Source organism: Ruegeria sp. BHSC029 (genome assembly GCF_059613085.1).
Genome location: NZ_JBXWRU010000005.1, coordinates 285,888 through 343,558, shown reverse-complemented (window position 1 = coordinate 343,558; position 57,671 = coordinate 285,888). Strand labels below are relative to the sequence as shown.

Here is a 57,671-nt window from a genome sequence, read left to right as displayed (position 1 = left end):
TGCGGGGGCGCGGTGTCATCCCCTGGACGATCCTGTTGCAGGAACGAAACGTCGGGTCCTCGCTCTTCTGGTTGGGCGAAGGTGCCGACGACGGCCCTATTGCCGCTCAGGCCATCTATGCGGTCGATCCCGAAACCGTCACCGCCCGCGAGTTGTACAATCGGGCTTTGCGTGCCGTCTCAGGACTGCTGCCGCCTTTGTTGAACCAGATTTCCAATGGCGACATCCCGGCTGAACCGCAACGCACCGACGGAATCAGCCTGTGCGCCCGCCGCCGCCCCGAGGACGGCCTGATTGACTGGACCAATCCTGCTGCAGACATCCACCGCCTGATCCGTGCTTCAGGTCCGCCCTACCCCGGTGCCTACACCTATGGCCCCGATGGCGTGAAACTGGTTCTGACAGGGGTCAGGTATACCGAGCCGGAGGGTTACTTCATCGGCTTGCCCGGCCAGATCCAGGCCATCGGCAACGGCGGCTTTACGGTGGCCTGCGGCGACGGACGTTGTCTGGACATAACTGAATGGTCAGGGGCCGACACACCCCCTGCCCTTCACGCGAAACTGAGGACACATCCATGATCGCTTCCGACCTGACCACTGGCCACGCCGGCCCCGCGCTGATCGTCGCTCCGCATCCCGATGATGAGGTTCTGGGTGCCGGCGGCACGATGGCCCGCATGGCCGATGCTGGGCGCGAAGTGCATGTGGTTGTCGTCACTCGTGGCAAGCCCCCGAAGTTTACCGATGAACAGGTCGCAACCACACGGCGCGAGGCACGCAATGCGCATGATCTGCTGGGCGTCACCGAAACACATTGGATGGACTTCAACGCAGCGGAGTTGTCAGAACATGCCCATTCGGACCTGAACGGTGCGCTGGGAAAGCTGGTCCGCGACATCGCCCCCAGCCTGATCCTGGCTCCGCATCCAGGCGACATCCATATGGATCACCAGCTGAGTTTTCTGTCCACGCTGGTGGCAAGCCGCCCGCATCAACATGACTATCCGGCCAATATTCTGGCCTACGAAACCCTTTCCGAAACAAATTGGAACGCCCCCTATCTGACCCCGGCCTTCGTGCCAAACGTGTTTGTCGACATCTCGGACACGATCGAGCGGAAGCTGGAGGCGTTCGGCAAGTTCGAAAGCCAGGTCAAACAGGCGCCGCACGAACGATCGGTCGACAGCTTGCGCGCACTGGCCACCCTGCGCGGCGCGACGGTGCACCGGTCGGCGGCTGAAGGCTTTGTTCTGGTCCGATCGGTGATTTGACAGGAGGTGCGGAATGCAGATGTGGCCCATCTATGACCAGGAACAGATCGACGCCGTAGCGCAAGTTCTGGCCTCTGGCAAAGTCAACGCCTGGACCGGCCCAGATGTTCGCGCATTCGAGGCCGAATACTGCGCATATACCGGAGCCAAACACGCGATCGCCATGGCCAACGGGACAGTAACGCTGGACGCCGCGATGCTCGGGCTAGGCCTGCAACCAGGTGATGAGGTCATTGTAACCCCGCGCAGCTTCATTGCCTCGGCCAGCTCGGTGATGCTGGCGGGCGGTGTTCCGGTCTTTGTCGATGTCGATCCCGACTCCCAGAATATTACGCCCGAAACCATCGCCCCGGCGATTACGCCGCGCACCCGAGGGATCATACCCGTGCATCTGGGCGGTTGGCCCTGTGACATGGACGGCATCATGGATCTGGCCCGCGCCCACGACCTTTGGGTTATCGAGGACTGCGCCCAGGCCCACGGTGCGATGATTGGCGACCGCCATGTCGGAACCATCGGGACCTTGGGCTCGTTTTCCTTCTGCCAGGACAAGATCATGACCACAGGCGGCGAAGGCGGACTGCTGCTGACCGACGACTCTGATCTCTGGAGCCGCATCTGGAGCTACAAGGATCACGGCAAAGGTTATAACACCGTGTTCAACACCGAACACCCGCCCGGCTTTCGCTGGCTGCACGACTCGGGACCCGGCACCAATCTGCGGATGAACGGCCCTTCGGCGGCACTTGGTCGAATACAGCTGAAACGCCTGGACGCATGGCGCGCGCACCGGACGGCAAATGCGGATATCCTGCACAAGGCCCTTGCGGCCTGCCCGGCCTTTCGCGTGCCAATGCCACCTGACGGCGTTACCCACGCATTTTACCGCTTCTACGCATTTGTGCGGCCGGAAACACTTGCGCCCGGCTGGAGCCGGGACCGCATCATCGCCGAGATCGCCGAGGCCGGCTTTCCCGCCTTTTCCGGCAGCTGCTCTGAGATTTATCTCGAGAAAACCTTCACCAGCCGAGGCCTGGGACCCAAGGAACCGTTGCCCGTGGCGCGCGAGCTGGGCGAAACCAGCCTTGCCTTCCTGGTCGACCCAGCCTGGTCCACCGAGAACGTCGCTCGTCTGGCAAAGGTCATTGTTGATGTGGGCCAAAAGGCGACGGCCCGGCACATGGCGCAGGGCTGAGCGCGAACTGGTGATGTGTGGCCGATCAACATACAGCTTGAGTCGAACACCCACCGGTGAGCTGCGGAGGGTGACCCGATGATCTTGCATGTCACCACTGATTTCTCAGGCCAAGGTGGCGCACAAGCCATGTTGGCCCGACTTTTGGCCCATTCCGGCGAACGGGCCTGCGTCGTCGCCCTGACCGAGGTTTCGGACCGCTGCCGCGCAATGGCGGCGAATGACAAGGTCGAATACGTTTCGCTGCGTGCCAGATCGCCGTTGGCCCTGTTTCGCGCGGTTTGGCAGATCCGACGTTTGATCCGGACCCATCAGCCGGATGTGGTTCTGTGCTGGATGTACCATGCGATGGTCCTGGGCCTGATTGCCGGCAAACTTGCCGGGCGGCGCGTTCCCGTCGTTTGGACCGTGCGGCAAGCGCTGGACGACCCGGCTGCCTTCACCCGCAGCACCCGCGCTGCGGTGGCTCTGTCGAAGGTGCTTTCCCGGTTCTGTCAGGGGATCCTCTACAACTCGACCCGCGCTCAAACTCAGCACGAGAAATACGGCTTTGCCGGGGACCATTCCACGGTGATTCCAAACGGGTTTATCCTTCCGCCCGATCCAACGGCGCGGCCGGGACCTGCCCGCGTGCTTGGAGTGGCGGCAAGGTTTCACCCGCAGAAAGACTTCGAAACTTTCTTCCGCGCCTTCTCGATTGCGCGCCAGTCCGTCCCGGACCTGCATGCCCGTCTGGCCGGAGACGGCGTAACGCTGGAGAACCCTGAGATCCGCGCGATGCTGGCCGACAACGATCTGCCCGAAGACAGCGTGACGTTGTGCGGCGACCTGCACGATATGTCCGAGTTCTACGCGAGCATTGACCTGCTGGTTTTGGCCTCGCGCACCGAAGGCTTTCCGAATGTGATCGCCGAAGCCATGAGCCACGGCCGCCCGGTCGTGACGACTCATGTCGGCGACAGCGCCAGAGTGGTGGACTCGTGCGGCTATGTCGTGCCGCCACGTGATCCGCAGGCATTGGCAGAGGCACTGGTCCAAGCTGCCAACTGGCCGCCCGAAACCTACAAGGCCCATAGCAATGCTGCCCGCGACCGCATCGCCACACACTACTCCCTCGACGCGATTGCCCGCGCCTATGATCAGGCCCTGAACCAAGCTGCCAACCCGGCGCCACCCACAGCGCCTCAAGTCGAATAAAGGACCTGACCCATGTGCGGTATCGCCGGATTTCTGACTTTTCAGCCCATGGGCGCCGACTCGGGCCGCACCACGCTGCAGGCCATGTGCGACGCTATTCAGCACCGGGGTCCCGATGCCGATGGATTGTTTGTCGATCCAGACGCCGGTGTAGCTCTGGGCCATCGCCGCCTTTCGATCGTCGACCTGTCGGAGACCGGGGCGCAGCCAATGACCTCGCCCAGCGGCCGGTTCACCATCGTCTACAATGGGGAAATCTACGGCTTTCTGGCCCTGCGGCAAACGTTGCTGGACAAGGGCGTCACGTTTCGCGGCACATCAGATACCGAGGTGCTACTGGCGGCTATGGACCTCTGGGGCATCCGCAAGACATTGGAACAGGCGCACGGCATGTTCGCCTTCGCGGTCTTGGATCGCAAGCTGAACCGGGTGGTTTTTGCACGCGATCGGTTGGGCAAGAAACCCCTGTATCTAGGCCTCAAATCCGGCCAGCTTTTGTTTGGTTCCGAACTCAAGGCGCTGCGCGCGAACCCCGCATTTGGCTCACCGGAAGCCGACCGGCGTGCTCAGGCGCAGTACGCCCGCTATGGATATGTGCCGGCACCACTCTCGATCTATCGCGAAGTTATGAAGTTGCCCGCCGGATCAATGGTCGAAGTCCGCTTGGACCAACCGCCCGGGACGGCTCAGGACCTGGTAGATGCCATCCGGACGTTCTGGGACCTTCGCGACTGCGCGAAACAGGGACTTGCCGCACCAATCCAAGACGAAGACCGGGCGCTGGCTCGTATTGAAGAGGAATTGCAACGCGCCGTGCAGGAGCGCATGGTCGCGGACGTCTCGGTGGGGTCCTTCCTGTCCGGCGGGATAGACTCGACCCTGATCACTGCCATGATGCAGGAACAAACCAACGGCAAGGTCACCAGCTTTACAGTCCGTTTCCAGGAAGAAGGGCTGAACGAAGCAGACCATGCCGCCGCAATCGCTGCACATCTGGGCACGGACCATCACGAGGTCACTGCGACACCCTCCATGGCGTTCGAATTGCTCGATGACCTACCACACGTCTATGACGAACCTTTTGCCGACCCGTCCGGTGTTCCAACCCTGCTGGTGTCCAAACTGGCCCGCGATCAGCTGACCGTCGTCCTGTCGGGTGATGGCGGCGACGAATCCTTTGGCGGGTACGAACGCTACGCCCGAATGATGGCGATGGAACGCCTGGGCCGAAAACTTCCAAGGCCGGCTGCGTCAGTCTTGGCAGCATCCCCTGATGCCCTGCTTGCAGCCGTTGCGCCGATCCTGCGTAAATTCGTTTCAGACACCATGCGCGACCAGATCACAGCCGACAGGATCTCCAAAGTCGCCTCGGTCATCGCGCAGCCTGATTTCAGAAGCCGATACAATACCCTGTTCAGTCTTTGGGACCCGTCCGCAGCGCTGAAGGACGTGAATGACGGCGGGGTTTATCAAACACTCGGATTGCCCAACGGCCTTGATGAAATCGACACGATGCTGCTGCTGGATTCCTGCCTGTATTTGCCCGAAGGCATTCTTGTGAAAGTCGACCGAGCGTCGATGGCCGTCGGTCTTGAGGCGCGCGCGCCCTTGTTGGATGACCGCGTCGTCGCCGCCGCTTGGCAGGCGCCCCGATCCCTGCGTTTCGACGGCAAACAGGGCAAGGTGGCCCTAAGGCGCCTCGTGGACAAGCGCGTACCAAAGGCCTTGTATGATCGCCCAAAACAAGGGTTCGGAATTCCCGTCAACGACTGGTTGCGTGGCCCGCTGAAGCCTGTGGCAAACGAGGTTTTTTCAACAGGACAAGGGGTCGAGGACGTATTCGACACAGCCACCTTGGCGCAACGATGGCGCGAGCATCTCAGCGGGCGTCGCAATTGGGGGCCCCATCTGTGGACGGTTCTAATGTATCATTTCTGGCAGAAAAAATGGCTGGTCTGATCCTCGAAGCGCGGACTTCTGTTCACCAAATTCGCACAAAAGGAAGCAATTCAGCCGATTGTCATGCGAAACAGAGGTGCACGCCCCTATTGTTTGTCACGCGCCGCACCGACGTGCCTAAGTCAGTTCATGACTGAACTGATTGCATCCTGCTCGGGCCTTTGGCGCGATATCCGGTCCGAATTTCGGTCTCTACACTCTCCTGCAACGAGACGTCGGGCGGGCCTCGCGCTACTGCTTCTGTTTGGCGTGGTCTTTGCTTTTTTCTATTTCCGGCTGGAATTCGCGCGGCAGTTTCTGGACATGCCCGCACCGCCGGGCAAACCGTTCTACAACGACGACTGCATCCTTGCCTCGGACCCTGGCCGTTACTCACATGGCTTGTTTCAGGGGCACTACCTGGCTTTCCACCTTGCGCGCCACCCGCTGGTGGTGATGCTAAATGCCGCCATCGCCGAGCCGTTGACCTGGCTGGGCATCCGGCAGCCTATCGCGATTTCGATCAGTCTCGCATTCTGGGCCGCCATTTCGTCTGTCACGATTGCACTATTCCTACTGCGCCAACACCTGTCGCTCTCCGTTACCATTCTGGCGACGCTTGCTGTTCTCCTGACCTTCGGAACCGTCACCACGCTCAGCGTTGTCGAGACCTACAGCGTCTCACTCTGGGCGATCGCCATGTCATTGTTGATCATGGCCGAGATGGCCAGACACTGCGCCAAGTACCCGGCCCTTACCAGCGTGATCGCTGGCCTGGCTTGCGGTGTGCTGGCCGGATGGTCCCATTTGCCGGCGGCTGCATTCTCACTGGTTTATGCTGGATTTGCATGGGCGTCTCTCAACGGAGGTGTCGGGCGGAAACTAACTTTCGGACTGGTGGTTCCGTCGGTGATTGCCGTAATCTTCATGATGGCTCCGGTCGTTTTTCTTGGCATCGTTCTGGACGGTGATCCTTTCATGGAACCGACCGAGATGGTTGGCCGGTACGCGGACGCTGCGAACTTCACCAACCCGGAAATCATCAAAGACTATGCCGCCGGCTTCTTCCTGTTTTCCTGGGTCGCGCCGGCCGAAACCGTTCAGTGCCGCTTTTTGCTGGATCGGCTATGGGAGATTCTCCGCGATCCAAGCCGCTTGGCCCTGACAATTCTGGCGACAATCCTGGTCGGATGGGCAATTGTTTCCGGCACCAGAACACCTGGCCGCGCCCCGCTTGTGCTGGCCGTGTGGACGTTGGTGGGCACGTTCTTTGTGTTCTACCTGTTTTTCAACCCACTCGAAGTGTTGCTTTACAGCTCTCACTGGACCACGGCCATTATCTTGGGTTCGGTCGTTCTGCTGAGGGAAAAGCCGGGTCTTGTCTTGCTGTTGAGTGGAATTGTGGCGCTCAGCCTGTATGTAAATGTACCGCCTCTTGCGGATCCGGCTTCATTCGATCCGGCGCAATGCTGTCCGCACGGAGGTCGAAACTAGGCCGGTCCGAGCGGCGGCTGTGCGGAAACTTGACAACAAAAGTGACCCTACCTAGCGTTCTGGGTCATCGTCTCCGCCGGTGAAAAATTATGGATACGCCGAATTCGCAAACTGCTAATTGCGCCATTCGGCAATGTTTCACGCTGTTGGTTGTAAAAGTTTTTTTTGGGTTGAATTCATGCGGCAGTCCACCGAACTGAAGGTCTTTTTCTTTTTCCTCGTTACCTTTGCAACCGGGCTATTTGCCGCCGGCACATGGCACGGAATCGGAATGCGTCCGGATTCTATGGCCTATCTGGGGCTGTCCCCCGATCGGTTTCAACAGGCGCCAACCTATACCGCGCTGATTGATCTGCTGGCCGGAATGGGTGTCCAGCCCGTGCTTGCGGCCACCGTACTGAATATCCTCAGCCTGATCCTGAACATCGCTTTGATGTTCTTGATCCTGAACGACTGCAAGGTTCCGCCACGGATGATCTTTCTGGCAGCACTTATCATGGTCCTGAGTCCCCAGTTCATGTACGCGCATGTCACGATCCTGTCGGAACCGCTCACGACAAACTGCTTTCTGGGCACCTATTTCTTCATGTCCCGTTACCTGCGCGGCGACAACGTGTCCGCCTTTGTGTTGGCAAGCTGTCTGGCCGCCCTGTGCGTGCTGACCCGGTTCGCATTGGTCCCACTGATCGCGGCCTGCTCGCTGACAATCCTTGTTTATGGGCACGGTGATCTGCGCCGTCGACTGGTTTCGGCGATTGTGTTTGGCCTGATCGCATCCGCAATCATCATCGGGTGGTACTTGTACAATCAAACCTCCGGTGGGACCGGCATCGGGCGTCAAGCAGCGTTCCTTGGGGATCCCGACACCGAGACCTTCCGCGCGGCACTGACCACGCTATCAGCCTACGTGCTGCCAAGCTCTCTGCCGCCGATTATCACGTTGACCGCTTTGGTTGTGGTTTTGGGATTCGTCATTGCTCTGATCGGCACAGCTTTGAAGGTTCAGACCAACCCTGATGACCTTCCCGGTCTGCCAGTTGCGCGTACGATCTCATTCTTTTTGCTGGTCTACGTTCCTTTCCTTGTTCTGGCCCTGTTTATCGAGGCCAATCTGACCATCCATGCCAGGTACCTGTTGCCAGTGTTCATTTCGTCTCTGGTTCTGGGGTTTGCTCTCGTTGGCGGTCAGCCCGGAACGGATATGATGAACCGGCTGCGTCCCGCAGCTCTCATACTTGCGCTGGCGTTGACCGGAACCTATGCCGTACGTACGGCAGCGATGACCCGCGCCCATATAACGGAGGGGAATTTCTATGCCTCACCGGTCTGGAAGAACTCTCCGACTTTGGCGCATCTGGACAATCTGCGGGACGGTGTCGTGGTTTACTCAAACGGCTATGATGTCATTCGGCTGGTCAAGGGTGTGGATGCGCTCAAGTCCCCTGAGTTGTTCGAGCGCAGAACCGGCAGGCCGGACCCTGGTACGTCGCCAGAAAAAGAAATTCAGGAGGTCCGCAAACGCGTGGCCGACCAAAACGCGGTTGTCGCCATCCTGAACGAGATCGACTGGCGGTTCTATCTGGTCGATGAGGAACGGCTGATCCGCGAAGCTGATCTGACCCTACTCTATGAGGAGGCCGACGGGCGGATCTATGGATCTCCCGCCAGTTTCAAACCGACCGAATGAAGGATCGTATGTCATGAAGCTTGTTCCAACACTCGGGGCCGAACAATGATAGGATCGATGATATTCAATCGGGTGGCTCTGCATTCACGCCCTGAAGGATTGATTGATGAAGTTTGAAGACCTCAAACACGTCTCGGTTCTGGTCGGTCGCTATTTCGTGACCGGGTGCACGGCCGTCGTCATCCATTTCTCGGCGATGGCGTTCTCGGTCGAGGTCTTGGGCATCTACGAAACGATCGCTTCGGCAATCGGGTTCCTGATGGGGGCCACATTCAATTACTGCATCCAAAGACTATGGGTGTTTCGGTCCAGCGTTCCACATCGCAGTGCCCTGCAGAGGTTCATTTTGGTCACGGCGACGACGTCGGCGATAAACGTGGCGCTGTTCTCTCTTCTCTTTGCGTTGTTGCCTTTCCACTACTTGATCATTCAGGCGTTCGTGACCGGGTGCATATTCCTTCTGAATTTTACCCTGAACTGGAAAATCACCTTTCGCGAGCCTGCTGCTGAACCACCGGAAGCCCGGGCGCAGGACGCCCGAAGGTAGGTATGCCGGACCAAACCCACTGTGTCGTATTCGGAAACAACGCCGACAACCAAGCGATTTGTTCACGATTTTAAGACCTCGAAAAGGCAGCTCTTCGCCCGACGCCAGAATGGCCAAAAACTCTCTGCTCTCGGATTTGCATCGCTTTTTTTGCCCGCCAAACGCACAGGGACGGCCTTTTGGCCTGATATGGCTAGATAAATCTATCGAGCCGATCAAAGTACAGGTAAAACAATATGATAAATAACAGTTCGATTCTGACGCCGATTTTAAGCCGTATTCACGGTCCGAAAAAAATGGAGAACACTCGTGCAATCCGGTGACGACGTAATTGCCAACCAGCATGAAACCAACGATTTCATCAATATCTGGTTGCTACTGCGCCGGAACCTTCTGGTCATCTTTCTGTTGGTCGTCGGTGCGGTCTCGGCAACAGCCTTCTACATGTCGACCATCCCCGACCAGTATCGGTCGGACGCACAGATGGTTTTGGCTCTCACGGAAACACGATTCAGCGAGTCGACCGGACAGCTGGAAACCTATGAACTGAACCGGTCGAGCGTGGAAACCGAGTTGGCCCGACTGCGGTCTCGCGACTTTGCCGAGCAGGTGGCAGACCGCCTGGGTCTGTTCGACGACCCCAGCTTTGTGCGCCGTGCGCCCGGCGCGGACAGCGAGGCGGATGAAGAGATTCACCGCGCTGCGGTCACCGACAAGGTTCTGGCCTCTTATTCCGTCTCCCGCGCGGGAGAAAGCCTCGCCATCAGCATCGAAGGCCGATCCACATCGCCGGTGCTGGCTGCAGCCCTGCCCAATACCGTCATTGCCGTCTATATCGCGAACGAGCGCGACGCACGGGTCAATCGCTTGATGACATCGATCGACAATCTCAAACGCCGGGTCGGTATCCTCGGCGAAGAATTGACCCAGGCGGAATCGAATTTGGCCGAGTTCATCCGTGAGGACAATCTGGATGACGAACAGGTCGTGACCCGGCTGCGGGCCGAGGTGGAGCGGCGCAAGGCCCAGCTGCGCATCGGCATCGAACGCAACCTGCCGGAAGACGAAATTCTGGCCCTCCAGGAACAGCTGGTCACATCCGAGCAGGAGCTGGAGGCCCGCACCCGTCTGGAGCTGTCGTTGCTGCGCCGGGAACGCGAGGTCGAACTACTGCGAACCCGCTATCAAACCACGATCGACAACCTGACCTTGCTGGAAACCCGCATCGGCCAGCTTGAGGACGGCACGATTCAGGTTTCCAAAGCACGCATCCCGGTTGAACCCTATGCCCCCAGCAGGTCATTGATCACGGTGCTGGCCGGCCTGTTCGCAATGATCGTTGGCTTCATCATCGCGCTGGTGCGCGAGGGCCTGGACAGAACGGTGCGCAGCGAAAACCAGATCTTCCGAATGACCGGCCTCAGCAACCTGGGATATATCGCCCGTCAGCGACGCAGCAAAATGTTCGCCGGTGAGAACAAGGCGATCGAAAACCTGTTGCAGAGCCAGAAATCGCCCCTGGCCGAAGCCGCCCGGGGCATCTTGACCAATTGTATCAAGTTCCGGCATTCCAAGGTGATCCTGATCACCTCTGGCCTGCCGAACGAGGGCAAATCCTTCGTCAGCAGCGTTCTGGCGACCTCGGCGGCGGTCGACGGACTGAACGCTCTGCTGATTGATCTGGACACGCACCGTCGCGGCGCGACGAAGACGTTCATTCCAGACATGGATGAGGTGCAACTTTCGGAAATCTATTCTGACAGTGTAACCCTGCAACATGCTCTGACCACCGAAACCAAAGGGTCACTGGATCTGATCACCGCAGCCTCGCCTACGCACGAGCTGTCTGATGCCGCGTCAAACAAGCTCAAGCAACTCAAAGAAACGCTGCTGGATCAATACGATATCATTATCGTGGACACGCCCCCGGCACTGGTGATGGATGAAGTGTACCGCAACGACATCCTCGCCGACGCCGTTCTGCTGGTCGCGCGCTGGGGAAAAACGCCACAGCATGCGTTGCAAGCCGCGGCAAAACGGCTTCAGTCATCCGGCTTCAATGTACTGGGTACGATTCTGAATGACGTCGACCCCAAGAAATACCGCTGGACCACCTACGAAGGGTATTACGGTACTTATGACGACTACTAGAAAATCCGGCGACCGCGCCGTTCCGGCCACCGGGGATGTCTGGTGGCCGAGTCTGTGCTACCATGCCGGCACCGAATGCTACGCGCGGGTACTGACCGACGTGCGGCGCGGTCGGAATACCTGACTTTGCTTGGAGTGGGTTTTGGGGAAAGCTTCTTCAAGGGCAGATGAAAACGGGGGGCTCATAATCATCGCGTTGGCACTGGTCCAGGCGGTGATTCAGACGGCTTTTCCCTTGGTTGACGTGAACTTCTCCAGTGACTCGGCGGACTACGTTCAAGCCGCCGCCTATCGCGGCTTTGCATATCCTTTTTTTCTGGACCTTTTCGACGGGTTCGCGGACCCGCTGCGCGCCGCTGTTGTGGGCCAGATCTGGGTATTCTCGGCTGCTGCATGTCTGTTGTCGGTCACGCTGGCCCGGGCCACTGGCCACTCCGGTGCCGGTCTGGTCCTGCTTGGAATTCTGATCATCAACCCGATGACGATCTACTTCAACTACAGCATCCTGTCCGAGTCTCTGTTCCAGAGCGCGACATGCGTCTATCTTGCCTGTCTGGTGCAAGCGATCCACGGCCCCAAGCCCTGGCACTTTGCAGCCCTGGGCATGACAGTCGGCGCCATGATCGCGATCCGTCCAGTTGGTTTTGCTCTTTTGCCCATCCTTATCGTGGTGGTTCTTTGCGCGAGCTATATCAATGGCAGGCGCCCGTGGGCTGGGCTGGCTCTGGCAGTTCTGGGCGTCACCTTCGTGCTGCTTGCAGACCGCGCCGCTTACGATCTTCGCCACGATGAACCTCGCGAAAGCGTGCTGGGGAACGTCTTATTCGCAAAAAGCGCTATGTTCGCTGCAGGTACAAGCCCCTATGCCCCCGATGACCCACGAACCGAAGTCTGGATTATTCTTGAAGAAGAGGGTCCGGCAGACGCACGCGAGGCGATTTCCCGGGCGCCATTTGGACCGGTCTCCTTCTTTCTGATGCACAGCTACGAAGCCAGCTTGATATTTCTGTACGAGAAGGACCGATTGCAGTCCATTGCCGACCGAATTGGCATTCCAAAGACTGAACTCATGGCCGAAATCGCTTCAAGACGAATTCTGGCGAATCCAACGGGGTTTCTGCGGTTGCCGCTACAACACTATGCCGCCCTCTGGCAGCCCTTCTACCATGCCGTGACCGCGAACGACATCACCGCCTACATCGCGCAGAATGGGCCGTTCCCGATGGACAATGCGCTCGGCTACATCACCCGCGATGTATTTGATCCGCCGCATGCACGTCTTATCCATTCCGCGCTTGCGATAGGTTGGCTGGCTTCGATCTTGATCCTGGCGGCCTCAATCCTTTGGCTGCGCCGAAACTGGCCCGGACGTCAGATGCTGACCCTGGCTGGGTTGGGGGTGCTGAGCCTGCATGCGTTATTGTTTCTGTCTGCAACACTATCCATTGCGTCGGTAAGGTATCTTGCAGCACTTTGGCCTATCGTCGCAGTGGTCATATGTGCTAGTTTCCTTGTGGTTTTGAAGCTTTTTGATCGCCGGAAGAAGCACGCAAGGCGCAGTCTGGAAATCTGACATGCCGCCCGTATTGTTCTGTTTCCCGCCTTTTCGGGTCCGGCAAATGTTGTTGTGTCGGTGAAAGTGGTTGCAATGGTAAAAGCCGGATTCAAAGACTATCTGTCCATTGCGCGCATCGACCATTGGTTCAAGAACATCTTCATTCTGCCGGGTGCCGTTCTTGCGGTCATCATGGGTGCCGAGTTCACCGGTCGGTCGGTAATCGACCTCGCCGTCGGGATCTTTTCGATCTGTCTGATCGCATCGGCCAACTATACCATCAACGAGTGGTTGGACCGTGAGTTCGACCGACACCACCCGAAGAAGAAAGAGCGTGCCTCGGTCGTGACCGAAATCGACGGCCGGATCGTCTGGTTGCAATGGCTGGGTCTGGCGATCATCGGTCTGGGACTCGCGCTGCTGATCAATACGCCGTTCTTCCTGACGGCGCTGTCCCTGCTGATCATGGGGATCATCTACAACGTCAAACCAATCCGGTCCAAGGACCGCGCCTATTTGGACGTTCTGAGCGAGGCCATCAACAACCCCATCCGGTTCTTTGCGGGCTGGTTCATTATGGTTCCGCCGATCGTGGCACCATCCAGCGTGTTGATCTCGTACTGGTTCGGAGGCGCGTATCTGATGGCGATCAAGCGCTTTGCCGAATACCGTACCATTGACGACCCGGCGCTTGCCGCGCGGTACCGCGCATCTTTCAAAGACTATGACGAGTCGAAGCTATTGGTGTCGGCGCTGGTCTACGCAATCTTGTCCACCGCTTTCCTGGGCGTTTTCCTGACCAAGTACAAAATCGAGCTTCTTCTGTCTCTGCCCTTCGTGGCGATGTTGTTCGGGCGCTATCTTGCCGTCGGGCTGGCGCGGGACTCGATCGCACAGGCCCCCGAAAATCTGTACAAACAACGCGGCCTTGTTTTTCAGGTTATTCTTCTGGTGGTGGTCATGTTCGTTCTGCTCGAGATCAAACTTCCGTTCTTTGAACAGTTGCTTGAAATCCGGCCAGTCGGGTCATAGGTGCCGGGCAACGGACCGGCTTGCTGCCAGACTGGAGGTGATGCGCGCATGGTGAACCAGCCTTCAGATGATGTTGTTTCCGCACCGATCCGGCGATGCTGGTTGTGCGGCACCGGCGGCCTCAGGAGGATAAAGGAAAGCACCCTGCGCGGGGATCCGACGTCGCGGAACTTTGAAATCTCGAATGCCGACTACGGCACAACCGCCGCGATCGACCAATGCGTCCGCTGCGGTTTTTGCCAATGCACGGATATGGTCGATGTCCTTAAATTCTACGAAGATCTCGAGGACCCGGCCTATGAGATGACGCGCCCCCAAAGGGCGCGGCAGAAGCGGGTGCTGCTGAACAGGTTGCCAAGACCCACTGCCGGCGCGAACCGGCTGCTGGATGTGGGGGCCGGAACCGGTATTCTGGTCGAGGAGGCCATCGCCTGTGGTTACGACGCGGTCGGGGTTGAGCCGTCGCGACGGTTTTGCGCCCGCGCAAAACATCATGGCCTGCCAGTGGTCCAAGGCGTTCTTCCACATCCCGATCTGACCGACCCCTACGATGTAGTCACTCTGGTAGACGTGGTCGAACATGTTCCGGATCCGCTGGACCTGATCACTCAGGCTGCGCAGTTGCTGGCCGATGATGGAGTACTGGTCGTCGTTACGCCCGACCGCTTGTCCCTGTTGGCGCGTATCATGGGAGACCAATGGTGGCATTATCGTGTTGCGCATATCGGCTATTTCGACCCTGAAACACTGCGCTTTGCCTTGGCCAAAGCTGGCTTGCAACAAACCGAATTTCATCGGCCAACTTGGTATTTTCCGTTAGGATATCTGGTTGAGAGAGTGCATCGTTATTTACCCAGATGGGCGCGCTTCAAGGTTCCGGAACGGCTGTCTGACCTGGTGATCCCAGTGCACCTGCGGGATTCAATGATGGTCTGCGCGACCAAAGCCCAAACCCGGGACACCGCGCCCTAGACCAAAGGCAGAAGAATTTTGACAACAGCCAAGGTTTTTAGAATGCCCGTTGCAAAAAGGCCAAGACTGCTCGCCGTATTACATGGTTCGCTATTTGCGGCTGTTCTGGCGATGGGCTGCAGCCCCGGTACGCTGCTGGCCGAGAACGCGAACCGGTCACTTTCGGCGCAATTTCCAGATGGCTCCCAAAGAGCATTTCCCAGCGCCGAAGGGCATGGCGCCGCGGCCAAAGGTGGGCGCGGCGGGCGCGTGATTTATGTCACGACAACCGAAGAATTCGGGCCCGGCTCCCTACGCGCATGCATTGATGCCAAAGGACCTCGAACCTGCATCTTTCGGGTCAGCGGAACGATTACACTGGAAAAGGCGTCTCTGATCGCAAACAGTCCTTTTCTGACCATCGCCGGAGAAACCGCTCCGGGCGGCGGGATTGCGATCCGAAACGGCCCACGTCAATTGCGCCCATCACTGGAAATCCGGACGCATGATGTCATCGTGCGCCATGTTCGGTTCCGGCCCGGGCCGCACGACGTAGAGTCCTGCTGTTCAGGGGCCATTGGCGTCTACACCAAAGCCGCGCGTGACGTGATCTTCGACCACATTTCCGCCAGTTGGGGCAGCGACGAGACGATTGACTCAGAAAACGCCGAACGGCTGACCTTTCAGTGGAGCATCATCAGCGAGCCCCTCTTGCATGGCGGACCAGGCAAAAGCAACCGGGCCCGCAACATGCTGCTGACAAAGGGCGGCAACTTCAGTATCCATCACAACCTGTTCTCTCACGGGATGTTCAGAAACCCGCAAATCGCGCCCCAGACCCCGGGGACCACGACCGAGATCGTAAATAACTTGATGTACTCACCGATCTGGCAATATGTCGTTTCGCTGGACAATCGCTGGACCGAGCTGGACGCCAATATCATTGGCAACCTGAAGCTGTCCGGTGAAAGCATCGATTCCAATCTACTGGTGCACCTGTTCGACGGCTTCAAGAACGGCTACCGGTTGTACCTTCGGGACAATCTTGATGAAGACAACCGCAACAGCCTGGACCTTCCCGAGGAACTGGTCCTTGCCCCCGAACATCGTGTCTATGTCGTTGATGAGCCGGTCACCCCACCTTTGGTCCAGGCCGATCCGGTTTCGACAGTGTTTGAAACGGTCCTGCAAAACGCTGGAGCGACACGCCCGTCTCGCGACGCGGTGGATCAGAGGGTTGTTCAGGAGGTCCGTGACCGTTCCGGCAAAATCCTAAAGAAGAACCCTGAAAAGGTCGGCGGTTGGCCCGAGCTTGAAAGCGCCCTGCCCTATGCAGACAGCGATGTCGACGGGATGTCTGATGAATGGGAAACGCAATGGGGCCTTAATCCCACGGACCCGACGGATGCAATTGCAGATTCGGACGAAGATGGCTGGACCAATCTTGAGGAGTTCCTCCACGAATTGGCTGGCGACGGGAACGGCATGGGACAAAGCAACCCGTGACGTGTAACGCTAGCGCCGCCGGTACCGATCGGACGCAGCCAACAGCCCCAATGCCACGATCCACGGGATCAGCATACCGCGCTGGTAAACATGGGTGTAGTTCATTGACAGCGCCGCAAAGGTCAGCGTGACGGTCACCACGGTCGCGCGCCCGTACACCCTGTTCGGCACATTATGCCGGGCCATTACGGCGTAGACGATGGCGGACCCCAAAACGAAGCACAATCCCAGTAAGGCCAGAATGCCACCTTCGTTGGCCAGCAACAGGTACAGGTTGTGAACGGGAATGCCTTGACTGCTCAGTTCGCGATACTGTCCCGCGCCCATACCCACCAGAAAGTAATCCGGCAGAAACCGCCAGGCCTCGATCATGAGATCGGCGCGGTCTTCAAATGTACCCGCATGACTCAGGTCCCCCTCGAGCAGAGGTGACAATACCCGGTTGCGGAACGTCGGCGGAAAAATGAACTCGGCCCATTGGATACTGATCCAAGCCATCGTCGTCACAGCTGTTCCCCAGATCATCAGCACGCGCTGATTTCCGACCAGCAGCAGGAACAGAGCACCGCAGATGACCGCACCGGCAAGGCTGGAATTCGAACTTGCGTAGATCAAAGTGATGGCGAGCAGCCCGAAGAGGGCCAAGAATGGCAGTTTTCTTAGCGCACCCGTCAGCCCAAGATACCACAATACCGGGAACCAAAGCACGATCAGTCCAGCCAACCCGTTTGGATTATCCACCAACCCCGCCACGCGGTAGTTGCCGCTGACCAGCATGAAATACCGGGATTCGCCACCGGAATAGCCCACGCCATAGGCGATCATCCCGACAAGACAGTTCAAGGCAATCGAGATCACGCCGACCTTTGCAAGAGTAACCGCCTCTTCATACGGGCGGCCCAGGATCGCCAGAGGCAGAAGGACAAACGAAAAGAAATACTGCACGATGACGACGAAGGCCGACACCGGATCGCCGTGCGCGATAGAGCCGATCGACAGTCCCGCCACCATCATCAGCATGCCGATGAACCAGACCGAGGACGCGGAATGCAACGGAAACAGCGGCAGGCTGCGGTTGCACCGCAGGATCACGGCAATCGTCAGAAACATGTCGCTGGCCGTGAACAGAACCGCCGGATGGCGAAAGGCAGTGAAGGTGCTGAACAGCAACGCAGTCATCAGACACGCGAATTCGATCTGCTCCAAAATCGGCTTAGGCCGGCTGATACTGTTGACTGGCACCATATTCTACAATCCAAACGGCGGTGGGTTACCTGGCCCGCAGACTGGTACCCGGAATACAAGGGTAACACCCAAGATACCTTCAAAAAACATGTTTCCGGCTCCCATCGCCCGGCTGCCGGACCGGGTCATGCCGCTCCCGGCAGCAATTGGCCCCTCAACGTCATTTCCAGACCCGTTGCAATGTCCACAACCGGCGCATAGCCGAATGCTGCCCGGGCTGCGTCCGAGGACAGATCGAAGCGGGTGAATGGCGGACTGTCTCCGGGTCGGGTTTCGATCACACCCCGGCCACCTGCGACGGACATGACCTCCTGCGCCAGATCCGCCAAGGAAACCGGACCTCCGCCGGAGATATTGAATACACCGTAAGCTTTGGCATCGGCCGATTGCAAAATCGCCCGGCTCAGGTCATGCGCATGCACGAAATCAATGCTGTTCTTTGGACCTGTTACTGTGATGTTTTGCCCCGCGGCCGCATCATTAAGCATCCGCACAAGAAACTTGTCATCAGGCAGCCCATGACCATAGAGCGCCGAAGGTCTGAGCACGGTCACTCGCGCTCCAGAAGTCTGGGCAAGCTCAGCCAGCCCCGCTTCGGCCAAACGCTTGGTTGTAGCGTAATCACCCCCAAGCGGCCCCGGGGCGGTTTCCGCGCTTTCGTCAATTCCGCGGGCATGAGGATCGCGATAAACTGACCCGCTGGACACAAAGATGAAGTGCACGTCACGATCTGCCGCCCAACGCGCCGCATTCAACGTGGCTCGCACATTGCTGTCAAACAGCACCTGCCAAGCCGAGCCGTCATCCGCAGGCCCGGCAAGGTCAATCCGGGCCGCGCAGTGCACGAATACATCCGCACCTTGCGCCAGTTGATCCAGCCTGACATGGGTGATCGCGTCCTGCAGATCCCAGTTCGACCGGTCGATCCGCGCAACAGGAATGTCACGTCGGCTTAGCCAGGCCACAAGATGGCGACCCAGCAGGCCGGTCGCCCCTGTCAGGGCAACTTTCATGGCGTCCCGCCATAGAGGCTGAACTGGGCCGGGATCTGAGGTTCCAACTGGCCGGCCTGATCCAATGTGTCTTTCATTGAACGCGGAACGACCAGCTCGCTCCAGTACCGCAGAACCATGCTGTCCCAAGCGACTTCCGGCTCATAGGGAAGGCCGCGATCGGTCTTGAGGTAACATTCGACCGGATTGAAACCCAGTTGAGCACAAAACGGTGTAGTGCCCGAGAACCGGGCATTGATTTCGAACACCTTGGGTACTCCGTCGTCGCCAAGGCGCAGCTGAAAATTGCAGGCCCCTTCGACGTCCAGCTTGCGCGCGATAGCTGTGACATAGTCTTCGATCACCGGGTTCCACTCGGGAATGGCCCGATATGTATCGCCCGACCGAAGCACTCGGCGCAGTGCCAGAACCGGCGACAGGCTCCCCTTCGCCCCGACGATCGTGCACGTAAACTCGCGCGCGTCATCGCCGATCAGTTCCTGTACGATGGTTGCCGCTAGATCACCAGGGTAGTTGGCCAGCTCTTCTCGAGAATTCACCCGCTCGACCCCGATGGACCGAAACCCGACCGCCGGTTTGGCAATAACCGGGTAGACCAGATCATCCATTTCCAAAGCCTCGGCCATAGGCCAAGTGCGCGGATGGGGCAGCCCGTTATTCGCCAAAAAAGCCGAGGTCAGTCCCTTGTCATCGGCAATACGCACCGTCTCTGGACTGTTGACCACGACCTTTGTCCCGAAATGTTCCGCAATGCGATCCCGGTTTTCGGCACACAATGCCAGTTCGATATCCGTTCCGGGGAAATAGTAGTCCACGGACTCTGACTGAAATATCCGCGCCAGTGAGTCGAGATATCCCGGCGAGCGGCACCCTTCGACCAGAAAGGCTTTGTCGCAAGCATAAAGGCCGGCAGATAGGGCGGACATGTCGGCTCCAAGAATACGCAGCGGCAAATCAGAAATCAGCCTGAGCGACTTGATGATGCCCTGGCCCACTCCGCCACCCGCACCTGTAACCAAAACCGTGATCAATTCATTTCTCCATGAATGAAATAAGCCGTTCCTTTGTCCCCTGACTGAGGTCAGTGGCCTGAATATCCGCGCGGATATGTTCCAGATCGAAGCTGATCGACGGGATGTCGATTCTAACCCGGTCGCCATCCAGCTCGAGGGTCAGATAAGACAGGCCCGTGCCCCGCCCCTGCCCGACCGCTCCGGGATTCAGCAGTAGCACAGACCCTTTCGGAATCCTTATCCACTTGCGTTGATCCGCAGGTGTCGGTCTTCCGGCTTCGTCGATCATGACGGCAAAGGCCCGGTGCGAATGCCCAAAGACCCCGACCGTCTTTCCCATGTGTCGCAAGGCCGCTGCCGCTGGTGCCCATTGTTCCGGTTTCGAGACATAGGACCAGTCCCCATAATCGTAAGGGTTGGCATGTGAGAACAGGATCGGCCCCATGCTATGGCGGTCGGCCCATGGGTATCGGTCAGCCAACGGTGGGTCGCCCCGGACCTCACCATGCGTCCATTCGACGGACTCCAACACAAATCCTGCAATGTTGTCGTAGAAGGACGGGTTACCTTTATCCAGATCGAAATAGAACTGGTCGTGGTTGCCGCGGATGAACACGCAGTTTTGGCGAGCCATCAGTTGGTCGGTCAGTTCCAACACCTGCCGAGGGCGCACACCATATGTCAGCAGATCGCCCAACATGACGACGACATCCGGCACAAAAGCTTCGGCCTTTTGGATCGCGGTCGCATACGCCGTGGCGTTTCCATGTATGTCGGACAGTACCGCGATCTTCAGCGTACTCATGACCACTCTCCGCCGACCGTGTCCGGCAATCTAAATCCAGCGCCAGCCCTGGTTCCAATTTCTGGGAACACAGGAGCTCTGAAACACCCTTTAACAAATCAACTGCACTGTCCGGCCGAACCGTTCGACGGTGCAAACTTTCTGGGATGATACCGGCTGAGAACCGTGCCGCAACTCCCTTTGTCCAACCCAGGTCGTGCTGGAACTGTTCAGGTCCGGCCAATCAAGCAAAAGCAAACAATAGCTCGGAAAAAAAATAACTGTCGCCTGATCCGACGAAACAAAAAGGCCGGGCTCATTCGCCCGGCCTTCTGAATTCAGCCAATGATCGCGTTCAGTGTCGCGCTGGGGCGCATCACCGCCGCAGTTTTGGTGCGATCGCCGTGGTAGTAGCCGCCCAGATCTGCAGGTTTGCCTTGAGCGGCCAGCAGTTCGGAGAGGATCGGCTCTTCCTTCTCCGCCAGTTCTTTGGCGATCGGAGCAAAATGCGCGGCCAGTTCAGCATCATCCGACTGCGCGGCCAGTGCCTCGGCCCAGTATCGGGCGAACCAATAGTGGCTGTCGCGGTTGTCCGGCTCGCCAACCTTGCGGCTGGGCGAGCGGTCGTGGTCCAGGATGCCCTGCGTTGCGGCCTCGGCCGCAGCGCCCAGAACGGCGGCCTTGGCGTTCCCGCGGCTGTCGGCCAGGAAGTTCAGCGATTCACCCAGTGCGCAGAATTCGCCCATCGAGTCCCAACGCAGGTGGTTTTCCTCGACCAGCTGCTGAACGTGCTTGGGCGCCGAGCCACCTGCACCGGTTTCGAACAGGCCGCCGCCATTCATCAGCTTGACGATCGACAGCATCTTGGCCGAAGTGCCCAGTTCGAGGATCGGGAACAGGTCGGTCAGATAGTCGCGCAGCACGTTGCCCGTGATCGCGATGCTGTCCTTGCCGGCGGTGATGGTTTCCAGCGACTTGCGGGTCGCCTCACGCGGCGCCAGGATCAGGAACTTGTCGGCTACGCCCGCAGCCTCGAGCGCCGGCTTGACGTATTTGATCAGCTCGGCGTCATGGGCGCGGTTCGCATCCAGCCAGAAGATCGCCTCGGAGCCGGTCAGACGCTGACGGTCCATCGCCAGTTGGATCCAGTTCTCAATCGGGGCTTTCTTGGCGGTGCAAGCGCGCCAGATGTCACCCTTTTCGACCTCATGCGAATGCAGGGTTTCGCCATTGGCCAGAACGATGCGGATCGTGCCGTCGGCGGGCGCCTCAAATGTGGTCGGGTGGCTGCCATATTCCTCGGCCTTCTGGGCCATCAGGCCCACATTGGCCACCGAACCGGCGGTCGCCGGATTCAGCGCACCGTTGGCTTTGAAGAAATTGATGGTCTCGTCATAGACCGGCGCATAGCAGCGGTCGGGGATCACGCAGTTGGTGTCGCCCTTCTTGCCGCTCTCGTCCCAGCCCTTGCCGCCCGCGCGGATCACGGCGGGCATCGAAGCGTCAATAATCACGTCCGACGGCACGTGCAGGTTGGTGATGCCCTTGTCACTGTCCACCATGTACATCGAGGGTCGATCGACCTTGACCGCATCGATCGCGGCCATGATCTCGGCATCGTCCTTGACGCGGTTCAGCAGATCGCCCAGGCCCGAATTCGGGTTGACGCCCAGCTGTGCCATGCGGTCGCCGAATTTTTCGAACACCGGCGCCAGCCACGACTTGACGGCATATCCAAAGATGATCGGGTCGCTGACCTTCATCATCGTTGCCTTCATGTGCAGCGAGAACATGGTGCCGTCTTTCTTGGTGTCCTCGATCGCGGCATCCAGGAACTCCGACAGCGCCTTGACCGACATGAAAGTGGCATCGGCAACGGTGCCTTCCTCCAGTGTCCAGCTGTCTTTAAGGACGGTAACACTGCCATCCTTGCCCACGAATTCGATCCGCGCATCACCGGTCTGGTCTGCGGTGATGGTGGCCGATTTCTCGTTGGCATAGAAATCATTGCCCGGCATCGACGACACCTTGGTCTTGCTGTCGGCCGACCATTCGCCCATCGAATGCGGGTGCTGCTGGGCATAGCGCTTGACCGCCTTGGCGGCGCGGCGGTCGCTGTTGCCCTCGCGCAGAACCGGGTTCACGGCCGAGCCCTTGATCGCGTCATAGCGGGCGCGGATCTCTTTTTCGGCGTCGGTCTTGGGGTCCTCGGGATAGTTGGGGATGTCGTAGCCCTGCCCCTGCAGTTCCTTGATGGCAGCGACCAGCTGCGGCACCGAGGCCGAGATGTTGGGCAGCTTGATCACGTTGGCCTCGGGGGTTTTCACCAGCTCACCCAAGGCGGCCAGATCGTCGGGCTGACGCTGCTCTTCGGTCAGGTTTTCGGGGAAGGCCGCGATGATGCGCCCGGCCAGCGAAATATCCTTGGTTCCAACGCTGACGCCCGCGGCCGAGGCGAATTTGCGGATGATGGGCAGGAACGAGGCACTGGCCAGCTCCGGCGCTTCGTCTACGATGGTATACAATATGTCGAAGTTCGATTTTTCTGCCATGTTCCCTTACCTTTTTTAAGCCTTTCAGGGGCGTGCGATCCGAGAGTTGTGCCGCGTGCGGCGCGGCGTGCGAGGAGCGTGAATGCTGTTCCGCTCCGGGGTGACTCTGATTTGACAGGGCTTCCCTTAAATCACCCGGGGCCCGGGATCAATCGCAACTGAATGCGCATTTTGACCCAGTTTGCGCAAAACCGCGCATATGCCCGTATTTTCAGCCCGCCGACGATACGCGACGCCTTTCCCTTGGCGCGGGCGCTGGCTAAGACGGTTCTCCAACCCGAGATCAAGGAGGCCCCGTTGGACCGTATCGCCCGCACCATCGCCACGGAAATCAATGCCCGCCCCGAACAGGTGGACGCAGCGGTCAAGCTGCTGGACGAAGGCGCCACCGTGCCCTTCGTGGCGCGCTACCGCAAAGAGGTGACGGGCGGGCTGGATGACAGCCAACTGCGCACCCTGTCCGACCGGTTGGCCTATCTGCGCGAGCTTGAGGCGCGGCGCGAGACGATCCTGAAATCGATCAAGGATCAAGGGAAGCTGACCGACGATCTGGCCAAATCCATTGCCCGCGCCGAAACCAAGGCACAGCTGGAAGACATCTACCTGCCCTACAAACCCAAGCGTCGCACCAAGGCGATGATCGCGCGGGAAAACGGGCTGGAGCCGCTGGCCGACGCGATCCTGGCCGACCGCAGCGCCGACCCCGAAGTTCTGGCCCAGGCCTATGTGACCGAGGCCGTGCCCACCACCAAGGACGCGCTGAATGGCGCGCGCGACATCATCACCGAGCGTCTGACCGAAAACGCCGCCCTTCTGGGCGAGCTGCGCAGCTTCATGCAGGCCGAGGCGCTGCTGACCTCGAAGGTGATCGAGGGCAAGGAACAGGAAGGCGCCAAGTTCAGCGACTATTTCGACCATGCCGAGACCTGGGCCAAGGTGCCATCGCACCGGGCGCTGGCGATGCTGCGCGCGTCGAAAGAGGGGATCGTGACGCTGGACATTGCCCCCGACCCCGAAACCGGCGCCGCCCGGGCCGAGGCGATCGTGGCGGCGCATCTGCAGACGCGTGGCGACGGCCCGGGAGACGCCTGGCTGCGCAAGGTCGCGGGCTGGACTTGGCGGGTGAAGCTGTCGCTGTCGATGATGGTCGAGCTGATGGCCGATCTGCGTAGCCGCGCGCAGGAGGAGGCCATTCTAGTTTTTGCACGCAATCTCAAGGCCTTGCTGTTTGCCGCCCCGGCGGGCCCCCGCCCCACCCTGGGGTTGGACCCGGGCATCCGCACCGGCGTCAAGGCCGCGGTGGTGGACGCGACGGGCAAGCTGGTGGCGACCGACACGCTGTATCCGTTCCAACCCAAGAACGATCTGCGCGGCGCACAGGCCACCATCCTGAACCTGATCGCCACCCACAAGGTCGAACTGATCGCCATCGGCAACGGCACCGCCAGCCGCGAGACCGAGCGGTTGGTGGCCGACACGCTGAAACTGCAACCCAAAGGGGTGCAGGCCCCCACCAAGGTCGTGGTGTCCGAAGCCGGGGCTTCGGTCTATTCCGCCTCGGAACTGGCCGCGCGCGAGTTTCCCGATCTGGATGTCTCGCTGCGTGGCGCGGTGTCGATCGCCCGCCGCCTGCAGGACCCGCTGGCCGAGCTGGTCAAGATCGAACCCAAGAGCATCGGCGTCGGCCAGTACCAACACGACGTCGATCAACACCGGCTGAGCCAGTCTCTGGAGGCAGTGATCGAAGACGTTGTGAACGCCGTGGGCGTCGATCTGAACACCGCCTCGGCGCCGCTGCTGGCCCATGTCTCCGGCCTGGGTCCCGGTCTGGCCGAAGCCATCGTTGCGCATCGCGACCTGAACGGCGCGTTCCGGTCGCGGCAGGATCTTCTGAAGGTCGCGCGCCTCGGCCCCCGCGCTTTTGAACAATGCGCGGGCTTTCTGCGCATCCGCGACGGGGATGAGCCGTTGGACGCCTCGGCCGTCCACCCCGAGGCCTATGACGTGGCCCGCCGCATCGTGCGGGCCTGCGGCCGCGACATCCGTCAGATCATGGGAAATGACGGTGCGCTGCGTGGTCTACGCGCCGAACAGTTCGTCGATGACCGCTTCGGCCTGCCCACGGTGCGCGACATCTTTGCCGAATTGGAAAAGCCCGGCCGCGACCCGCGTCCCAGCTTTGTGACCGCCAGCTTCAAGGAGGGCGTCGAGGAGATCACCGACCTCAAACCCGGCATGGTGCTGGAAGGCACCGTGACCAATGTCGCTGCCTTTGGCGCCTTCGTCGATATCGGCGTACATCAGGACGGGCTGGTGCATGTCAGCCAGCTGGCCGACCGGTTCGTTAAAGACCCGCATGAGGTGGTCAAGGCTGGTCAGGTCGTGCGCGTTCGTGTGGCCGAAGTGGACGTGCCTCGCAAGCGGATCGGGCTGAGCATGCGCAAGGATGGCGGTGCCTCTGCCCGGCAAGATCGCGACCATAGTGGGCAGAACGCGCGCGCTAAGAACACAGGCACCTCGAAATCGCAACGCGCAAAATCAGCCGGAAAAGCGCAGCACAGCGCGTTTGGGGACGCGCTTCGGAATGCACTGAAAAATCAGTAGCCACCCTGCCCCGCCTGTGCCTCAGGCGGGGGTTTCCGTCTGGAACGCATCGGGCTCCAACTCCTCCCAGAAGGCAAAAATGGCGTTGGCGTTCAAACCTGATCGCCACCCATGTTGCCGGAAGTTCTCTCGGTCTAGCTCGTCCGACAAAGTCGACATGAACAAGCGTTTGTCGGCATCCCGTTGAGTGGGGTTTCGCCGCGAAACCAGGTCTTCGACGATGGCCAGCTTGCGGGCACGCTCGGCGCGCTCCGCCACGCGCGCGGCATAAGCTTGATCTTCGCGTGCCTTCTCTTCCTCCCGCCGCTTGGCTGCGGCCAGCGCCTCGGGACTAGGCGGTTTCACTGTCTCTGCCGCAGGGGCCTTGTAGTCATCGCGCAGGGCGGCCGAAAGATATCCCAGCGTTGATTTTACGTCCCCCTGCCCGGCTACATAGTCCAGCTTCTGCTGCACATAATCCTCACCATGCTCAGAGATCCACTGACGCGCCAGCCGATCGGACACCCCTTGTTTGCGCAAGGTCTTGTAGACCGCCAGGTTGCGCACCCCATCGCTGTCGTCGATCTCGAACATTGCCTTCTGCGGGTTCGCCTTGATCAGGAACCGAATGTCGGTGACGCTGCGGCCTTTCTTGCGGAACTCGGGCTCGATCAGAATATCCGAGCTTTTGTTCACCTCGACCACTGCGGGTTTGATGATCTTGGCATTCAAGTGTTTGAAGCTCGTGTAATAGTCGCTGCCGTCCACACCCATCAATTTGCGGAACACCTCGAGCGTCCACCACCCGGTCGACCCGGTGCGCACGAATCGATAACAGTTTTCATACAAGGCCAACCCGTGCCCCGAGCTGAAATTGCGCTGGATATGCACATTGATCAACGCATAGATCTTCGGATCGTACAGCTTCTGCGCCAAGGCCGGGGAATAGGCGTATTCGCAGATCCCGCCCTTGAGCTTGGCGAAACTCAGCAACGACGACACGCCCCACTCTTGCCGCCCTTTTTCATCCAGCATGTCCCATTCGGCCACTGTCTCGGCAAGCGCTCTCAGGCTGGCGCGCAAAGTGTCGAAGTCGTTCGAGTTGTAGCCCACCATCATCGCCAGGGTGCGGGCATCAATCGTATGGGTCTGCGCCGTGGTCAGAGAGTCGTAGGCATTGAGAAGCAACACGTTGGACAGCTTGCGCTGCAACAGCGTCAGCTTGCCGCTGATATGGATCGCGGCCACATTCTTTTTCACCGTTTCCCGACGCAAAGCGCCTGAAAGGTGATCCGTGTCCAGTTGTGTATCCGGCATGATTCTGCCCGGCTGCTCGTTTCCCAAGTTTGTGACACAAAAGGTACCCGTGGATCAACCTAATTTGGGTCCCCATATGCAGGATGGAGTGAATCCCGTAGACAGGTACCTATCCGAATCGGCGACCCAGTTTTCCACAGAAGCGGGCGCCAATTGGTTCAAACTTGGAGTCGCGACCCGCGTAGACGGCGATCAACGCACTCGGATTAGACCCTAAATAGTCCACGATAGAGCCGAACCGCGAATCGGTGCCCTTCTCCCCGGATTCGGGACCCTTTGATCCTGTATACAGGTCCCTTTTAACCCGAAGCCAGGAACCCTTGGTCCTGTATCCGGGTGCCGATGCGACCACAAATATATGATTTATTTATGTTTTCTGTCGTCAAAGAATCTAAAACCCTTAAAGAAAATAAACTCTTTGGTGTGCCCTTTTCTGAGAATATATGCCGGTTTCGTCGCGAAACCGAACTCTTCGGCATTCTTCTGTGGAAAACTGCTCTTTCGAGGATAGCGCAGAAGGAAAATGTTCGGTACATTTCCTGATATACGCCGGAAAGGCGAACATTATTCGAGGCATCGACAGTGACAAAATCTAAACAACCTGCTCTACCGCCGTACTTCAACCTGGATCCGGCCAAGGCTGCATCAAAGTTACCCGATCCTATCGGGACATCACGATTCGCAAAAGCTGCAACCTTCTGTGCCAAAGGGCGCGAAGATCTAGCCCGCCGCGGGTATGCGCCCGATGGCGAAAAGCGCCTTCGCCGGTTTTCGATTTGGGAGATTACCAAATACCTGATCCCGGTGGCTCCGGCCCACCTGCGCCGCGTCCTCAAGGCAAATCCCGACCTCCCGCAAGGCGAAGGCGAAGCAGGATCGAAATGGTTCACCCTCGAAGAAGTTCTGACCTTGAGGCGCCATTTCGCGGCCGAAGGTGTAAGCACCAAGGAATACCTGCCCTACCGGCCGGAAAATCTGCCGGCAAAAGTTGTTGCCGTTGCCAATTTCAAAGGTGGCGTGGGCAAGACGTCGACCGCTGCTCATCTGGCAATGTCGGCCGCGTTGGACGGTTATAAAGTGCTGGTGATTGATCTTGATAGCCAGGGATCCATGACGTCGATCCTGGGTGGTCGCGTCGCGGATGAATGGCAGACGGTCTTCCCCTTGATCGCAAAAGACTATGCGCGCGCGGTTCAGGAGGAGAACAGGGTCCGTGCCGCTGCCGGTCAACCCGAAATCCCATTGGATGAAACTCTGCAAGAGGCACTGAGAACCCAACCTCAGGATGTCATCCAGAAGACCCATTGGCCCAACATTGATCTCATTGGTGCTCAACTGAACCTTTATTGGGCTGAATTTCAGATCCCGGTCTGGCGGATGGGCCTTCGCAGTTGGCCGCTGTGGGACGGGCTCACCAACTTCTTGCAGGACGAGGCGGTATTGAATGATTACGACATCGTGTTCCTCGATACTCCTCCTGCACTTGGATACCTAACGATCAATGCGCTGGCCGCAGCGGATATTTTGCTGGTGCCGCTCGGAGCTTCATTCCTGGAATTTGATTCCACCGGGCGCTTCTTCGACATGCTCTACACCACGTTCGCCAGTATCGAGGATGGCGAGAACGCGGCACAAAGGGCAGCTGGCTTGCCCGAACTCAAGTTCGAATGGGATGTCGTGCGCGCGATCATCACCCGGTTCGACGCCAGTCAGCAGACGGACATGGCCAACGTGATACAGGCGTATTTCGGTGATTTCATGAACGCCTATCGGCAGGATTACACCGCTTTGGTAGGGCAGGCCGGAGAACAGGTGAACGGAATCTACGAAGCGGACTACCGTGACTTTAACCGCGACACCTATGTCCGGGGGCGAGAGACCTTCGATCGAACTTACGCGGAATTCAAAGAAGTGCTGATCGGGTGTTGGTGGCGCGACGCCCAGATGGGAGGACAGGCAGATGGCTAAACGCAGAAGACTGACGGCGCCGGATGCGGCGGAGCTTGAACAACTCGAGGCTGGTTTCGCCGCGAAACCCTCGATCAGTCCGTTCGAGGCCAACCCGTCAACTCCGCCAATCGCGCAGGTCGCGGCCGAGGCCGCGACGCTGAATGGCATGGCAGCAGTGACCGACCGTGCAACCCTTGCAAAAGACCAAGGCGACGCTGCGCGTTGGCGGGATGCCCAGGACGCCGGTCTGGTCGCAGAGATGGTGCCCATAGATCAGATCGATGCCGATTTCTTGCGGCGCGACCGCATGGTCGATGACGAAGAGGCAATGTCCGAACTGCTGGAATCTCTGCGCTCCAACGGGCTGCGGACGCCAATCGAGGTGACCAAAACCGAGGATGGCTATGGCCTGATATCGGGCTATCGCCGGTTGGACGCCTTCCGCCGTTTGGCCGGCGGTGACCCGAAATTCGCCCAAATTCCCGCGTTCGTGCGCCAGGCTGGCGCAGGGCAGGGGGCGTATGTTTCGATGGTCGAGGAGAACGAACTTCGATCAAACCTCAGCCCGTATGAACGTGGGCGCATCGCTGTCCTCGCTGTGGGGCAGGGTGTATTCCCGTCGACCGAAGCCGCCGTGGATGTTCTGTTCGCCGCAGCCTCCAAGGCCAAAAGGTCCAAGGTCCGCAGCTTTGCGGTGGTTCACGAGGCCTTGGGCGACTTACTGCAGTACCCGGTTGCGTTGTCGGAAAAGGCAGGTCTCAGGATAGCCGCGGCTATCCGGGATGGCGCGCAGGCCAAGCTGAGGGAGGCCTTGTCCCGGGGTGAGGCCACGGACCCGAAATCGGAACTGACCGTGATAGAGGCTGCGTTGAAAGACGCGCCTGCACCGACTCAGGAAAAGCCGCGTGGGGGCCGCCCGAAACAGATTCAACGGCTGCCTATTCAGACGCTGCCCAAAGGCGGAGAATTGCGAGCAGAGGTATCAGCGGGCGAATTGCGGATACATCTTCGCGGCCGGACTCTGAGCGTAGACGAAGCCGCGCGGTTGTTGGAACGGCTAGTTGAGCATTTGGGCTGACCATTTTTAACCATTGGTTTGGCCTGTGCTTCCACCGGCCAAACCTTCCTGTAAACAGGTACCTTTCCGCCACTTCCCCTGTAGTATGCAAAAAGGCATAATTATGATCATTATGACGGACGCTCGGTTTGTTTCCAATACGCCGGCGTTTGACCATTTTGACGCCGAACCGCCACCGCTATGAGTAGCGGAGAGACAGACTGAAACTTGGGTAGTGTGAACGTCGGCTGGGCCAATTCTGGCTGGATGCGTTCTTGATTGAATCCCGCTTGGCCCGAAGGTGCATTTTGCCAGCCAGTAGACGCAAATTCCGACTTGGGATAGGTTCGTGTTGGGGCAACAATGCGGGCGTTCTGTCTTGCATTGGCAATTAATACGCAACGCGCTGACTATAAGGGCCGGCATACGGTCGGACATATTTTAGCTTCGTCAGAAACCAGGTCCCTCTGACTGACGCCGATTGAACAAAAGGCAAAGCACATTGAAGTAATTTCGACCGAGGACTGAAGATGGCTGACATCAAGGCGTGGTTGGAGAGGTATTCCCTTGAAAAGTACCATGATGTGTTCGCCTCGAACGCGATCGAATTGGATGTTCTTGGCACCCTCACGGAAAACGACCTGGTCGAGCTTGGGCTGAACCTCGGGGATCGCAAACGCATGATGCGGGCGATCGAGGCGCTTCGCTCGGATCAAGGTGACGTATCACATTCCGAGAATGCTCTCACGTCATCGCAAACTGGGTCTCACGCGCCTCAACCCACGGCATTGGAAGGTGTCCCCGAGCGCAGGTATCTGACTTTGGTCTTTGTCGATCTCGTTGGATCAACTGAATTGTCCAGTCATCTGGATCTTGAGGAGTACCGCTCCGTTCTGCACGACTATCAAGCCCTTTGTTTTGATGTCGTGACCCGGCACCAAGGGCACATTGCCCAATTCATCGGAGATGGAGTGGTTGCTTATTTCGGTTATCCGACGGTCGAAGAGAACGATGCGGAAAGGGCCGTTGCCGCCGGACTGGAAATCTGTGGCTCCATTGGTCGTATCAAACACGGCAAGGGTGAGGTCATCGGGGTTCGGGTCGGGATTTCTTCCGGGGAAGCCGTGGTCGACAATCACTCGACTTTGGGAGGTCTGGTGGTCGGTGAGGTTCCGAATTTGGCGGCCCGTATCCAAGAACTGGCGGACCCTGGGACGGTCGCCATCAGCGAGCACACCAAGCTGCTGATCGGGAGCAACTTTCGCTGCGAGTGGAAGGGGAAGCAAAGCCTCAAGGGGTTTGAGAACCCGATCGGCATCTGGAAAGTTCTGAGTGCGGAAGAGCCGATGCTGCGGTTTCAGGCGCGTTCCGGGGTTCAAGGCTCGCCCTTCGTCAACCGGGTCGATGAGGTCGCGACGATCAAGAAGCATTGGCAGGCCGCACTGAATGGAGAAGGGCAGGCGGTTATGGTTTCCGGTGAGGCCGGCATCGGAAAATCGCGTCTTGTCGAGGAAGCGACCCGCGGATTCGAAGAGCAACAATATCTGCGGCTTGGGTTCCAATGCTCGCCCAACCACGAGCGAAGTGCCCATTTCCCGGTTCTCAGCTGGATCAGCCACATGGCCGATTTCCGCAGAACCGACTCCGACCAGCGGAAGCTGCGCAAACTCAGGCAACTGTTTCAGGAATGGTCGGAGGTTCCGGAAGACTATCTTCCTTTGTTTGCCTATGCCATGTCGTTGCCGGTGGAGGCCGAGGAAGACCTGCTGAAACTGCCCTTTGACCGGCTCAAGCAGCAGTTTCAGGAGGCCTTGGTGCAGACCGTTGCTGCGCTGGCGCGGCATCGACCGGTTCTGTTGCTGTTTGAAGACCTGCATTGGATCGATCCCTCGACTGAGGAAATCATCGCTTTGTTGATCGAGCGCTTCAGGTCCATGCCCGTCATGATCATGTGCACGTTCCGCCCGTCCTACCATCCACCGTGGGAAGGCCGGGAGGGTGTCGTCCCGCTGACGATTTCCCGCCTCGACCGGGACCACGTCCACCAGATGCTGGATGCGCTTTTGCAGTCCAAGCAAGTGACACAGACCATGAAAGACCGGATCGCGAACAGGACGGATGGCGTCCCTCTGTTTGCGGAAGAGATGGCACGAATGATCCAGGACGGGTTCTTCGACCAGACGGACGCGTCCGCAATGCAGATGCAACAGGCACTGCCATCGACGCTCAAGGAACTGTTCTGGGCCATGTTCGACCGGCTGAGCACGGCCCGCGATATCGTGCCGGTCTGCGCCGCCATTGACCGCAACATCCTGCCTGCGATGGTCAGTTCGGTCAGCGGTCAATCGTACGAGGCAACCCTGCGCATGTTGGACGAGTTGGTCGAAGCGCAAATATTGGTGCGGCGCGGGGTCAATATGGGAGGTGCCTATGCGTTCCGCCACGCTTTGATACGGGACGCGGCCTATGACCTGATGTTGCCCAGTCGGGCGCGGGCGGTGCACAGCCGGATCGCCGAGGTCCTCGACACTTCGTTCAGTGACCTTGTGGGTCAGATCCCTGAATTGCTGGCCCAGCACTATGCCCGCGCGGACATGCCCAAACAGGCCCGGGACGCGTGGCGCCGGGCGGCAGTCATCTCGGGCGAGCGATTTGCCAACGAAGAAACCATCCACCATCTCAATGAAGCCTTGACCGAGAACGACAAAATCACCCCAAGCCCCGAACGGGATCGAGAAGAGATTTCGCTGCGCAAGATGCTGAACGTGGCCCTCAGTACCAGGGCGTTCGGGTCGAAAGAGGTTTTGGCCAATCTGGACCGGTTCCGCCACCTGCTTGACCGTTCCTCCGCCAGTGTGACGGATGCGTTTTTGGCCGTGCATGTGCAGTTCGGTGCTCAGTTGACTCTGGGCGATCCGAGGGGCGCGTTGGCTTTGTGTGATTACCTGGAGGAGGTCGCACGGCGCGCGGAAAACCCGACGATGGAGGCGCTCGCGGCGCACAATATCGGCATGAGCAACTTCATGGTCGGCCGTCTGGAGGTCGCCATTTCTGCTTTCGACCGAGCGATTGCGTTACGCGGGGCAACTGATCCGGACGATCTGCTGAATTATCACGAGGCAGACATATACTTGGTTGATCAGGCGATGCGGTGCTGGGCCGTGGCGCTGCAAAGCGGAGACGGCGAAACGTTTCGCGCCGAGCTAACGGAACTGGCTGAGCGGATCAGTCGTGAACCACACGATTTCACGCGTTGCTACGGGCTGAACATCCTGGCGACCATCTATCAGATATTGGGCGACACAAGTGCATTGCTGAATATGGTCAACCGGGCTCTCGAGATCAGTGGGCAACGGGAGTTCCACTACTGGGATGCCTGGGGCCGCATCCTGCACGGCTGGGCGCGGGCATCAGAAGGTCACCCTGCCGAGGGGATCGCCGAGATCTCGGCCGGGATCGACGCCTATGTTGATACAGGTTCAACTCAGATCGTTCTCTACGCTCAGACGTTGCTCGCAGACGCGCACTTGATGGCCGGAGAGATCGCTGAAGGCTTGAAGGTGATCGAACTTGTGCGAGCGGGTGAGAAATCCTGGAGTGTCCGGTACCAGCTCCCATTCACCGACCGGGTCGAGGCGGCCTTGCGCAATGCGCAGTCCGAAGTCGCAATGAAGTGAACCACCCGGTTCGACGCAGTTTTTACACCAGGTTTTTGGTCTGGACATAACTTCAGCCGAACTGCCGAAAGGTGCGATTATTGAAACATATACGAAAATTTGATAGTGTTTGATGGCATTGTTTCGATTTTTAGATCAAAAAACTGGGGATAATCATGTTCAGACTTAAGGCTTTAGGCGTTTCAATTCTTGGCGCAGCGATGGCGCTTGCAATCCACGGACCAGCAAAGGCACAGGAGATTTTGTCCGAAGACGGAACCGTAAAATTTGAAGATGGGATACCGCAGTACTCCGGCGGCACCGAGTTGTTTACCTTTCAGTATCATCAAATCGTCGATGAAAATGATCCTGAGAACCTGCTGTTTTCAGCTGACCGTCAGTTGGTTTCCTTGGATCCCGTTGAACTTTTCCGCGAATACGGAGATTCCACGCGGGTTTTGGAGGCCCCCGGAATGTCGGCGCTTATGGCGCAGTCCCTCGAGGGTGGTTTTGCGTCGTCCTTTTCGGACATGGTTCTGACGGAACTTGCGGTGCTGCAGAAAAATTGTGTCGTCAACGGTGCTCCGGTCCAAAGTGCCACCATCAAGCCGGTTTACAGCGTTCTAAGGCTTCACACGAACCCGATTAGAACAAACGCCGTGCTGAACATTTTTTCGTACAAGTTGCTGGAATGCAGTGAAGACGGAGTTGATATTTCCATCCCGCTCAAGCGCCGGTGGGTCATCTCGATTGGTTCCGGGTTGGAACAGGGGCCGATCGACAAGACAATCGGTGGGGTCCAGATGACCTACAAGATGTTCGCGCAGGGTAAATCGATCAAGCTGATGGCTTATTACTCCAATCTGACACTGCATGGCGAAAGATGGGGGCCGAATATGCGTCTAATTTCAGGGTTTGACCAACTCGGCAATGTCGACCCCAGAAACAAGTACTACACTCCGAAGGCCGCAAGTTGCCTTGATATCGACTTCAAGAACAAGCCGCCGAATGACGTTGACGTTTGGTCCGTTGCGCCCAGTGACATGAGGTTCTGCGCCCGTGGGTGCATCCCCGGAGATGTCAGCGCCACCAAGTAAGGCTGCTTCTGTTCCGGTTTGACCAAACGCAGACCCCGCGCCTGTTTGCCAAGACAGGTCGATCGGGATGCCGCCACGTGGATACCAGTGCCTTCCAATCCGCAACCACCGCTGCGTCGGAAACCTGACCCGGCGCCGGGCAATGGAAACGGTGCAGTTCTCTTGGAAGGAGCCGTGGTTTCGGAACGATCCCAGGAACAGTTTCAGCGACTTCGACCTGACAAGCCAGCCCCCCGAATTCAATCGATCACCAGATGACCATAGTCAGCCTGTCCATTCATCGGGCAGAGCGAAGTGAATTCGGGCGCGGTGAACCTCACGCACTATTCGAAATCGGCTTGTGGAATCTGAACCCTTGTTTTGCAACTCGAATACGCTGCAACCGGGATGCGCAGTGTGTAACGGTGGGCAAGCTACTGCCAAGCCGATCTGTTTCGTGGTCTCTGAGTTTCCTGCCGAGTTTTACGCATTTCGAGGTGGCCGGCGGGTCAGCGCATGACAAAAGGATCAGGAATAGGGTCGTCGCTGGTGCGCAGCCAAACGGACTTGATTTTGGTGTAGTCCAATGCAGCCTGCAGCCCGCCCTCGCGCCCATGCCCCGACAATCCATGCCCCCCAAACGGAGCGATCGGACTGACTGCGCGGTAGGTGTTGACCCAGACAATGCCGGCTCGGATTGACCGAACCATCCGATGGGCCCGCGTGAGGTTTTGCGTGAACACGCCCGAGGCCAGGCCAAACCGGGTATCGTTTGCGATCGCGATGGCCTCATCCTCTGTTTCGAAGGAAACGACCGACAGGACGGGGCCGAAGAATTCGTGCGTCAAGCAATCAGCATCGCGCGCCCGACTGCAATCCAGAATGGTCGGTGGAAAGTAGAATCCCGCGCGATCAAGCGGCTGGCCGCCAGTAATCAATTGCGCGCCTTGGGCCTGCGACCGGGTGACAAGTTCGGCGGCCCATTTCTGCTGCCGCTGCGTGCACAGGGGCCCGACTTCGGTCGCCATATCATCCGGTGCGCCGATCACGACCGCTTCGGCCTTTTGCCGCAGACGGTCCAGGACCGCGTCCTTGATCGATGCCTGAACCACAAGCCGCGACCCGGCAACGCAGCTTTGACCCGACGCCGCGAAAATTCCGGAAACCTGAGCGTTGACCGCACTGTCCAGATCCGCATCCTCGAACACGATAAAGGGCGACTTTCCACCCAGCTCCAAAGAGGTAGACGCCAGATTCTCGGCCGAGTTTCGCACGATATGCCGAGCCGTTTCCGGCCCACCGGTAAAGGCGACATGGGCAATTCTTTCGTGCCGGGTCAAGGCAGCGCCGACATCGGGCCCACCCGTCAGAACATTCAGAACGCCTTCGGGAAACCCGGCCTTGTGAAAGATCCGCGCGAACTCCAGCATTGGGGCAGGGGCCTCCTCCGAGGCCTTCAGCACCACTGTGCAACCGGCCGCCAGGGCCGGGCCGATCTTGACCGCCGACAGGAACAATTGTGAGTTCCAGGGCACGATCGCCGCGACAACCCCCACGGGTTCTCGCCGCAGCCAAACTTCCATTTCTGGCTTGTCGATGGGCAAATGGGCGCCTTCGATCTTGTCCGCGAGGCCCGCGTAGTAACGATAATAATCCGCGACATAGGCAATCTGCGCCGAGGTTTCGCGGATGATTTTTCCAGTGTCGCGGGTTTCCAGCTCGGCCAGTCTCGGTGCGTTTTCAGCAATCAGATCTGCCAACCGGTATAGCAGCTTGCCCCGCGCGGTTGCGGTCAGGGACGCCCATTCCGGGGATCTGAAAGCCTGGTCCGCTGCCATCACGGCCTGGTCCACATCAGCTTGGCTGGCGGCGGGTATCTGCGCCCAAGCCTCACCTGCGGATGGGTCGAGACTTTCGAACCAGGTGTCGCCATCGCGGAAAGTGCCGCCGATATAGTTCTGAAACCGTTGCATCCAGAATTCCCCTATTGAAAGGCCGGCATCACATCCTTGATGAAACGCTCCAACGAGGCCTTTTTGCGTTCAAACGGCATGCTGGAGTCGATCCAGAATGAATACTCGTCATACCCCAGTTCCTCGCATCTCCGAAGCCGGTCGATCACGGTATCGGCTGTTCCGATGACAAGGTCCCGCTCCATGTTCTGGGGCGAATAGAACGGATGCTCGGCGATTTCGGCATCACTCAGCGGGGCAATCAGCCCCTGGGTAACGTCACGCTTGTTCATGAACCATGCGCCGAAATAGCAGTAGAACCGGTTCAACTCGATGGCGGCCTGTTTCACGTCGTTCTGATCTTCGGCCACGTAAGTGTGGCGCAGCAACATGATCTTGGGGCGCGGCATGTCAGGAAACTTTGCGCAGGCGGCATTGAACTTGGCCATCAGGTCGATGACTTCGTCGTCGCCGTTCCACAATGGCGTGACCTGTACGTTGCACCCGGAGCGTACGGCGAATTCGTGGCTGTTGGGGTCGCGTGCGGCCACCCAGATGGGCGGCCCACCAGGTTGCAAGGGCAGGGGCGACGAGGTGGTCTTGGGAAATTGGTGGAATTCGCCGTCATGGGCGTAATCTCCCTGCCAGAGCTGTTTCACGGCAGGGATGAGTTCGCGCATGCGCTGCCCGGCTTCCCACGCATCCATGCCAGGCATCATCCGTTCGTATTCGTAACTGTAGGCACCGCGGGCAATGCCCAGATCCATCCGTCCGTCGGTGATGATGTCCGTCATCGCGGCCTCACCGGCCAAACGGATCGGATGCCAGAACGGCGCGATCACGGTGCCGGTGCCCAGCCGGACATTCCGGGTGTGCCGAGCCACGTCAATCAGGCTGAGAAACGGGTTGGGTGCGATTGTAAAATTCATCCCGTGGTGTTCGCCCGTCCAGACGGCATGCATCCCGCCGTCGTCGGCGATTTTGCACAGTTGGATGAACTCGTCATACAACTGCTTCTGGTCCTGCTCTGGCGAAATCCGCTCCATATGCGCAAACAGCGAGAACTTCATTTCAACTCCCCCGAACCAACGGTTTGACCCGTCCGCTGGTTTCATCTCCGTAGTATATGCCGAAATTGCCCATGCGGCTTTCCCGGGCGAAACGTTCCAGCATCGTACAGATCGCCGGGTCCGCGACATCCATCAGCGTCGACTTGACGATTTGCGTAAAAGCTCCGTTGGCTGGGGTGCCGTCCTCGGCTTGGCAAAGGAACGAGATATGCTGTCGTCGCGACTTGTCTTGGTAGACCGAATAGATGAAGCCCGGTTCTGCCTTGATCCCACATCCCGCGATCAACTGGGCCATTGCAGTATCGGCGCCGTTCGCCATGTCCTCGGTTGCCGGAATGGTCAGGCCGCCGTTGCCATCGTCCAGCAGAAGGATCTGGCCGTCCCGCTCGATCAACGCGGAAACCACGACGCCCGCGCGACGGTTCAGCGCCCGGGCTTCGGCGGCAGGCGTCACGTAGGCGCCGCGGGCATAACCCAGGCCAGGTGCGATCGAGTGGTCGAAGGCCTCGACCCGACCGATCAGGATCAGGTGGTCGCCGGCTTCGACCGTCTTGAAAACCGAGCAGTCAAACCAGGCTGAAACCCCGTCAAGGATTGGTGCGCCGTTGGGTCCTGGCTTCCAATCGACACCGGCAAACCGGTCCTGCGAAGGGCGTGCGAAGGTGTTCGAAACGCTGATCTGATCCTCCGACAGGATGTTGACGGCGAAACCGGCGGCTTCAGAGAATGTGTTGAAATTGCTGGAAGTATTGGCAAGACAGACCGAGATCAGCGGAGGGTCCAGCGAAACCGAGGAAAAGGAATTGGCGGTAAAGCCGATCGGTCGGCCGGATTCGTCATGGGTCGTGACCACCGTGACACCGGTGAGAAAGGTTCCGAACGCGCTGCGCAGAACGCGAGGGTCGAAATCGGTCATGCGGGCGACCTTTCGTGCGTTGGGGTCTTCAGCCATTGAACAAGGGCCGCGTTGACAGTCTTTGGATCAGTGAGGTTCACCATGTGCCGATGACCCTCGACGACAACCGCCTGCCCCTTGGCGGCCGCGGCGATGGCGCGGGTCATGTCGGGTGTGGAATTCGGATCCTCAGCACCCGTCAACGCCAGCAAAGGGCAAGAGATCTGAGGGTAGCGATCAGCGTAGACCATGTCGCCCCGGGCAAAGGCATCGTAGGCCGCCGAATAGCCGTTTATGTCGACCGCGGCCAACCATGCGGCGACCCTGTCCCGAGCGGTGCGGTCGGCCGGACTGTTTGCGAACCAGCGTTGCAGCGGGGTTTCCAGATCAAACGTTCCGGCGCTGATCAAGCCGGCGCGCGCCAGCACAGAGTCCCGGGCCTGATCGTCCCGCCGAAACACTCCGTTCAACAGGGCAACGCGTCGAACCCGATCGGGATGTTCGACCGCAAACCCGCCGGCAATCAGTGCGCCCATCGAATGACCGACAAGGTTCACGTGATCCAGGTTCAAAGCGTCCAGCGCCGCCCGCAGCCACTCCACAAATGCTGGTAACTGCGCCCCCGCAGCGATCGGGCCGGACTGGCCATGCCCTGGCAGATCCAGTGCGTAGACCGCATGCAAGTCGGACAAGGCATCGATCTGCGGCGCCCAGGCCTCCGACTGCATACCGACCCCGTGCAACAGGACCAGAGGTTCGCCATCGGGGGGGCCGGCAAAGCGCAAGCCAAGGCGTCCGAATGGTTCAGACAGCTGCCGGATTGTCGACGTCATGTCCCAAATCCTTCAGATCCTGATAACGATCTCCGATGCGGTGATGCGGGCGCCCTCCTATCGAAGCACCCAAAGCGATCATGATCTCATCCGGGGCCGGAGCGTCGGCGACCTGCAGGTGGATGGTCAGATAGTGGCTGCGCCGCCCACCATCATGCTTGTCCATCAGGGGAATTTGCATGGCCGCATTTGCCGGTCCGCGCGTATTGGTGAAGGCAAGGTAGGATTTTGCGCCCACCGCCTCGCGATAGGCATTTCCGAACCTCAGGGTATGGATCAGGGCCGACCCGTGCTCGACCTCACCATTCACTCCGACAACGGCGGCTTTGCCATAGGCTTCAACCCGGTCACCGCCGCCGGCCGCCTCGAGAACCATCTCGGTCAGCATGTGGCCCAGCCCCGGAGCACAATCGTGTATCTCTGGACGAAGATCTTCGACAAAGCCGCGGCCGGCCCAGGGGTTGGTGATGACGGCGACCGCCGCGATCAAGGTCAAAGGGCGCTCGGCGGCTTTGCCACCTTCGATCAGCGTGTTTTCGACATGCAGCAGTGTTTTACGGATGGTGGCGGGCATCGCAAAGGTCCTGTGATTCCGTTTCCGGCATGATGGTATACCATATGACAGGATGTCAATCATACCTTGCTGAGGCAACGCGCGACCGATAGATTCCCGTCCATGACATCGCCAAGACTGACCAAGATCGATCATCCTCCGGCAACCCTGCGCGACATGGTGCAGGAGCGCATGCGCGAGGCCATCATCGAAGGTGTTTTCCAGCCCGGCGAACGGCTGGTGGAACGTCCGCTATGTGATCAGCTTGGTGTCAGCAGGACAGTCATCCGGGAAACGATCCGCTATCTCGAGGCCGAGGGGCTGGTCGAAATTCTGCCCGGGCACGGGCCGATCGTGGCTTCGATCACACGGGACGAGGCACGGCAGATCTACGATATCCGCCGCATGCTGGAAACCGCGGCCGCCGAGAACTGCGCGCGCAATATCACATCAGACAGGGCCAGCAGCCTGCATGGGGCGCTGGTGCGGCTCAAGCAAGGTTTCGTGGACAAGACACCGGGCTCGATCTTCCGCGCCACTTCCGATTTCTACTCAGAGATTTTTGAGGGGGCAGGGCATCATGTGGCTTGGGATGTAGTCCAGCGCCTGAATGGTCGGATCAGCCGGTTGCGGATGATGACCTTGGCGGCAACAGAACGCGACCGCCCCGGGATCGAACATATGGAGGCCATCTGTTCTGCGATTCAGTCCGGCGACCCCTCCGCCGCGCGCCGAGCCGTCGAACGGCATCTGGACGATGCGGCGTCGGTTGCCGAGACCCTGTTCGATGCAGAAGAGGGCTTGGGCAAAGCCGCACACTGCTAGATCCTGCACCGGTCAGGTTTGGTCGCCCAGATACGTCGTCAGGGCCTGGCGCGCTCCCTGATCCCAGATCACCCTGAGCCACCGGTCAAACGCGTCGCGAAACGCGCCGGATTGTGACAGGTCCTGATAGTACTGGGTCTGCTCAAGCCAGGTGGTCGGGTCGTCGCGGGCCGCGTTGGCCGAGGTGACCAGATCGGACCAGTTGGGATCGTTGGGTTCGATAATACTTCCATCCTCGCGAGTGCCGGCACACATGCGGGCCCACAGCGCCTCGACCAGGGCCAGCCCATTGATCGGCGCGCCGGCAGCCAACGCATCATAGACTGTGGGAAGTACAAAGCCCACATGCCGGGATGATCCGTCAAAAGCAACGCGACGCGTGGTGTCGACGATGGCTGGATTGCGGAACCGCTCCTCGATCAAGGTTACGTAGTCCGCAACCGACTGATTGGGCACCGGCCGCACGAAAGGCGCGATTTCTTCGACCAAAACCTTTCGGAAGAATGCTGAAACCAGCGGATCGGCTATGCAGTCTGCGATCGTATTCAGGCCCAGGATCTCGCCGACATTGGCCAGAACCTGGTGGCCCGCGTTCAGAATGCGCAGCTTCATGACCTCATAGTCATGAACGCGGACGGTAAATGTGGCGCCGACCTTGTCCCAATCCGGGCGACCGGCGCAAAAGGCATCCTCGATCACCCATTGGCGGAAGCTTTCATGGGTGACGGGGGCGGCGTCGTCGATCCCCAGCGCGCGCACCAGCTCCAGCTCGGTCGGGCCGGTGGCGGGCACAATGCAATCGACCATCGAATTGGGAAAGGTGCATTGCGTGTTGATCCAGTCGGCCAGATCCACGTCCGATAGTCGCGCCAGCCCCACCACCGCCTGACGCAGAACCTGCCCGTTGCCGATCAGGTTGTCGCAGCTCAGCCCGGTCAGCGGACCAACGCCTGCATCGCGCCGCCGTCGCAGGCCCGCGACGATGGCACCGAAGGCGGTGCGCGGACGGTCGGGGTTGGCGGCATCGTGGCGGATGTCGGGGTGGTCGGTGTCCAGCCCTTTGGTCACAGGGTGCACGAAATAGCCGCCCTCGGTCACGGTCAGCGAGACGATGCGGATCGCCGGATCGGCCAGTTGCGCGATCAGCGGGCCGTTGTCCTCTTGCGGGGGCAGGTAATCGATCATCGCGCCCGTCACCTCGGCACGACGCTGGCCCTCGGTCAGCTCGACCAGCGTGGTCAGACAGTCCTGCGCCAGCAGCTTGCGCCGCATCTCGGCGTCATAGGCGCGCACGCCGGCGCCGATGATGGCCCAATCCTGCGCCGCGCCCTGTTGCATCAGCCGGTGCAGGTACCAAGCCTGATGCGCGCGATGAAAATTGCCCACCCCGATATGCACGATCCCCGGCGTCAGTGCCGCGCGATCGTATTCGGGCCGCAGCACGCCCTTGGGCAACACGTCCAAATTGGCCTGACACAACCGGACCGGTCGGGTATCCGCGGGGCGCTCCACCATCAGCTCATCCAATTTCCACCATCCACGTTGTATGTCTGGGCCACGATGTAGTCGGCCTCGGACGAGGCCAGAAAGACCGCCATTCCAGTCAGGTCCTCGGCCCGGCCCATCCGGCCGAAGGGCACCGCTTCGCCCACTTCCTTCTTTTTCTGACCCGGCGCCTTGCCCTCGTATTTGGCAAAGAAGGCATCGACGCCGTCCCAGTGCTCGCCATCCACCACGCCGGGGGCGATGGCATTCACGTTGATCCCGTGTTTGATCAGGTTCAGCCCCGCCGATTGGGTCAGGCTGATCACCGCCGCCTTGCTGGCGCAATAGACCGCCACGAGCTGCTCGCCCCGGCGGCCGGCCTGGCTGGCCATGTTGATGATCTTGCCGCCGGTACCCTGCTCGATCATCTGGCGCGCGACTGCCTGCATCGTGAACAGGGTGCCGGCGACGTTGATGTCGAACACGCGCTGGTAATCCGCGCGGATGATTTCCACGATCGGGGCGGCGGTGAAGATCGCGGCGTTGTTGATCAGGATGTCGACCCCGCCCATCCGCGCCGCGGCGTCGGCCACGCCCGCCTCGATGCTGTCCTGCTGCGAGACATCCATTTCGACCGCAATCGCCTGCGGCCCGATCTCGCGCGCGGCCTTGCGCGCCTGCTGCACGTCGATGTCGGCCAGCGCTACCTGCGCGCCCTCGGCGGCATAGGCCTGGGCAAAGGCCAGCCCGATGCCCCGCGCCGCCCCGGTGATCAGGGCCCGTTTTCCAACCAGCCGGTTCATGCGATCCGCAGCCCCGCCGCGTCGAACCGGTGGATCTTGTCCTCCTCCGGCGTCAGATGGATTGTGTCGCCGTGGCGCAGGCCGACCTCGCCGCCGGCGCGCACGGTCATCGGCTCGGCGAAGCCGTCCACATGGACGTGAAAGAACGTGTCCGAACCCAGATGTTCGGACACCCCGACCGTACCTTTCCACAGGCCCTCGCTGGGCGAGGCGGCAATGTGCTCGGGGCGGACGCCGATCGTGTGGGCACCATGTTTATTGGCCTCGGGGCCTTCGATGAAATTCATCTTGGGCGAGCCGATGAAGCCGGCCACGAACTTGTTGCGCGGCGCGCGGTAAAGTTCGAGCGGCGAGCCTACCTGTTCGATCACGCCTGCCTGCAGGACCACGATCTTGTCGGCCATGGTCATGGCCTCGACCTGGTCATGGGTGACGTAGATCATCGTGGTTTCCAGCCGGTTGTGCAGCTCGGAGATCTCCAGCCGCATGCCCACGCGCAGCGCGGCGTCCAGGTTCGACAGCGGCTCGTCGAACAGGAAGGCCGCCGGTTCGCGCACGATGGCGCGGCCGATGGCGACCCGCTGGCGCTGGCCGCCCGACAGCTGGCCGGGGCGGCGGTCCAGATAGTCGGTCAGGTTCAGAACCTCGGCCGCCTGTTCCACACGGCGGTCCTGCTCGGCCTTGTCCAGCCCGGCCATCCGCAGCGGAAACGCGATGTTCTTGCGCACAGTCATGTGCGGATAAAGTGCGTAGGACTGGAACACCATAGCCAGGCCCCGCTTGGCCGGCGGCACGGCGGTGGCGTCCTGATCATCGATCAGGATGCGGCCGCCGCTGACGTCCTCAAGCCCCGCGATCAGGCGCAGCAGGGTGGACTTCCCGCAGCCCGAGGGGCCCACGAACACCACGAACTCGCCGTCGTTGATTTCCAGATCCAGCGGCGGAATGACTTCCACGTCGCCAAAGCTCTTGCTGACTTTCTCAAGTACGATGCGTCCCATGTGTCTTTCCTTACTTCACGGCGCCGAAGGTCAGGCCGCGGACCAGTTGTTTCTGACTGAACCACCCAAGGATCAGGATCGGGGCGATGGCCATGGTCGATGCCGCGCTGAGCTTGGCGAAGAACAGGCCCTCGGGGCTGGAATAGCTGGCGATGAACGCGGTCAGCGGGGCCGCGTCGACGGCGGTCAGGTTCAGGGTCCAGAACGCCTCGTTCCAGGCCAGGATGAAATTCAGCAGCACGGTCGAGGCGATGCCCGGCACCGCCATCGGCGTCAGGATGTAAAGGATTTCCTCTTTCAGCGTGGCGCCGTCCATGCGCGCGGCTTCCAGGATGTCGCCGGGGATTTCACGGAAATAGGTGTACAGCATCCAGACGATGATCGGCAGGTTGATCAGCATCAGAACCACCACCAGCCCGGCGCGGCTGTCCAACAGGCCCAGTTGGATGAACAACAGGTAGATCGGGTACAACACCCCCACCGCCGGCAGCATCTTGGTGGACAGCATCCACAACAGGATATCCTTGGTGCGCGCCGAGGGCACGAAGGCCATGGCCCAGGCGGCGGGCACCGCGACGATCACGCCCAGAAGGGTGGACCCGCCCGCGATGATGATCGAGTTCCACAGATACCGCATGTAGTTCGACCGCTCCTGGACCACGGCATAGTTCTCCAGCGTCCAGTCGAAGTTCAGAAAGATCGGCGGGCTGGCGATGGCCTGGGCCTCGGTCTTGAAGCTGGTCAGGATCGTCCAGAGGATCGGGAAGAAGATCAGCAGGCCGACAGCCCAGGCAAAGGCGGTGTTGATCAGCTTGCGTGGTGTGGTGACGGTGCGGGCCATGTTTTCGTCCTCCTCACGCGTCCAGGTTTTTGCCGACGATGCGCATCAGGAAGATGGCGACGATGTTGGCAAGGATGATGGCATAGACTCCGCCGGCCGAGCCCAGCCCGACATTCTGGCTTTCCAGCACGCGCTGGTAGATCAGATAGGTCAGGGTGCGGGTGCCGAAGGCGCCGCCGGTGGTCACGAAGATCTCGGCGAAGATCGACAGCAGGAAGATCGTCTGGATCAGGATGACGATCGTGATCGCGCGGCTCAGATGCGGCAGAATGATGAAAAAGAAGCGTTTCAGCGGTGGCGCGCCATCCATTTCGGCGGCCTCCAGCTGTTCGCTGTCCAGCGACTGGATCGCGGTCAGCAGGATCAGGGTGGCAAAGGGCAGCCACTGCCAGGACACGATCATCACGATCGACGGCATCGACGCCTCGGACAGCCACGAGATCGGCTCGGCCCCGAAGAACCGCCACAGGTGGGCGAACAGGCCGTTGACCGGGTCCATGAACATGTTCTTCCAAACCAGCGCCGAAACGGTGGGCATCACGAAGAACGGGGCGATCACCAGAATGCGCACGACGCCCTGGCCCCACATCGGCTGATCCAGCAGCAGCGCCAGCAGGATGCCCAGCACCACGGTGATGGCCAGCACACCGCCGACGATCACCAGCGTCGCCTGAACGGCGGGCCAGAAGGAACTCGAGGTCACGAACCGGACGTAGTTGTCGAACCCGACCCAACCCAGGTCACCGCCGCGCAGCGGCAGGTATTTCTTGAAGGAAAAATACAGGGTCATCGTCAGCGGAACCAGCATCCAGCCCAGCAGCAGGACCACGGCGGGCGCCATCATCAGGCGTGCGACGGATCGGGAGTGTTGAGTTGCCATGACGCAAGACCTCTCTGTTCAGGCGGCTTCTTGCCTGCGAGACTAACACGGGTTGTGGAAGGGGGAGAGCGGGGGACAGAAATCTGCCCACCCGCCGGGAGGAGGCCTCAGTACCCTGCGGCTTCCATTTCTTCGGCCGTAAAGGCCTGTGCCTTGGCCAGAGCTTCGTCAACTGACTGCTGTCCGGCATAGACCGCCGAGAATTCCTGGCTCACCTGGGTGGCGATGCCCGCGAATTCGGGGATGGCGACGAACTGGATCCCGGTATACGGCGTCGGCTTGACGCAGCAGTTTTCCGGATCGGCCGCAAGGATCGACTTCAGCGTCATCTGCGCGAAGGGGATGTCCTTGTAGTCGGGGTTCTCGTACAGCGAGGTGCGCGCACCCGGCGGAACGTTGGCCCAGCCCTCGTTCTCGGCGACCAGTTCGATGTATTCCTTCGAAGTGGCCCATTCGATGAACTGCTTGGCGGCGTCCTCTTTCTGGGTGCCGGCCGGAATGGCCAGGGCCCAGGCCCACAGCCAGTTGGCGCGCTTGTCAACGCCTTCCGAGTTCGGCGCCAGAGCAAATCCAACCTGATCGGCGACAGTCGAGTCGTCGGGGTTGGTCACGAAAGATGCGGCAACGGTGGCGTCGATCCACATGCCGCATTTGCCCTGCTGGAACAGCGACAGGTTTTCGTTGAAGCCGTTGGTGGCATACCCGGCGGGGCCGGATTCGTTCATCATGTCTACGAAGAAGGTCAGCGCCTCTTTCCACTCGGGCTGATCGAACTGGGGTTTCCAGTCTTCGTCGAACCAGCGCGCGCCGAACGAGTTCGCAGTCACGGTGATGAAGGCGCCGCCCTCACCCCAACCGGCCTTGCCGCGCAGGCAGATGCCGTTGATGTCGTTGTCGCGGTCCGTCATCGCAGCCGCCGCTTCGCGGATGAACTGCCAGGTCGGCGCCTCGGGCATCTCCAGACCGGCCTTCTCCATAAGGTCGGTGCGGTACATGATCATCGAGCTTTCGCCATAGAACGGCGCCGCATACAGCGTGCCGTCGTGGCTGAGGCCGCCGCGCATGGCGGGTAGGATGTCGTCCACGTCATATTCCGCGGACATTCCGTCCAGCGGCACAAGCCAGCCGTTCGCGCCCCAGATCGGCGTTTCGTACATGCCGATGGTCATGATGTCGAACTGGCCGCCCTTGGTCGAGATGTCGGTGGTCACACGCTGGCGCAATACGTTCTCTTCCAGAGTGACCCATTCCACCTCGTGGCCGGTCGCTTCGGTGAACTTGTCGGTGTATTTCTGCATTCGGATCATGTCGCCGTTGTTTACGGTGGCGATCGTGATCGTCTCTGCAGTTGCGGCGCCGGCGGTCAAAGCCGCTGCGCTTGCCGCCCATAGAACGGATTTCAGGTACATTCTTTCCTCCCTGGTGTCGAATTACCTGGAGGAAAGCATCACGAATTATTTGGCGCGCGTCAACTAAAATTTTACGCGCGTAAAAAAGGTGTCGAAAATCAGGCCGAACTCCGCAGTATCAGACGTGCGGGAAACAGGGTTTCGGTGCGGGCGCTCAGCCGCCCACCGGATTCGACCAGTTCGATCAACGTTTCCACGGTCCGATTCGATACGGCGTTGTAGTCGTGCGCCGCGGTGGTCAGCGACGGGCAGGTGAACTTGGAGAACGGATGGTCGTCATGCGAGGCGACGCGCAGGTCGCAATCCTCGCCCAATCCAACCCGCAGGCCCTTTTCATAGCAGGCTGACAGAAACCCGATGGCCAGCCGGTCATTGCTGCAAAGAATGGTGCGCGAGGGCAGGCTGGGCTGTTCCAACAGCTTGAACGCGCCCTGACGGCCGATTTCCTCGAACCCCCAGCCGCGACCGTCGACCTTGATCACCTGCGGCTCAAAGCCCAGGCTCTCCATTTTTTTGATGTAGGCGATGCGGCGTTTGTTGGCGTTGGGGTTGGCAGGGTGCCGCATTTCAAAGAACGCGGGTGGTTCGCCGCTGCGGCACAGGTAATCGACGGTCTGTTCGATGAAGCTCGCGTTGTCGGAACCGACAAAGGCCGCGCCCATGCCTTCCAGGTTGCTGTCGAACAGGATGGTGGGGATGTCCTTGCAGAATTTCTCGATGAACGACCGGTCGGAATCGCGCCCCAGCGGCGCCAGCAGCACGCCCGCCGGTTTCAGCGCGCGCAGGCTGTCGAGGATCTCGGCCTCCTGCGCGGGGTCGCCATAGGCGCTGTAGAGCGTCGGGCGGAACCCGGCCTCGATGCATTTTTCTTCGATGTTGCGGGCGATCTCGGCAAAGAACGGGTCGGCCAGATAGGGCACCACGATGCCGACATTCTTGGTCAGCTTGCGGTTCTGGTTCATGGCAAAGATGTTGGGGCGATAGTCGAACCGCTCCAGCGCCTGCTCGATCCGTTCGCGGGTCGACCGTCGGACGCTGTCGGGATCGTTGAAATATTTCGATACCGTCGGGCGCGAGATCCCGCTGACCGCCGCAAACTCCTCCATGTTCCGGATTTTTCTGGGTGCCATGCCTTGCCTCTGGCGTGGGGCCAGGCCCGCGCCGCTCTGAATTTGTCGCTGTTTTACCTTTTCTTATCGCGCGACAAATTTCAACGGCAGAGTTCCGGGACGGTCATTCCGGTCAGATCAGCATCTCGAGCCGGGCCTCGGGGAAGCGTTGCAGAACCGGCGCGATCCGGTCGGCGGGCAGCAGGCACAGCGCGGTCGAAAGCCCGTCGGCCAGCGCCGCGTCAGGGGCCGAGACCGAAACCGCCCGATGCCGGACCGGCTGACCCTGCGGGCCCAGAATGTGGCCATGGCGCCCGGCCAGTTGCGTCGCATCAGGGGCCGAGGTTGCCACCGCCCGGTCGCGCAGTTCGATGCGCCGGGTCATGCCCTCGGGGCCGGCCAGGCCGACGCGCCAGTCCGACCCGTCGGCGCGGTTGCCGATGGCGGCAATCTCGCCCATGTCGACCAGCACATCGGTCAGCCCCTGCGCCCGCAACAGCGCCGCGATGCGGTCGGTCACGGCGCCCTGAGCGATCCCGTTCAGCGTCAGCGCCGAGCGGCCCGGATGGGGCAGGCGGATCGCTTCGGCCGAAACCGAAACCCCCTGCCAGCCGACCAGCGCCCGGGCTTGCGCCACTTGGGCATCCGGCGCGCCGGTGGCCAGCGCCATCCACAGCGGCTGAACGGTCGGGTCGAAGGCACCGCCGGTCGCGTCATGCAGGGCGGCGCTTTGGGTCAGCACCTGCAGCAGTTCAGGGGCCGGGGCGGGCAGGGTGCCGTCACGGTTCAGGCGGCTCAACTGCGAATCCGGGCGGTACAGGCTGAAGATGTTCTCCAGACGGTCCAGTTCGGCCTCGAGCGCGGAGATGATCGGCGCGGCCTGCGCGTCGCTTAGCCCGACCAGCTGCAGGCTGGCGGGTGCTCCCAGCGCGGTGCCGCGCCAGCGGGCCACCGGTGCGGCGCGCACCACGGTCGGCAAGGCGGCGCAGGCGGCCGAGATGGTCAAGAAACGGCGTCGGGACAGGCGGGTCATGCGGGTGTCTCCAGGGATTGGGTCAGATCGACGGGGCCAAGCGCCGCATCGTCGGGAATATCGGTCAGGGGCAGGGCGGTGCCGCCATAGGTTTCGATGAACCGCGCCGCGGCGTCCGGCGTGGCAAAGGGCACGATCTCGGGCGCGCCCATGCCGCCGGCCACGCCGGCGCCCACCACGAAGGTGGCCTGATCGGCGGCGATCCAGTTCGATATGCCGGGCTCGTGCCAGCTGGGGGCCGCGCCCATGTCGCTGACATAGACCGCGGTGATCTCGGCATCCCGCTCGGGGCTTTTGAGATAGGCCACCATGTCGCGCACCTGCGCGAAGAACAGCGGCGCGGGATAGCCCTCCAGATGGATCTGCCCCTTGGGCCCGCCGTGTTCGGCCACGTTCATCTGGCAGAAATAGCTGAGCGCGGTTTCGGTCAGATCGACCGGATCCGGTGGGGCGGCGGCCTGTTCTTCCTTGCAGGCCGCCAGCGAGATAAGCGCGATCAGGGCAAGGCGTGTCATGGCTCGACCCTCCGGAACGCCAGCCGGGCCAGGGCAAAGCCCAGCACCGGCCAGATCAGCAGCGAGGCGGGCGCCGCCCAGACGGGCAGGGCCTGCGCCGCGCCGGTCATGCCGGACGCCATGGCCACACCCTCGGTCGCGGCGATGTTCCACAGACGGAAAGCGTCGGCCGGGTTGGCCACCATCACCCAGGGAAAGACGGATTGGGTGAAGACGCCGCCCTTGTCCATGACGACGGCTCCCAACAGCCCAAGATCATAGAGGACGACGAAGACCAGCCAGAGCCCGGCCGACAGACCTGCCGCCGCCGTTGCGCCCCTCGCCAGGGCGGACAGCAGGTATCCCAGCGCCAGAAACACGGCGCCCAGCAGGATCGAGGTGACGATCAGCCGGCCAAGCGCGAACAGACTGTCCGCGCCCGCGCCGCCGAACCACGCGGCGACCGCCCCGGCGGTGCCGAAACCGACCGTCATGGCAAAGGCCAGCGCCGCTAGGTGGGCGGTGAATTTGCCCAGCAGAATTTCTCCGCGCCCCGCCGGATAGGACAGCAGCAGCGACAGGCTGCCCCTGTCCACATCGCCGGCGATGGCGTCAAAGGAAATCATCAGCGCCAAGAGCGGCGCCAGATACACCGACAGCGTGGTCATCGAGGCGACCGACACCGTCAGCATGTCGACCCCCAGCGTGCCGGTGGGCGCGCTGCCGGCAAAGGTCAGGGCCAGCGCGAAGAGAACCATGATCAGCGTCGCCACCAGCAGCCAGCGGTTGCGGCGCAGGATCAGCATCTCGGTGCGGGTGATGGCAAGGAAACGGGTCATTGCAGCGCCTCCTGAGCATAGTGGCGATAGAGGTCTTCCAGCTTGGGCGGGGTCATTTCTACGTCGGCCACGGCATCTCCCATGGCGGCGATGCGGCGCAGGGCCTGCATCTTGTCGGCGGGCGAACACAGCAATTCGACCGAGGCGCCGTTGACCCGGTTGCCGCCCAGTTCGGCGGCCAGCGCGTCGGCATTGGCGCGGGCGCGCAGCTTCAGCCGGATCGGCAACCCGGCCAGCGCCGACAGGTTGGCCAGCGTGTCATCGGCCACCATCCGACCCTTGCGCATGATGGCGATGCGGTCGGTGCGGGCCTCGACCTCGGTCAGGGCATGGCTGGCGATCAGCACCGCGGTGCCCTGCGCGGCCAGCTCGTCGATGATGGCGTACAGGTCCTGGCGCGAGATCGGGTCCAACCCCGAGGTAGGTTCGTCCAGCAGCGCCAGTTTCGGCTGGCCCAGCAACACCTGCGCAAGGCCCAACCGCTGCCGCATCCCCTTGGAATAGGCGCCGATCCGGCGGTCCATCGCGTCGCCCAGCCCGACACGGTCCAGCAGGGCGGGCACGTCGGCGCGGGTGCCTGACAGCTTGGCGAACAGGGTCAGCTGCTCGCGCCCGGTCAGGGCCGGGTGGAACGAGACCGCCTCGGGCAGATAGGCCGTATCGCGACGCGCCTGCGCGCTGCCGGGGGCGGCGGTGCCGATGCGGATCGTGCCGGCCTGGATGGGCGTCAGGCCCAGGATCGACTTGATCAGGGTGGATTTTCCGGCGCCGTTGTGGCCCAGCAGCGCCACGCGCTGTCCGGGCTCGAGCGTCAGGGAGATATCGCTCAGAACGCGGGTCTTGCCGCGATCCTTGCAGACCGTTTCGATGGTCAGGGCCTTATCCGTCATGAGGCACCTTTTTCATGGCTGGGGGTTGAGGGGCTTGCATCAAGGGGTGGCTGTCGATCACGCCGCCCGGCAGCAGCGCCGGAAAGGCCGATTGCGACCAGCGCACCAGCTGCACGGCGGGCGAGCCGAGCAGCAGCTTGGCTGCGGGTTGGGTCCACAGCACATGGTCCATGCTATCGTTGGGGCGATAGGGGGCGTCGGCGATGCCGTCGCCGTTCACGTCATAGGCGGCAAAATCGGACCAGTAGTTGCCGCGGCCGTCTTCTGACCACTCGACCCATTTGGTCGAGACGTATTTCACCTGTGTCCGGTTGCCGACAAAGGCGTTGCCGACGATCCGGTTGCGTTCGCTGCCGGCGGTGAAGTGGATCCCGATGCCGCAGCCTTCGAACCAGTTGTCGGTGAATTCGTTCTTGTTGGAATTGTACAGAAAGGTGCACTTCTCCTTGGCGCCTTTCACCACGTTGCCCGAGATCACGCTGTCATTGGCATAGTTCAACATGACCCCGTGTTCGCGGTCGCCGACCGAGACATTGTTGATCACCTGCACATTCGAGGTAAACATCACCGCATAGCCCAGATCGTTGCCGATCGAGACATTGTCGCTGACGACGGAATCGTCGGCATACATGTAGTGCACGGCAAAGCGCAGGTCGCGGAAACTGTTGCCGGTGAAGGTGTTCTTCTTCGACGAGTTCACGAAGATCCCGTCGCGGCCAAAGCGAATGTCATTGGCTTCGACCACCGCGCCGGGCGCGTTCCAGACATAGACCCCGTTGCCGCGGTCGTTCATCCGGCGGTCCTGCCGGCCCTCGACCCGGTTGCCGCGCACGATGCTGTCATCGGCGCCGTGGATGTCGATGCCGTAGAGATTGCCCAGCAGCACGTTGTTTTCCACCACGGCGGCGCGGGCCGTCTTGGTCAGCTGGATGCCGCTGTCGATCTCACCATGGTCCGATCCCGACCCGATCACGGTCAGGCCGCGCAGAGTGACGCCGGGCCCGGTCACGGTGATGACGCTACCGGTGCCCTGACCGTCGATGGTGGCCTGGCCCTGTCCGTCGATGGTGACGGGCCGGTCCAGAACCAGGCGTTCGGCATAGACGCCGGGGCTCAGGCGGAGGGTGTCTCCATCCGCCGCCTGCGCCAGTGTCTCGGTGATGGCCCCCGCCCGGTTGGGCACGTCCCAGTCCGCCGCCCAAAGCGGCGAGCCGAGCAGAAGCGGGATGAGCAGGGGCCAGCGCATGGGTCAGGCTCCTTGCGGTTCGACCAGCATCCGGCCGCGCATTTCCATGTGCAGCGCGTGGCAGAACCACTGGCAATAGAACCAGTGCACGCCCGGACGGTCGGCGGTGAAGGTGATCGAGGCGGTGGCCTGCGGCGCGACCTCGAAGGCGATGCCGTAGTTGCCCAGGCAGAAGCCGTGGGTCACATCGTCCACGTCATCCAGGTTGGTGACGTAGATCGTGACCTCGTCGCCCTGTTTGACGGTGAACTTCTCGAGGCTGAAGGTCGGGGCCTGCGAGACCATGTAGACCCGCACCTTGTTGCCGTCGCGGATGGGCTCTTCGGCGCCTTCCTCCAGATCGACGCCATCGGCCTCGGCCTGTTTGCGCGCATCTTCCCAGGTCGGGTCGTTGCGGTCCCAGACGTTGACCGGGTTCACGATGTCGCGCCGCACGATGATCGAGTCATGCGGCTCGGCGAAGGTCGGGCCGTCATGAACAACCTTCATCTCGTCGGTCGAGATGTCGATCACCTGCTCGTTCTCGGGCTTGAGCGGACCGGTGTTCAGGAACCGGTCTTTCGAGAACTTGTTCATCGAGATCAGCCACTTGCCGTCCGCGTCTTTGGTTTCACCCATCGAGGTCGAGTTGTGGCCTGGCTGATAGTGCACGTCGACCTTCGAGATGATCGGGTCCACGTCCTCGCCATTGTAGGCGCGGATGGCCTTGTCGATGTTCCATTTGACGATCTGGCTGTCCAGGAACAGCGTGGTGAAGGCGTTGCCCTGACCGTCATAGGCGGTGTGAAGCGGGCCAAGGCCCAGCTGCGGCTCGCCCACGATGCACGAGCGCGGATCGGCGTCGTTTTCGAACAGCGCGTCCAGCTTGGTCACGTCCATGATCGACACGGTCGGCGACAGCTTGCCGTTGATGCAGACGTGTTTGCCGTCGGGCGCGGTGTTGATGCCGTGCGGCGAGTTCGGGATCGGGATGTAGCGGGTGTATTTCTTGTTCGACCCCTTGCGGCCGTCCAGAACCTTGACGCCCTTGATCTCCTGATAGTCGCCCGCGGCGATGCCGGCCTCGATTTCCTTGAGGTTGAAGACAACGACGTGGTCCATCTCGCTCTCGGTCATCTCGGCCAGGTTCATGCCCATTTCCGAGTTGTACGAGGTCGAAAAGGCGTATTTGCCCTGATAGTCGCAATCGGTGTTGTCGAGGTTGCCCGACACCATCACCTGCCAGGCAATCTCCATCGTGTCACCGTCGATGGCGGTGAAGATGTTGACGTATTGCGACGGATCGTCCAGCACGCTGCCGTCGTTGATCAGCGGGGTTTCGTCCTCGCCATTGGCAAAGACATAGCCGGTGCGCGGGAATTTCTGCGGGCGCAGACCGTGGATCGCCTTGGCGTTGGGGATCTCGATGATCTTGTCGCATTTCATCACGTCGCAGCGCACGCGGGCCACGCGGGTGTTGGCCTTGTCGTTCATGAACAGATAGCGGCCGTCATAGGTGCCGTCGGTGAACGACATGTGCGGGTGGTGCAGGTCGCCGTTGTCATAGGTTTTCATGCCGCGCTTGGCCAGGAACTCCTTGGTTTCCGGCAGCAGGCCCTCGGTCAGGATCTTCAGCGACTCGTTAGTCTGGCCCCAACCGGTGGCCGAGCAGCGGTTGAACACCGGTACCCGCATCAGCTCGCGCATGGACGGGAAGCCCATGATGCGCAGCTCGCCGGTCTGGCCCGAGGACCAGAAGCCGTAATATTCGTCCAGCTCGCCGGGGGCCAGTTCGACCTTGGCGGCGGCGCTGGCCTGCTTGGCGGTCATCAGCGTGCCGCCGACGCCCAGCCCTGTTCCGGCCAGCACGGCCCCGGTGGCCGAGGCCCCCAGCAACCCGCGGCGGGTGATGTTCAGTTTGGTGTCATGATCCGACATGATCGTTCCTCCTTTTAGGAAACGGTTTGCGGTTTGGCGTTCGGATGGTTCGCCGGTGGTTGTCCGAGGGGGGTCTTGAGTTTGACCGACCCGGTCTTGGCCCGCCGTTTCAGCTGGCGGATGACGACGGGACATTTGCTCTCGGACTGGTAGAGCACCTGACAATGCAGGCAGGTGACGCACTCGTTCGGGTTGATCTCACCGGTGGGGTGGATGGCCTGAACGGGGCATTCGTTGGCGCAGGTCTGACAGGGGTTGCCGCAATCCTTGTAGCGGCGTAGCCAGTCGAACATGCGGATACGGGCGGGGATCGCCAGCGCCGCGCCCAGCGGGCACAGGTAGCGGCAATAGAACCGTTCGATGAACAGACCGATCATCAGCAGACCCACTGCAAAGACTACGAAGGGCCAGTCGCGCATGAATTTCAGGATGATCGCGGTCTTGAACGGCTCGATTTCGGCGTATTTCTCGGCCAGCGGGATCGACACGATGCTCAGGCCGAACAGCGCCAGGAAGATCATGTACTTGATCGGCCACAGGCGCTCGTTCAGGCCCCAGGGCAGGGTCCATTGCGGGACTTTCAGCGCGCGGGCGATCTTGTTTGTCAGCTCTTGCAGGGCGCCGAAGGGGCACAGCCAGCCGCAATAGGCCCCGCGCCCCCAGAACAGCAGCGCGGCGGCCACGGCGAACCATTGGATGAACACCAGTGGGTCCAGCAGGAAGGCATCCCAGGTGAAACCGCTGCGCAGGCTGCCGGCCAGCGCCATGATGTTCACCACGCTCAGCTGCGCATTGGCGTACCAGCCGATGAAGAACAGCGTCATCGTCAGGAACCCGATGCGGAACCAGTAGAAGACCCGTGCGTTCATCGTGGCGTGGAACTGGAAGAAGAAGGTGATCGTCAGCACCAGCAGCATGGCGCCCAGCACGGCGATCTCGACCTGGCGGTCCTTCCAGATGCGCTGCCACAGGGCCGATTTGGCTGCGGCCTCGCCGGTGGCATCGTCCACGACCTTGGGCGCGGGCGCGACCGGCAACAGGTACTGTTCGGGCAGCTTGTAGCCCAGATCGAAGGTCAGGAAGGTCTTTTCCACCGCGCCGATGGCCCGCTGCACCAGCAGTTGCAGGCGGAATGGCTCGGTCGGGTCGAACTCGGCATCGGCAGGGATCTTGAAGATGTCCAGCTCGGTAAAGCTGGGCGCGTCCTCGGCGGCCACCGTGCCCAGGCGACGGTGCTGACGGTCGAAGAACCGCACCGAATTGTCGCCCTGGATCAGCTGGATCCGGTCGAAGATCCCGCCACGCACATAGCCCGAGCCCTTGAAGCTGTACTTGCCACGGCCCAGCACCAGGATGGCGTGTTCGCCCTCGTCCAGCCAATTGACCAGGTTCTGGTACTCGGCCTCGCCCAGCAGCGACTTGCCGATCGAAGGCACCGAGACCAGCGCCACATGCATGTCGATGAAGGTGTCCTCGGGGTTGCCCTTCTCGGGGCGTTTGATCGCGCGCTGGTCGCCGGTGGCCTCGAAGGCGGCGTTGACCTGACCCACGTCCAGCGTCAGCCGCCGGATCGAGCCGTCGCCCGAGAGCGTGGCCCAGTCATGGGTGTCGGCCTTGGCCACGTCGACTTCGCGCTTGGGTCCGTCCGCCTGAACCTCGGACAGCCCACCCAGACCCATGGCACGGGCCACCTTGATCCCGGCGCGCACGACGCTGTCGTCGATGACCATCACCGTCACCGTCGCACCCGAGATGATGTCCAGATCATGCCCCTCACCGCCGGTCTCGACCTCGCGCTTGAGGTCCAGCCCGGCATAGCCTTCGGTCAGCTCGACCATGCGCGCGTTGGGAATGCCGATCAGAACGATGGGTTCGGAATGTTTGACCAGCTTGACGCCGGTCAGCACCGCATCACCGTCGATGGCGGCGACGACGTGAATGGGCTTGCCGGAATAGCCGGTGGTGCCCACGAAATCGGATGTGAGAAAGGCCCAGGCGACGGTTTCACCGCCCTTCAGCACCGGGGCCACCGGCACGTCGTCACGCACCGGACCGATGGCATCGGCACCGGGCGCCAGTTCGGCGGGTTCGATCTCGGGCAGGAAGCTGGCCAGACTGTCGGCCCGCGCGCCAAGCGCCAGCAGGCAAAACAGAACAAGGGCAACAAGGAAATGGGCAGCGCGGGTCACGACCACGGCGCACCTCCTTCAACTCGGGTTGACGCCATGGACGCGCGCGACGCGCGTTCGGTTCTGATTTCGGGCGCGGCCGGGGGGCCGCGGGTTTCGGGCCACAGCCGTTCGAAGTTGTACAGATCCAACAGATCAGTGAACGCACACCGTGGGATTTGTACAAACCCGGGCTGTTGCACCTGCGGCAGGTCCGGGGCCGGTGCCGCCGCCGTAATCGCGCACAGGGCGCAATCGGCGCATTTCGGGCAGGGCGCGGTCGGGTCGCCGGTGTCGTCTTCCAGGTCCACCTGGACCCAGACCGCTCCTGCCTCCGAGCAGATCTCCATCCAGGTGCCCTGGCCGGGACTCGCCAGCGCTGGCCCAAGCACCTGCAACATCAAAAGAAAGATGCCCGCCAGCCCGGCGGCCACGCGTGTCGCGCGGACCGGGAGGCTGTGGTTTTGGCGGGCGGCGGGCATGGAGACTCCGACTCGAATTTGATGTTGCCCGAGTCGTAAGGGATTGGCAGGCGGCACGACTTGACTTCGATCAGGTGGTCAAAAAAATGGCACTTCGGCCCTGGGCAGTTCGCTCGGGATCAGCCGTCGGCCTCATCCATCAGCCGCCGCACCCAGCGCCCCGCCAGCCAGCTG

At 60.6% G+C, this 57,671-nt stretch carries 46 protein-coding genes and 1 pseudogene (2 of these 47 cut by a window edge); 19 read left to right on the top strand and 28 right to left on the bottom strand.

What is annotated here, in order from left to right; genetic code table 11:
* From AC2FML_RS14545 to AC2FML_RS14485, 13 genes are all read left to right on the top strand, one after another.
* Positions 1-581: the 3' portion of a methionyl-tRNA formyltransferase gene (locus AC2FML_RS14545; RefSeq protein ID WP_170435836.1), read on the top strand. Its footprint begins 334 nt before the window's first position; only the last 581 of its 915 coding nucleotides appear in the window; its start codon lies beyond the left edge, outside the window; it ends in the stop codon at positions 579-581.
* Positions 578-1,273 carry a PIG-L deacetylase family protein gene (locus tag AC2FML_RS14540; RefSeq protein WP_170367216.1) on the top strand — a complete coding sequence of 232 codons (696 nt, stop codon included), beginning with the start codon at positions 578-580 and terminating at the stop codon, positions 1,271-1,273. The genes AC2FML_RS14545 and AC2FML_RS14540 overlap by 4 nt, the downstream gene beginning before the upstream one ends.
* 13 nt (positions 1,274-1,286) lie before the next feature.
* Entirely contained in the window at positions 1,287-2,468 is a 1,182-nt protein-coding gene (locus AC2FML_RS14535) for a DegT/DnrJ/EryC1/StrS family aminotransferase (RefSeq protein ID WP_496783717.1), read from the top strand.
* A 78-nt stretch (positions 2,469-2,546) separates the two neighbouring features.
* Complete coding sequence (locus AC2FML_RS14530) at positions 2,547-3,665, top strand: glycosyltransferase (protein ID WP_170444756.1); 1,119 nt, start codon at positions 2,547-2,549, stop codon at positions 3,663-3,665.
* Positions 3,666-3,677: 12 nt separating this feature from the next.
* Positions 3,678-5,624 carry an asparagine synthase (glutamine-hydrolyzing) gene (gene asnB / locus AC2FML_RS14525; protein ID WP_496783716.1) on the top strand — a complete coding sequence of 649 codons (1,947 nt, stop codon included), beginning with the start codon at positions 3,678-3,680 and terminating at the stop codon, positions 5,622-5,624.
* A gap of 129 nt (positions 5,625-5,753) precedes the next feature.
* Positions 5,754-7,097 carry a hypothetical protein gene (locus AC2FML_RS14520; RefSeq protein ID WP_170525952.1) on the top strand — a complete coding sequence of 448 codons (1,344 nt, stop codon included), beginning with the start codon at positions 5,754-5,756 and terminating at the stop codon, positions 7,095-7,097.
* 178 nt (positions 7,098-7,275) lie between these two features.
* The gene (locus tag AC2FML_RS14515) at positions 7,276-8,784 is read left to right on the top strand and encodes an ArnT family glycosyltransferase (RefSeq protein ID WP_496783715.1); all 1,509 of its coding nucleotides are present in this window, start codon (positions 7,276-7,278) and stop codon (positions 8,782-8,784) included.
* A gap of 106 nt (positions 8,785-8,890) precedes the next feature.
* Positions 8,891-9,331, top strand: coding sequence for a GtrA family protein (locus AC2FML_RS14510; protein ID WP_170341738.1), 441 nt, complete (start codon positions 8,891-8,893; stop codon positions 9,329-9,331).
* Between the two features lie 309 nt (positions 9,332-9,640).
* The gene (locus AC2FML_RS14505) at positions 9,641-11,482 is read left to right on the top strand and encodes an AAA family ATPase (protein WP_170359623.1); all 1,842 of its coding nucleotides are present in this window, start codon (positions 9,641-9,643) and stop codon (positions 11,480-11,482) included.
* Between the two features lie 142 nt (positions 11,483-11,624).
* Positions 11,625-13,055, top strand: a complete 1,431-nt coding sequence (locus AC2FML_RS14500; RefSeq protein ID WP_496783714.1) for a hypothetical protein — start codon at positions 11,625-11,627, stop codon at positions 13,053-13,055.
* Positions 13,056-13,130: 75 nt separating this feature from the next.
* Complete coding sequence (locus tag AC2FML_RS14495) at positions 13,131-14,069, top strand: UbiA family prenyltransferase (protein WP_170341743.1); 939 nt, start codon at positions 13,131-13,133, stop codon at positions 14,067-14,069.
* Positions 14,070-14,117: 48 nt separating this feature from the next.
* On the top strand, positions 14,118-15,041 hold the full coding sequence (locus AC2FML_RS14490) for a class I SAM-dependent methyltransferase (RefSeq protein WP_496783713.1): 924 nt from the start codon (positions 14,118-14,120) through the stop codon (positions 15,039-15,041).
* 111 nt (positions 15,042-15,152) lie between these two features.
* On the top strand, positions 15,153-16,526 hold the full coding sequence (locus AC2FML_RS14485; protein WP_174824875.1) for a pectate lyase: 1,374 nt from the start codon (positions 15,153-15,155) through the stop codon (positions 16,524-16,526).
* A gap of 9 nt (positions 16,527-16,535) precedes the next feature.
* Here AC2FML_RS14485 and AC2FML_RS14480 read toward each other — a convergent pair whose 3' ends face one another.
* The 5 genes from AC2FML_RS14480 to AC2FML_RS14460 form a co-directional block, all read right to left on the bottom strand.
* Positions 16,536-17,771 carry an O-antigen ligase family protein gene (locus AC2FML_RS14480; protein ID WP_170359628.1) on the bottom strand — a complete coding sequence of 412 codons (1,236 nt, stop codon included), beginning with the start codon at positions 17,769-17,771 and terminating at the stop codon, positions 16,536-16,538.
* A 125-nt stretch (positions 17,772-17,896) separates the two neighbouring features.
* The gene (locus AC2FML_RS14475) at positions 17,897-18,784 is read right to left on the bottom strand and encodes an NAD-dependent epimerase/dehydratase family protein (RefSeq protein ID WP_170599840.1); all 888 of its coding nucleotides are present in this window, start codon (positions 18,782-18,784) and stop codon (positions 17,897-17,899) included.
* Positions 18,781-19,815 carry an ATP-grasp domain-containing protein gene (locus tag AC2FML_RS14470; RefSeq protein WP_496783712.1) on the bottom strand — a complete coding sequence of 345 codons (1,035 nt, stop codon included), beginning with the start codon at positions 19,813-19,815 and terminating at the stop codon, positions 18,781-18,783. Before AC2FML_RS14470 ends, AC2FML_RS14475 begins: the two co-directional genes overlap by 4 nt.
* Before the next feature lies 1 nt (position 19,816).
* Positions 19,817-20,602 (bottom strand): metallophosphoesterase family protein, encoded by a 786-nt coding sequence (locus tag AC2FML_RS14465; RefSeq protein WP_170367453.1) that lies wholly within the window; start codon positions 20,600-20,602, stop codon positions 19,817-19,819.
* Positions 20,603-20,919: 317 nt separating this feature from the next.
* Positions 20,920-23,133, bottom strand: a complete 2,214-nt coding sequence (locus tag AC2FML_RS14460; protein ID WP_496783711.1) for an NADP-dependent isocitrate dehydrogenase — start codon at positions 23,131-23,133, stop codon at positions 20,920-20,922.
* Between the two features lie 297 nt (positions 23,134-23,430).
* Between AC2FML_RS14460 and AC2FML_RS14455 the strand changes: the two genes are divergently transcribed.
* Complete coding sequence (locus AC2FML_RS14455; protein WP_496783710.1) at positions 23,431-25,737, top strand: Tex family protein; 2,307 nt, start codon at positions 23,431-23,433, stop codon at positions 25,735-25,737.
* Positions 25,738-25,758: 21 nt separating this feature from the next.
* Here AC2FML_RS14455 and AC2FML_RS14450 read toward each other — a convergent pair whose 3' ends face one another.
* Positions 25,759-27,033 (bottom strand): replication initiation protein, encoded by a 1,275-nt coding sequence (locus AC2FML_RS14450; protein WP_496783709.1) that lies wholly within the window; start codon positions 27,031-27,033, stop codon positions 25,759-25,761.
* Positions 27,034-27,615: 582 nt separating this feature from the next.
* Between AC2FML_RS14450 and AC2FML_RS14445 the strand changes: the two genes are divergently transcribed.
* The 4 genes from AC2FML_RS14445 to AC2FML_RS14430 all read left to right on the top strand — a co-directional run bounded on the left by AC2FML_RS14445 (position 27,616) and on the right by AC2FML_RS14430 (position 34,793).
* Positions 27,616-29,001, top strand: a complete 1,386-nt coding sequence (locus tag AC2FML_RS14445) for an AAA family ATPase (protein ID WP_170341760.1) — start codon at positions 27,616-27,618, stop codon at positions 28,999-29,001.
* A complete protein-coding gene (locus AC2FML_RS14440; protein WP_170367450.1) occupies positions 28,994-30,061 on the top strand; it encodes a ParB/RepB/Spo0J family partition protein in 1,068 nt (355 codons plus the stop codon). The genes AC2FML_RS14445 and AC2FML_RS14440 overlap by 8 nt, the downstream gene beginning before the upstream one ends.
* A 509-nt stretch (positions 30,062-30,570) precedes the next feature.
* Positions 30,571-33,717 carry an adenylate/guanylate cyclase domain-containing protein gene (locus AC2FML_RS14435; RefSeq protein WP_496783708.1) on the top strand — a complete coding sequence of 1,049 codons (3,147 nt, stop codon included), beginning with the start codon at positions 30,571-30,573 and terminating at the stop codon, positions 33,715-33,717.
* A 155-nt stretch (positions 33,718-33,872) separates the two neighbouring features.
* Positions 33,873-34,793: a hypothetical protein gene (locus tag AC2FML_RS14430; RefSeq protein ID WP_496783707.1), complete on the top strand. Its 921-nt coding sequence runs from the start codon at positions 33,873-33,875 to the stop codon at positions 34,791-34,793.
* A gap of 39 nt (positions 34,794-34,832) precedes the next feature.
* Here the strand turns inward: AC2FML_RS14430 and queF are convergent.
* From queF to AC2FML_RS14400, 6 genes and pseudogenes are all read right to left on the bottom strand, one after another.
* Positions 34,833-35,188 (bottom strand): annotated as a pseudogene (queF, locus tag AC2FML_RS14425) (preQ(1) synthase); the annotation flags it as partial.
* Between the two features lie 93 nt (positions 35,189-35,281).
* On the bottom strand, positions 35,282-36,745 hold the full coding sequence (locus AC2FML_RS14420) for an aldehyde dehydrogenase (RefSeq protein WP_496783706.1): 1,464 nt from the start codon (positions 36,743-36,745) through the stop codon (positions 35,282-35,284).
* Positions 36,746-36,756: 11 nt separating this feature from the next.
* Positions 36,757-37,794, bottom strand: a complete 1,038-nt coding sequence (locus tag AC2FML_RS14415) for an LLM class flavin-dependent oxidoreductase (protein WP_260066612.1) — start codon at positions 37,792-37,794, stop codon at positions 36,757-36,759.
* Between the two features lies 1 nt (position 37,795).
* A complete protein-coding gene (locus tag AC2FML_RS14410) occupies positions 37,796-38,710 on the bottom strand; it encodes a flavin reductase family protein (protein WP_496783705.1) in 915 nt (304 codons plus the stop codon).
* Positions 38,707-39,522: an alpha/beta fold hydrolase gene (locus tag AC2FML_RS14405; protein ID WP_170440970.1), complete on the bottom strand. Its 816-nt coding sequence runs from the start codon at positions 39,520-39,522 to the stop codon at positions 38,707-38,709. Before AC2FML_RS14405 ends, AC2FML_RS14410 begins: the two co-directional genes overlap by 4 nt.
* Positions 39,494-40,096: an amino acid synthesis family protein gene (locus AC2FML_RS14400; protein ID WP_496783704.1), complete on the bottom strand. Its 603-nt coding sequence runs from the start codon at positions 40,094-40,096 to the stop codon at positions 39,494-39,496. Before AC2FML_RS14400 ends, AC2FML_RS14405 begins: the two co-directional genes overlap by 29 nt.
* Positions 40,097-40,198: 102 nt before the next feature.
* Between AC2FML_RS14400 and AC2FML_RS14395 the strand changes: the two genes are divergently transcribed.
* Positions 40,199-40,900 carry a GntR family transcriptional regulator gene (locus AC2FML_RS14395; RefSeq protein WP_496783703.1) on the top strand — a complete coding sequence of 234 codons (702 nt, stop codon included), beginning with the start codon at positions 40,199-40,201 and terminating at the stop codon, positions 40,898-40,900.
* A gap of 12 nt (positions 40,901-40,912) precedes the next feature.
* Here the strand turns inward: AC2FML_RS14395 and AC2FML_RS14390 are convergent, their stop codons facing one another.
* The 16 genes from AC2FML_RS14390 to AC2FML_RS14315 all read right to left on the bottom strand — a co-directional run.
* On the bottom strand, positions 40,913-42,415 hold the full coding sequence (locus tag AC2FML_RS14390; RefSeq protein WP_496783702.1) for a mannitol dehydrogenase family protein: 1,503 nt from the start codon (positions 42,413-42,415) through the stop codon (positions 40,913-40,915).
* Positions 42,415-43,188, bottom strand: a complete 774-nt coding sequence (locus tag AC2FML_RS14385) for an L-iditol 2-dehydrogenase (RefSeq protein ID WP_496783701.1) — start codon at positions 43,186-43,188, stop codon at positions 42,415-42,417. Before AC2FML_RS14385 ends, AC2FML_RS14390 begins: the two co-directional genes overlap by 1 nt.
* Entirely contained in the window at positions 43,185-44,189 is a 1,005-nt protein-coding gene (locus tag AC2FML_RS14380) for an ABC transporter ATP-binding protein (protein ID WP_496783700.1), read from the bottom strand. Before AC2FML_RS14380 ends, AC2FML_RS14385 begins: the two co-directional genes overlap by 4 nt.
* A 10-nt stretch (positions 44,190-44,199) precedes the next feature.
* Positions 44,200-45,030 (bottom strand): carbohydrate ABC transporter permease, encoded by an 831-nt coding sequence (locus tag AC2FML_RS14375; protein WP_170341115.1) that lies wholly within the window; start codon positions 45,028-45,030, stop codon positions 44,200-44,202.
* Between the two features lie 13 nt (positions 45,031-45,043).
* Entirely contained in the window at positions 45,044-45,910 is an 867-nt protein-coding gene (locus AC2FML_RS14370) for a carbohydrate ABC transporter permease (protein ID WP_149775359.1), read from the bottom strand.
* Positions 45,911-46,017: 107 nt separating this feature from the next.
* Positions 46,018-47,319, bottom strand: coding sequence for an ABC transporter substrate-binding protein (locus tag AC2FML_RS14365; protein ID WP_170341744.1), 1,302 nt, complete (start codon positions 47,317-47,319; stop codon positions 46,018-46,020).
* Positions 47,320-47,417: 98 nt separating this feature from the next.
* On the bottom strand, positions 47,418-48,449 hold the full coding sequence (locus tag AC2FML_RS14360; protein WP_170444821.1) for a LacI family DNA-binding transcriptional regulator: 1,032 nt from the start codon (positions 48,447-48,449) through the stop codon (positions 47,418-47,420).
* 112 nt (positions 48,450-48,561) lie between these two features.
* On the bottom strand, positions 48,562-49,461 hold the full coding sequence (locus tag AC2FML_RS14355) for an FAD:protein FMN transferase (RefSeq protein WP_170444823.1): 900 nt from the start codon (positions 49,459-49,461) through the stop codon (positions 48,562-48,564).
* Entirely contained in the window at positions 49,458-49,976 is a 519-nt protein-coding gene (locus AC2FML_RS14350; RefSeq protein WP_170435893.1) for a nitrous oxide reductase accessory protein NosL, read from the bottom strand. Before AC2FML_RS14350 ends, AC2FML_RS14355 begins: the two co-directional genes overlap by 4 nt.
* The gene (locus AC2FML_RS14345; RefSeq protein ID WP_170435895.1) at positions 49,973-50,794 is read right to left on the bottom strand and encodes an ABC transporter permease; all 822 of its coding nucleotides are present in this window, start codon (positions 50,792-50,794) and stop codon (positions 49,973-49,975) included. Before AC2FML_RS14345 ends, AC2FML_RS14350 begins: the two co-directional genes overlap by 4 nt.
* On the bottom strand, positions 50,791-51,684 hold the full coding sequence (locus AC2FML_RS14340) for an ABC transporter ATP-binding protein (protein ID WP_170461627.1): 894 nt from the start codon (positions 51,682-51,684) through the stop codon (positions 50,791-50,793). Before AC2FML_RS14340 ends, AC2FML_RS14345 begins: the two co-directional genes overlap by 4 nt.
* Positions 51,674-52,930, bottom strand: coding sequence for a nitrous oxide reductase family maturation protein NosD (locus tag AC2FML_RS14335; protein ID WP_496783699.1), 1,257 nt, complete (start codon positions 52,928-52,930; stop codon positions 51,674-51,676). Before AC2FML_RS14335 ends, AC2FML_RS14340 begins: the two co-directional genes overlap by 11 nt.
* Before the next feature lie 3 nt (positions 52,931-52,933).
* The gene (gene nosZ / locus AC2FML_RS14330) at positions 52,934-54,847 is read right to left on the bottom strand and encodes a TAT-dependent nitrous-oxide reductase (protein ID WP_496783698.1); all 1,914 of its coding nucleotides are present in this window, start codon (positions 54,845-54,847) and stop codon (positions 52,934-52,936) included.
* A gap of 14 nt (positions 54,848-54,861) precedes the next feature.
* Entirely contained in the window at positions 54,862-57,042 is a 2,181-nt protein-coding gene (locus AC2FML_RS14325; protein ID WP_496783697.1) for a 4Fe-4S binding protein, read from the bottom strand.
* A complete protein-coding gene (locus AC2FML_RS14320; protein WP_496783696.1) occupies positions 57,033-57,497 on the bottom strand; it encodes a DUF2946 family protein in 465 nt (154 codons plus the stop codon). The genes AC2FML_RS14325 and AC2FML_RS14320 overlap by 10 nt, the downstream gene beginning before the upstream one ends.
* 119 nt (positions 57,498-57,616) lie before the next feature.
* Positions 57,617-57,671, bottom strand: the 3' end of a protein-coding gene (locus AC2FML_RS14315) for a hypothetical protein (RefSeq protein ID WP_093963201.1). The gene runs 209 nt beyond the window's last position; the window shows 55 of its 264 coding nt (coding positions 210-264); its start codon lies off the right edge, out of view — the gene reads right to left on this strand; the stop codon is at positions 57,617-57,619.

Bases quoted from the DNA above. Each gene is read 5' to 3' on its own strand.
- AC2FML_RS14530 (WP_170444756.1), top strand. From the start codon at position 2,547: ATGATCTTGCATGTCACCACTGATTTCTCAGGCCAAGGTGGCGCACAA.
- AC2FML_RS14380 (WP_496783700.1), bottom strand. From the start codon at position 44,189: ATGGGACGCATCGTACTTGAGAAAGTCAGCAAGAGCTTTGGCGACGTG.
- AC2FML_RS14535 (WP_496783717.1), top strand. From the start codon at position 1,287: ATGCAGATGTGGCCCATCTATGACCAGGAACAGATCGACGCCGTAGCG.
- AC2FML_RS14485 (WP_174824875.1), top strand. From the start codon at position 15,153: ATGGGCTGCAGCCCCGGTACGCTGCTGGCCGAGAACGCGAACCGGTCA.
- AC2FML_RS14355 (WP_170444823.1), bottom strand. From the start codon at position 49,461: ATGACCCGCCTGTCCCGACGCCGTTTCTTGACCATCTCGGCCGCCTGC.
- AC2FML_RS14435 (WP_496783708.1), top strand. From the start codon at position 30,571: ATGGCTGACATCAAGGCGTGGTTGGAGAGGTATTCCCTTGAAAAGTAC.
- AC2FML_RS14320 (WP_496783696.1), bottom strand. From the start codon at position 57,497: ATGCCCGCCGCCCGCCAAAACCACAGCCTCCCGGTCCGCGCGACACGC.
- AC2FML_RS14420 (WP_496783706.1), bottom strand. From the start codon at position 36,745: ATGCAACGGTTTCAGAACTATATCGGCGGCACTTTCCGCGATGGCGAC.
- AC2FML_RS14490 (WP_496783713.1), top strand. From the start codon at position 14,118: ATGGTGAACCAGCCTTCAGATGATGTTGTTTCCGCACCGATCCGGCGA.
- AC2FML_RS14410 (WP_496783705.1), bottom strand. From the start codon at position 38,710: ATGACCGATTTCGACCCTCGCGTTCTGCGCAGCGCGTTCGGAACCTTT.
- AC2FML_RS14520 (WP_170525952.1), top strand. From the start codon at position 5,754: ATGACTGAACTGATTGCATCCTGCTCGGGCCTTTGGCGCGATATCCGG.
- AC2FML_RS14375 (WP_170341115.1), bottom strand. From the start codon at position 45,030: ATGGCCCGCACCGTCACCACACCACGCAAGCTGATCAACACCGCCTTT.
- AC2FML_RS14495 (WP_170341743.1), top strand. From the start codon at position 13,131: ATGGTAAAAGCCGGATTCAAAGACTATCTGTCCATTGCGCGCATCGAC.
- AC2FML_RS14345 (WP_170435895.1), bottom strand. From the start codon at position 50,794: ATGACCCGTTTCCTTGCCATCACCCGCACCGAGATGCTGATCCTGCGC.
- AC2FML_RS14395 (WP_496783703.1), top strand. From the start codon at position 40,199: ATGACATCGCCAAGACTGACCAAGATCGATCATCCTCCGGCAACCCTG.
- asnB (WP_496783716.1), top strand. From the start codon at position 3,678: ATGTGCGGTATCGCCGGATTTCTGACTTTTCAGCCCATGGGCGCCGAC.
- AC2FML_RS14415 (WP_260066612.1), bottom strand. From the start codon at position 37,794: ATGAAGTTCTCGCTGTTTGCGCATATGGAGCGGATTTCGCCAGAGCAG.
- AC2FML_RS14365 (WP_170341744.1), bottom strand. From the start codon at position 47,319: ATGTACCTGAAATCCGTTCTATGGGCGGCAAGCGCAGCGGCTTTGACC.
- AC2FML_RS14405 (WP_170440970.1), bottom strand. From the start codon at position 39,522: ATGACGTCGACAATCCGGCAGCTGTCTGAACCATTCGGACGCCTTGGC.
- AC2FML_RS14465 (WP_170367453.1), bottom strand. From the start codon at position 20,602: ATGAGTACGCTGAAGATCGCGGTACTGTCCGACATACATGGAAACGCC.
- AC2FML_RS14440 (WP_170367450.1), top strand. From the start codon at position 28,994: ATGGCTAAACGCAGAAGACTGACGGCGCCGGATGCGGCGGAGCTTGAA.
- nosZ (WP_496783698.1), bottom strand. From the start codon at position 54,847: ATGTCGGATCATGACACCAAACTGAACATCACCCGCCGCGGGTTGCTG.
- AC2FML_RS14460 (WP_496783711.1), bottom strand. From the start codon at position 23,133: ATGGCAGAAAAATCGAACTTCGACATATTGTATACCATCGTAGACGAA.
- AC2FML_RS14350 (WP_170435893.1), bottom strand. From the start codon at position 49,976: ATGACACGCCTTGCCCTGATCGCGCTTATCTCGCTGGCGGCCTGCAAG.
- AC2FML_RS14430 (WP_496783707.1), top strand. From the start codon at position 33,873: ATGTTCAGACTTAAGGCTTTAGGCGTTTCAATTCTTGGCGCAGCGATG.
- AC2FML_RS14385 (WP_496783701.1), bottom strand. From the start codon at position 43,188: ATGAACCGGCTGGTTGGAAAACGGGCCCTGATCACCGGGGCGGCGCGG.
- AC2FML_RS14450 (WP_496783709.1), bottom strand. From the start codon at position 27,033: ATGCCGGATACACAACTGGACACGGATCACCTTTCAGGCGCTTTGCGT.
- AC2FML_RS14340 (WP_170461627.1), bottom strand. From the start codon at position 51,684: ATGACGGATAAGGCCCTGACCATCGAAACGGTCTGCAAGGATCGCGGC.
- AC2FML_RS14540 (WP_170367216.1), top strand. From the start codon at position 578: ATGATCGCTTCCGACCTGACCACTGGCCACGCCGGCCCCGCGCTGATC.
- AC2FML_RS14515 (WP_496783715.1), top strand. From the start codon at position 7,276: ATGCGGCAGTCCACCGAACTGAAGGTCTTTTTCTTTTTCCTCGTTACC.
- AC2FML_RS14370 (WP_149775359.1), bottom strand. From the start codon at position 45,910: ATGGCAACTCAACACTCCCGATCCGTCGCACGCCTGATGATGGCGCCC.
- AC2FML_RS14335 (WP_496783699.1), bottom strand. From the start codon at position 52,930: ATGCGCTGGCCCCTGCTCATCCCGCTTCTGCTCGGCTCGCCGCTTTGG.
- AC2FML_RS14480 (WP_170359628.1), bottom strand. From the start codon at position 17,771: ATGGTGCCAGTCAACAGTATCAGCCGGCCTAAGCCGATTTTGGAGCAG.
- AC2FML_RS14360 (WP_170444821.1), bottom strand. From the start codon at position 48,449: ATGGCACCCAGAAAAATCCGGAACATGGAGGAGTTTGCGGCGGTCAGC.
- AC2FML_RS14400 (WP_496783704.1), bottom strand. From the start codon at position 40,096: ATGCCCGCCACCATCCGTAAAACACTGCTGCATGTCGAAAACACGCTG.
- AC2FML_RS14390 (WP_496783702.1), bottom strand. From the start codon at position 42,415: ATGGTGGAGCGCCCCGCGGATACCCGACCGGTCCGGTTGTGTCAGGCC.
- AC2FML_RS14475 (WP_170599840.1), bottom strand. From the start codon at position 18,784: ATGAAAGTTGCCCTGACAGGGGCGACCGGCCTGCTGGGTCGCCATCTT.
- AC2FML_RS14510 (WP_170341738.1), top strand. From the start codon at position 8,891: ATGAAGTTTGAAGACCTCAAACACGTCTCGGTTCTGGTCGGTCGCTAT.